Origin of the sequence: Pseudomonas lini, from assembly GCF_030812475.1 — a bacterium.
GTDB lineage: Bacteria > Pseudomonadota > Gammaproteobacteria > Pseudomonadales > Pseudomonadaceae > Aquipseudomonas > Aquipseudomonas lini_A.
Genome location: NZ_JAUSSR010000010.1, coordinates 229,941 through 285,624 on the forward strand (window position 1 = coordinate 229,941; position 55,684 = coordinate 285,624).

Consider the following 55,684-nt stretch of genomic DNA (forward strand, 5'->3'; position numbering starts at 1 on the left):
AGCCTGCCGCCGGAGCAATGAAGCCGGCAAAGTCATTGTTGTGTTCAACGCGCACGGTGCCCAAGGCAAAGCCGAGCATGTCGTCGCCCAGTTGCCAGGTACCGCCGCCACCGCCATTGACGTGGCTGACCAGCGTTTCATCGTCATGCTTGCCCGGCACGCGCTCAAGACCGCCGGTGACTTGCCACGAGAGTGGTTGCAGCAACGCATTACGCGGGGTCAGGGAGCGGATGGTCGCCAGGTCCAATTGCTGCAATTGCCAGTGATTGCCTTCGTACTGACGCAGTTTCATCTGCAGGATTTCAATCTGTGCGCCAAGGGGAAAGCTCTCGGCGTTGTCGTTGAGGTCGTGATACGCCATGCGCAGGCCATATTCGCCAAAGGCCTTGTCGCCCCGAGTGCCGATGCCGGCCTGCCAGGTGCGGGATTCATGGCCGTCCTCGGGCAGGCCGGGGCGCGGGATGTCCAGTGCCGGTGCCGGGTTCTGGTTGATCGCCCGCAGCAATTCGAAACTGCGCTGTGCCCGATGCGGGTCGCGTTCCTGGCCGTTGGCGCGGTAGCGCTCCAACCGGTACGCGGCATCGATGATCAACGCCTGCCGGTCGCGGGCTTGCGCCTTGAACGCCGGGGTTTGCAATTGCTTCTGGTCGGCGCTGACTTTCAATACCCACTGCTGCTCCTCATCGGTCAACGGTTCGGCGCGGCTGAGTAATTCACGCTCCCGGGACGGACGATACTCAATGGATTCGACCAGCCCGGCTTCTTTCACGGCCTTGACGGTGTCGGTGGGAATCGCGGTCAGTGGGAATTGTCCGGTCAGCCGCAGGCTCGGGCGGGCCACTTGCAACAGCTCCAGCAAGCGATAGGAGCAGTTTTCGTCGAAGAAGAAATAATCGAACTGGATCTGTTTCAGTTCCCAGACGTGCTCGACCATGCGCTCGGTTTCTGCCTGGGTCAGGTTCAGACGGTATTCCCACAGATCACGGTTCTCGAGACTGCGGTATTCCGAGAGTTTTTCCTGATAAGGCACCAGCGCAAACAGGCCCGGATAGCCGCCCATCAAGCCCTTCCAGGCATACAGGATGCTGTTGTCCGAGCCTTCGATGTAGGCACCGAAGTTGATCGCATAGCTAAGCAGGGCGGTTTTATCGCGCTGCACGTCAGCCTGATCGATGCGCAACAAGGTATGGCCGAACATCGATGAAGGGCTGTTCAGATAGGCCGCAGGGAAAATCATCACCGCGCTGTGGGGCGAGACATCCTTGAACCATTGCTTGAATTCGCTGCAGTCCGGCGCCGGCAGATCGTTCAGCTCGAGTTGCGCTTTCAGCCAGCGGGTGCGGGCAGGATAGACGCATTGTGCATGCTGTTCGCCAGCACTCGCGGGGGCGTAGAGCGCCTGGACGGTCGCGGTCAACTCACGATCGGGGTGTTCGTTGCCGTCGGGTGCGAGGAAAAATTTCCTGTCGCTGACATAGCTGCGCCAGCCGCCGAGCTTGGCGGTTTCGTAATGGCCCAGGGAGATCCAGAAAGGGTCGTTGGCCAGTTGCTGCAAACGTTGATTGTCGATGTGTGGCGCGGCGGACAGCGGGGCACAGACACAGAGCGCCAGCCAGGCAAGGCGTTTGAGCATAGTGAGCAACTTAAGTCGAAAAAATACAAAGACCCGATGCGGTTGACCGTTCCACTGCAGGAGCTGGCTTGGCGAATCGTCGCACCGCAGCGATGGTCGTTAACGATAACGCGCACGATCTGGTTCAACGCGGCGCTCTTGAGACCATCGCTGGCAAGCCAGCTCCTACCGTTGATTGACATACCAGAGGGGGCAGGTCCAAAAAATAAAGCCCGCCCCTGAAAAGGTGCGGGCGGGTCGAGCTTAAGCTTGAGTGGCGTACTTGACCAGTCGCGGATCGCTTTTCAGGACTGCCAGGGTGTTGGTATGCACGTCTTCTGCGGTAACGTCCGCCTTGCTGAAGATCTGCTGGAAGTGCTCGTGAGTCACGGCGGCGAAGTGCGCACGGTCTTCCGGCGCCACGCCCAGTACCACGGCATAGGTCGTCAGCGCTTCGCCCTGACCTTTAGCCATGTCTTCGGACAGCTCGTTCATCATGCCATTCATGGCCAACCAGGATTTGCCGCCATAGGTCAGCGACGCATTTGTCGAGCAACCGTTGGTACCGGAGGTCATACCGAAGGTTGCGTTGCCGGAGGTGCCGTTGGTGGTGGATGCCAGGAAGTGAGCCGGGGTGCCACGCTGACCTTCGAACAGCATGTTGCCCCAACCGCAATCCGGGCCGCCTGGCGCCTGAGCCATGGCGTTGATGGATACAGCGGTGAAGAGAGTACCGAGAAGAATCCGTTTCATAGCTATGTTCTCTTTATGTGCATACCAATGGACAGGGTCTGGCCCGATCTGGCGCCAGTGGGCCGGTTATTGTTCCAGCCGCGCAGTTTGGAGTTTAGGCAGGTTCCAGGGGTTCCGTGATTTTTTGCAATATATTCGTTAAAAACCTTGATTTAGACCCGGCCCGCCTGGAGATGCCACTTTGACTATGCTTTGGCTTGAGGCGCGCCTTGCAAGTGATGCATGGGCAGCGCCAGAATGCCGCTATCTGCCCCGCCTGATGTAAGGAAGCCCGATGCCTGATCCTGTTGCTGCCAGCTTGCGTCTAGCGCCCGAAGCGCTGACCCGTCCGTTTTCCGCTGAACAGTTCAGCTTCTCTACCACCAATGATCTGGAGCCCTTTCGCGGTGTGCTTGGCCAGGAACGTGCGGTCGAAGCCTTGCAGTTCGGTGTGGCCATGCCACGCCCCGGTTACAACGTATTCGTCATGGGGGAGCCCGGCACTGGCCGGTTTTCGTTCGTCAAACGCTACCTGAAGGCTGAAGGCAAACGCCTGCAGACCCCGGCGGACTGGGTCTACGTCAACAATTTCGAAGATCCTCGCGAGCCGCGTGCCTTGGAGTTTCCCGCAGGCACCGCCGGTGCCTTCATCGATGATATCAACGGGCTGATCGACAACCTGCTGGCGACTTTTCCGGCCGTGTTCGAGCATCCGTCCTACCAGCAGAAGAAAAGCGCCATCGATCGCGCGTTCAATCAACGTTATGACCGCGCGCTGGATGTGATCGAGCGCCTGGCGCTCGAGAAAGACGTCGCGCTGTATCGCGACAGCAGCAACATCGCGTTCACCCCGATGTTTGAAGGCAAGGCGGTGGACGAAGCGGAATTCGCCCAGTTGCCGGAAGCCGATCGCGAGCGCTTCCACGACGACATTTCGTGGCTCGAAGAGCGGCTGAACGAAGAACTCGCCAGCCTGGCGCAGTGGAAGCGCGAGTCGAGCAATGAACTGCGCCAGCTCAACGAAGAAACCATCACCCTGGCCTTGCAGCCACTGCTTGCGCCGCTGTCGGAAAAGTACGCGGAAAACGCCGGAGTCTGCGGCTACCTGCAAGCGATGCAGGTGTACCTGCTCAAGACGGTGGTCGAGCAACTGGTGGATGACAGCAAGTCAGACGCGGTCGCGCGCAAGTTGCTGGAGGAGCAGTACGCGCCGAGCCTGGTGGTCGGTCATCCGGCCAGCGGCGGTGCGCCAGTGGTTTTCGAGCCGCACCCGACTTACGAAAACCTGTTCGGCCGGATCGAGTACACCACCGATCAGGGCGCGTTATACACGACCTACCGGCAGCTGCGACCGGGTGCCTTTCACCGGGCCAACGGCGGCTTCCTGATCCTGGAAGCGGAAAAAATGCTCAGTGAGCCGTTCGTGTGGGATGCGCTCAAACGCGCCCTGCAATCGCGCAAACTGAAAATGGAATCGCCGCTGGGCGAGATGGGTCGTTTCGCCACCGTGACCCTGACACCGCAACACATTCCGTTGCAGGTCAAAGTCATCATCATCGGCGCCCGGCAGCTGTACTACACGCTGCAAGACCTCGATCCGGACTTCCAGGAAATGTTCCGCGTCCTGGTGGATTTCGACGAAGACATCCCGATGGTCGACGAAAGCCTGGAGCAGTTCGCCCAGTTGCTCAAGACCCGTACCTCCGAAGAAGGCATGGCACCGCTGACCGCCGATGCAGTGGCGCGCCTGGCGACATACAGCGCGCGCCTGGCCGAACATCAGGGGCGTTTGTCGGCGCGGATCGGTGATTTGTTCCAGCTGGTCAGCGAGGCGGATTTCATTCGCCACCTGGCGGCCGACGAAATGACCGACGCCGGGCACATCGAACGTGCACTCAAAGCCAAGGCCACCCGCACCGGGCGAGTTTCTGCGCGTATTCTCGATGACATGCTGGCCGGGATCATCCTCATCGACACGGACGGTGCCGCCGTCGGCAAGTGCAACGGGCTGACGGTTCTGGAAGTGGGCGACTCGGCCTTCGGTGTGCCGGCGCGGATTTCCGCCACGGTCTACCCGGGTGGCAGCGGCATCGTCGACATCGAGCGCGAGGTCAACCTCGGCCAGCCGATTCACTCCAAGGGGGTGATGATCCTCACCGGGTATCTGGGCAGCCGTTATGCCCAGGAATTCCCCCTGGCGATTTCCGCCAGTATCGCCCTGGAGCAATCCTACGGTTACGTCGATGGTGACAGTGCCTCGTTGGGCGAAGCCTGCACCCTGATCTCGGCCTTGTCGAAAACCCCGCTCAAGCAGTGCTTTGCAATCACCGGCTCGATCAACCAGTTTGGTGAAGTGCAGGCGGTGGGCGGGGTCAACGAGAAGATCGAAGGCTTCTTCCGGCTCTGCGAAGCCCGCGGGCTGACCGGCGAGCAAGGCGCGATCATTCCGCAGGCCAACGTTGCCACGCTGATGCTCGACGAGAAAGTGCTGTCCGCGGTGCGTGCGGGGCAGTTTCATGTCTATGCGGTACGCCAGGCGGACGAGGCGCTGAGCCTGTTGGTCGGTGAACCGGCGGGCGCACCGGATGAGCATGGCGAATTCCCTGAAGGCAGCGTTAACGCACGGGTGGTGGAGCGTTTGCGCGTGATCGCGGAAATGATCAGTGAGGAAGATCTGAAGGAAGCCGAGAAGGAGGCTGCGCAGGAAGCATTGGTCGAGGCCAAACCGGCCTGACATACGCCTGATCTGAGATCACGCCGATCCTGTGGGAGCGAGCTTGCTCGCGATGAGGGACTTACTTCAACATCTCTGTTGGCTGGAAGTCCGCTATCGCGAGCAAGCTCGCTCCCACAGGTTTTGTGGTGTCGTCAAAATCGACATTCAGCGAAAAAAGTGCCATCACTCTGACGTCAAAATTCACACAATGACCATTCGGCGCCTTTTGGTCTAACTTGACGTGCTAGTCAGACTTTTCTTCTATGATCAGGTCAAGGATATCGACAGTAATCACTGGATCGAGACAGCCTCCCCGTGGGGGCTGAATACCGGATCTACCGAGGGTCGCCGCCATGTCGCGCAACCTCTGCCTCACCCGTCAATGCCTGGGTCTTGTGACCCGTATCGAATGTGCCATCCGCCCACTGGCGGGGGATACGGGCATGTGGACCTTGCTTTTTGCCGCCGGAATGGCCGGCGAACAACCTTCAGCCATTAAAGCCCAGGGCCCGTTTCATGGCCCCTTCGTGGCTGAATCAATCCTCGACACCATAGTTGAAAGCCTGACCCTGCATGGCTACGAACTGGCTGATGACCCGCAAATCTGGTGCCTGCACCTGCAGGCCCAGCTGCGGGAAATCAATGGTGGCCGTTCGCGCAATCCCGGCTTCGAGTTCCGGCCCGACCGCTGAGTCGACTATCGGTCAAGGTCAGCCTTGTCCAGTTTGACCTCGAAACCGTATTGTACGGTGACGAGGTCGGTGCGCTGGTAGGTTTCCAGTTGGGTGGGCTGGCCGTAGAAGTAATGCACAGCGAATAACGCCGGGCCTTCTGCGCCCGCATCGTGACTGACCGACAGGATCTCCTTCAGATAGTGGCCGCTGCCGTCCCTGGCAAAGAAACGCCAGTCCTGGGCGGGGAACAATTTCGAATCGACCACCAATGCATTGCCTTTGATTTTCAGTCCTTTGGGTAACTGGCGGGCGTCGATGGTTTTCTTGTCGACGGTGGCCATGAACAGGGGAAAGGAGCCGACCGCGTAGGCCGGTGTTTCGGGAAACAGGTTCAGGTCATAGGTGATAGTGCCGCGCGGGGGATCGACCTGGTACGCCTGCGGCGGCAATTCAATCGGCCCATCCCGTTTGCCGTCAGCGTCTTCGGTGAAGAAAGTGACCGGGCTTTTGCCAACGTTCAAGGCGGTGCCGAGCAGTTCATCATTGAAGCTTCTGGGGTGATCGAACTCAATGCGCGCTGCACTCGGGTCATCGACTGACTGACTGACGCTGACACTCTTCTTCAGTTGTTCCTCGCCCAGCGTCGCCCCCTGGAGCCAGGTCGGGGCCTGGTCGTCGTACACCACCACCGGCAACGTCAGCGGCTGGATGGATTTTGCTGTGGTGTGCCGGTCGAAGCGGCGTACCGGAAGGTTCAGGTTCTTGCGGGTCACCGTCGCCGCAGAAAAATCCAGCACGCTGACTTCCAGGGTCTCGATCGGCCCGTTGAAGTATACCTTGGAGTAATGCTGTTTCTGTTGCTGCTCAAAGGCGCGTTGCTCTTCATCGAGCTGTTTTGCGAATGCCTCGCTCCAGGCTTTCTGCTGTTGCATATTCGCCAGTTGCTTCTGATAGAAGGCTATTTGCGCAGCGGTTTCATTGATCGAGCCCGAGCGCGAGAGGAATTGCCCGGTGCTGTCTCTGGCCTGGACGATCAGCGGGTTCAAGGTTATGTCGCTGAGCTCGGCGGCCAGGGGCGCGCTGTTGCTGAATTCGATTTCGGCGTAGTTGTCGTCCATTTTCAACAGGGTGACGCTGAGGTTGTCGTTGGTACGGGTTTGACCGACGTCCTTTTTCGTCAGGTCGAAACTGTAGAGCCGGCGCGGCGCGATAACTTCCACCTTGCCCTGTAGACTCACCGGTTGTGGCTGGTTCTTGTTTTCAACGTCCAGGCCATCAATGAACGGGTAGGTTACCGTCAGGTCATCGGGGTTGGTCAGGTTGGAGCTCGAAGGGCTCAGCTGAATGCCAGGATCGGTTTCCGACCATTCCGGCTGGAACGGGATGACGCGCTTGTTGCTCAAGGTCACAGACTGCCATTCCACGCCATGGGGAAAAAGAAACGCGGCCGGGCTGTTGAAGTTGAAGGGGAATACCGGCTGCAGATCGGTCAAGTAGTCGGAGCTGGAGTCTTTGTGGAGCACGAACAGACCGTTGATGTAGGTGTCGACCAGATCCTGGGGCGTGGGGTAGTGCTTGAGCACGGCGAGGACGTCTTCGTCGTACTCGGTTTCCACAGGTTTGCTCTCAAGCTTGAGCTGAGCACGCTCGAGCAACAACAGTGAGCCGCCAAGTTCGGCCACGGCATCCTTGAGTTTCGGGTCCTGAATCGCTTCCAGAGACTTCTCGAACTGCGCCGTCTTTTCCTCGAGGCTGACCGGGAGTTTGGCATCACTGGGTGAGCAGCCACTCATCAGCAGAACCAGGCATATTCCGGCGCTCGTTAAAGGCAATCGCACATCCATTTTCCCGTTTTCCTGTCCGATGTCGCTTAGCTGTCAATAGTTTGGACACTAGCAGAAAAACCTTGTCACACACGCGCAGGCTACGGATTTTTCGGTTGTTTCTGGGTGTAACAGGTGGCTGGTATACTCGCGTCCATTTCCAGCCCAACTGTGAGATTCAATGGAACGCTTTATCGAAAATGCAATGTATGCCTCCCGCTGGCTTCTGGCGCCGATCTACTTCGGCCTGTCCCTTGGCTTGTTGGCACTGGCGCTGAAATTCTTCCAGGAAGTGTTTCACGTCATTCCTAACGTGTTCTCGATGGCCGAATCGGACCTGATTCTGGTGTTGTTGTCGCTGATCGATATGGCCCTGGTTGGCGGTTTGCTGGTGATGGTGATGATTTCCGGCTACGAGAACTTCGTTTCCCAGCTGGATATCGACGACCACAAGGAAAAGCTCAACTGGTTGGGCACCATGGATTCGTCTTCGTTGAAGATGAAAGTGGCGGCCTCCATCGTGGCAATTTCCTCCATCCACCTGCTGCGGATCTTCATGGATGCCAAGAACGTCGATCCCGAGCACTTGAAGTGGTACGTGATCATCCACATGACCTTCGTGGTCTCCGCGTTCGCCATGGGTTACCTGGACAAGCTGACCAAGCACTGAGTTGCACAACCGCCCCCCTGTAGGAGCGAGCTTGCTCGCGATAACCCTGAGGGCGCCGCGGGGTTTCAGGCTTCCAGCGTTATCGTTGACGACCATCGCCAGCAAGCTGGCTCCTACAAAGGGAGGGTGAACCAGACGAGCGGTATCGTTGGTGGCTTGTGCTTTGTTGCACCGAAGCCTATGCCTGTAGGAATCCTGGCTCGCCACAGTGTGAGGTGTGTTCATGAACCTGCAAGAATTGAATGCCTATGCCATCGCCGGCAAAGTCGATGAGCTCAACCTGATCTCGCTGGAAGGGGGAATCTATCTGCTCGAAGCGCGCATGCACGGCGCGGCCTTTCCCCTGAGCGATAAGCGCGGCGAGTCGTTTCATCTGCGCTCGGTCGAGCATGCCCGTGAGCTGCTTCGCGACTTTCCCACCTTGCAGTTCAACCTCGTGCACACCTCGGTGCATGACGAAATGTGCGGCCTTGGTGCCAGTTCGGAAGAAAGCCTGAAGGTACCGATCGCCTTCCGTACCGGGTGGCAGCACTGACCCCCTGATCAACGCGATGGCATCTGTGCTAGTCTGCTGGCCCTTTTGGTTCCGGGCGCTCCGGGACGCGCTGTGCACGCACGGCAAGTTCCGGGCCGTCCGCACAGCGGAGCAGTGTCATGTCCGAAGTAAATCTGTCCACCGACGAAACCCGCGTCAGCTACGGTATTGGCCGTCAGCTGGGTGACCAGCTGCGCGACAACCCGCCACCGGGTGTCAGCCTGGACGCAATCCTGGCCGGTCTGACCGATGCTTTCGCCGGCAAGCCAAGCCGTGTGGGTCAGGAAGAGATGTCCGCCAGCTTCAAGGTCATCCGCGAAATCATGCAAGCCGAAGCGGCAGCCAAGGCTGAAGCGGCGGCGGGCGAAGGCTTGGCCTTCCTGGCTGAAAACGCCAAGCGTGATGGCATCACTACCCTGGCTTCCGGCCTGCAATTTGAAGTGTTGACCGCAGGTGAAGGCGCCAAGCCATCCCGTGAAGACACCGTGCGCACCCACTACCACGGCACACTGATCGACGGCACTGTGTTCGACAGCTCCTATGATCGTGGCCAGCCTGCGGAATTCCCGGTTGGCGGCGTGATTGCCGGCTGGACCGAAGCCCTGCAACTGATGAACGCCGGCAGCAAATGGCGTCTGTACGTGCCGAGCGAACTGGCTTACGGCGCTCAAGGCGTTGGCAGCATTCCGCCGCATAGCGTACTGGTATTCGACGTCGAGCTGCTCGACGTTCTGTAAGACTGAGTGTCGGAGCGGGCTCGGTCATGTGGGAGCGGGCTTGCTCGCGAAAGCGGTGTGTCATTCAACGATGATGTTGAATGTTATGGCCTCTTCGCGAGCAAGCCCGCTCCCACAGGGCTCGCTCCGACATGTTGCATTTTCATAATTCGATCTTATGGTTCAGGTCGCTGGTCGGGCGCAATGCCCGGGCATAGCAGAACAGAAACAGATTACGCACCAGTTCCTTGAGCACTACCGGCTCGCTGGAACTCAGGCCGTTGACGTCCAGATCACCCTGATCCTGCAGCTCGTTCAAGGCTTCCTCTTCAAGCACTGCACACACTTCCCCGGTTTCCCGATGCAGGATCCTGAGGTAAGGATGTGGGCGGTCCAGCCAGGCGTCGATCAAATAAGTCATGGTTCTCATCTCCTTTGAAAGTTTCAATGAGAATAATTCTTATTCATCAAATAGCAAGGGCCTATTTGGCCGTTTGTGCTTTTTTCCAGATGTAACCTGTAGGAGCCGGCTTGCTGGCGATGCAGGCGACGGGGTTCAGGCTTGAAACCCAGTGGATGCCATTCGCCAGCAAGCCGGCTCCTACGATCACGAGGCGAGGAGGGTGAAGCACCATCCCACGCAGGGCGCGGGACGGTCATACAGCAGAGTCAGACTTTTCTGACGAACTCGGATTTGAGTTTCATCGGGCCGATGCCGTCGATCTTGCAGTCGATGTCGTGGTCGCCATCGCACAGGCGAATGTTCTTGACCTTGGTGCCGACCTTGACCACCAGCGACGTGCCCTTGACCTTGAGGTCCTTGATCACGGTGATGGTGTCGCCATCCTGCAGGATGTTGCCGACCGAATCCTTTTTCACGGCGTCATCGGACACTGCTTCCACTTCGCCGCCGGCGGACCACTCATGGGCGCACTCGGGGCAGATCAGCTGTGCGCCGTCTTCGTAGGTGTATTCGGAGTTGCATTTCGGGCAGGGTGGCAACGTGCTCACTAAAGCTCCTTGGATTGAGGATGGCTAAAAGTCGCACATTGTATAGGGTTTTAGGCGCCGTAGGAGCCGGCTTGCTGGCGAATGCATGCACCGCGGTGTTTCAGGAGCATCGGCGTGATGCGTTCGCTGTAGGAGCCGGCTTGCTGGCGATGCATACGCCACGGTGTTTCAGAAGTACCGTGGTGATGCATTCGCCAGCAAGCCGGCTCCTGCGAAGGGCAGGTCAGTGCGTGCGGGCGACCGCAAACTCGCTTAGCTCGACCAGCGCATCCCGATACTCGCTGGCAGGCAGCGCATCGAGGCACTTGATCGCACGGGCCACGTAGTCGCGGGCCAGCTGCGCGGTGTACTCGAGGGAACCGGACGCTTCAACGGCCTCGCGGATGCTTTCCAGGTCCTCGATACCGCCTTTCTGAATCGCCTTGCGCACCAGTGTCGCCTGTTCCGGCGTGCCTTCGCGCATGGTGTAGATCAGCGGCAGGGTGGGTTTGCCTTCGGCCAGATCGTCACCGACGTTCTTGCCAAGGGTTTGCGCGTCCCCTTTATAATCCAGCAGGTCATCGACCAACTGGAAGGCGATACCCAGGTGATCACCGAAAGTGCGCAGCGCTTCACTCTGTTCCGGTGTGGCACCGGCCAGGGCCGCGGCACTGTGGGTCGAGGCTTCAAACAGCATCGCCGTCTTGCCGCGGATGACTTCCATGTAGGTTTCTTCGGTGGTGCTGGCGTCACGGACCTTCGACAGCTGCAGCACCTCACCTTCGGCAATGATCCGCGTGGCTTGCGAAAGGATCTTCATCACCGGCATGGAACCCAGTTCGACCATCATTTCGAAGGAGCGCGAATACAGGAAGTCGCCGACCAGCACGCTTGGAGCGTTGCCCCACATGGCGTTGGCGGTCGAGCGGCCGCGGCGCATGCCGGACATGTCGACCACGTCGTCATGCAGCAGGGTGGCGGTGTGCAGGAACTCGATGGTCGCGGCCAGCAGGCGCATGTCATCGCCTTCGCGACCCAGGGCCTTGCCACACAGCAGCACCAATAAGGGGCGCAGGCGTTTACCGCCGGCCGAGGTAATGTAGTCGCCGATTTTCGACACCAGCGGCACTCGGGACGTCAGCTGCTTCTTGATGATGCCGTCGACGGCTTTGAAATCGTCCGCCACCGCGCGGTAGAAAGCTTGGGGTTGCATCAGAGACAGTTGCTCCAGAAGGGTTGCGCGGCATGCTAGGACCCACGTCGGCGGGTGTCAAGGTACGATGGGCGGCCTCTTGCATCGGCCTGTCAGCTTGCGTACAATCGCGCACCCTGAACTTCCTGGGCAGCACCTGCCTTACGCAATTGCAGACAGGCCTTCCAGCCCTATGCAGCCATGCCAGCCAATACCTCTTCTTATAAAGAGCTGGGTGAGCAGGATTATCGGAGAAATACCATGTCTTATGCAGTAATCGTTACTGGTGGCAAGCAGTACAAAGTTGCTCCAGGTGAATACCTGAAGATCGAAAAACTGGAAATCGCTACCGGCGAATCCGTTACTTTTGATCGCGTTCTGTTGGTTGCCAATGGCGACGACGTGAATATCGGCGCTCCAGTTGTTGCTGGCGCTACCGTTGTGGCTGAAGTGATCTCCCAAGGTCGTCACGATAAAGTCCGCATCATCAAGTTCCGTCGCCGTAAGCACCACATGAAGCGTATGGGCCACCGCCAGTGGTACACCGAGATCAAAATCACCGGTATTCAGGCTTAATTTCAGCCTAATTCCTCACTAGGAGAATTGAACTCATGGCACACAAAAAAGCTGGTGGTAGTACCCGTAACGGTCGCGACTCAGAAGCCAAACGCCTTGGCGTGAAGATGTATGGCGGCCAGGTTATCATTCCGGGCAACATCATCGTGCGTCAGCGCGGCACCCAATTCCACGCTGGCTACGGCGTTGGCATGGGCAAGGATCACACTCTGTTCGCTAAAATCGACGGCGTGATCAAGTTCGAAGTAAAAGGCGCCTTCGGTCGCCGTTACGTGAGCATCGTCCCGAAGACTGACGTCGTCGCGGCATAATTACGTAGTTGCTGGAAAAGCCCTGTCTCGCGACGGGGCTTTTTCGTTTGTGGGGTGAGTCTCTTGCAAAGCTGTTTGTAATGGGCTCCAGCGCTGGATTCGCGGTCGTTGATTGAGGTCGCTGCGCTCATTTTTGCAAGAGTCTTATGTCTAGGTTTTTTCGGCTCGTCCGTATGGCGAGAGGCGTTTTGTTATGAAGTTTGTTGATGAAGTATCGATTCGAGTAAAGGCCGGCGACGGCGGCAACGGTTGCATGAGCTTCCGTCGCGAGAAATTCATTGAAAATGGTGGCCCGAACGGCGGCGACGGTGGTGATGGCGGCTCGGTCTACATGATCGCCGACGAAAACCTCAACACCCTGGTGGACTACCGTTACACCCGGCACTTCGATGCCGAGCGCGGTTCCAACGGCGGCAGCACCGACTGCACAGGTAAAAAAGGTGAGGAGCTGGTGCTGCGCGTACCGGTCGGCACCACGGTTATCGACGCTGGCACCCAGGAGGTGATCGGTGACCTGACCAAGGCTGGCCAGAAGCTGCTGGTGGCTCATGGCGGCTGGCACGGTCTGGGCAACACCCGCTTCAAGTCCAGTACCAACCGCGCTCCTCGCCAGACCACTCCGGGTAAGCCGGGTGAGGCGCGTGACCTCAAGCTGGAAATGAAGGTGTTGGCTGACGTCGGTCTGCTGGGCTTGCCGAACGCTGGCAAAAGTACCTTCATTCGTTCGGTGTCGGCCGCCAAGCCGAAGGTCGCCGACTATCCGTTCACCACGCTGGTGCCGAACCTGGGCGTGGTCAGCGTCGATCGCTGGAAGAGCTTCGTTGTCGCGGACATTCCGGGCCTGATCGAAGGCGCTTCCGATGGCGCGGGCCTGGGGATTCGCTTCCTCAAGCACTTGTCGCGTACCCGTCTGCTGCTGCACCTCGTCGACATGGCGCCGCTGGATGACACCAGTGCCCCGGATGCGGCTGAAGTGATTGTCAGCGAGTTGACCAAGTTCAGTCCGTCGCTGGCCGAGCGTGACCGTTGGCTGGTGCTGAACAAGTGCGACCAGATTCTTGAAGAAGAGCACGACGCTCGCGTCAAGGAAATCGTCGATCGCCTGGAGTGGACGGGTCCGGTCTATGTGATCTCGGCCATCTCCAAGCTGGGCACCGAGCGTCTGTGCCACGACATCATGCGCTACATGGAAGATCGCGCCGATCGCCTGGCCAACGACCCGGCCTACAAGGAAGAGCTGGCCGATCTCGATCAGCGCATCGAAGACGAAGCCCGTGCCCAGTTGCAGGCCCTGGATGACCAGCGTGCCCTGCGCCGCAGTGGCGTGAAGTCGGTCCATGACATCGGCGACGATGATTGGGACGAAGAAGACGTGGATGACGAAGACGGTCCGGAAATCATTTACGTGCGTGATTGATTCGTTGAGATAAACTTAAGCGCCGCTCACATGAGCGGCGTTTTAGTATCTGGAAATCGATCGTTGGTCACGAATAACCACGATTAACGTCACGGGCAGTGCCAGGTCGCGCTGTCCTCAAGCTAAGGTTGAAGATGATGCGGAGCAAGGTGGCAGGTGCGCAGCGTTGGGTCGTGAAAATCGGCAGCGCTTTGCTGACGGCGGACGGCAAGGGCCTGGATCGCGCGGCAATGGGTGTCTGGGTCGAACAGATGGTGGCCTTGCATGAGGCGGGCGTCGAACTGGTGCTGGTGTCCTCCGGGGCGGTAGCGGCAGGCATGAGCCGCCTGGGCTGGACCGTGCGACCCAGTGCGATGCACGAGCTTCAGGCAGCTGCCGCCATCGGCCAGATGGGCCTGGTGCAGGCCTGGGAGTCGAGCTTTGCCCGGCATGGCCGGCATACCGCGCAGATTCTCCTGACGCACGATGATCTGTCTGATCGCAAGCGCTACCTGAACGCTCGCAGTACCTTGCGTGCGCTGGTCGAGCTCAAGGTCATCCCGGTGATCAACGAGAACGACACCGTGGTCACCGACGAAATTCGTTTCGGCGACAACGACACCCTGGCGGCACTGGTGGCCAACCTGGTCGAAGCTGACTTGCTGGTGATCCTCACCGATCGCGATGGCATGTTCGACGCCGACCCGCGTAACAATCCCGGTGCCAGTCTGATTTACGAAGCCCGTGCCGATGATCCGGCGCTGGATGCGGTGGCCGGTGGTACCGGTGGTGCGCTGGGGCGTGGCGGCATGCAGACCAAATTGCGGGCTGCGCGACTGGCTGCCCGTTCCGGTGCGCACACGATTATTGTGGGCGGGCGACTTGAGCGAGTGCTGGATCGCCTCAAGGCGGGCGAGCGAATCGGCACCTTGCTGTCTCCTGAGCGCGGCATGTTGGCGGCGCGCAAGCAATGGCTGGCCGGGCATCTGCAGACCCGCGGCACACTGGTGCTGGATGCGGGCGCCGTGACGGCGTTGTCCCAGGGCAACAAAAGCTTGCTGCCGGTGGGCGTCAAGCTGGTCCAGGGCAGCTTCCGGCGTGGCGAAATGGTGGTCTGCGTCGCGCCGGACGGTCGCGAAATCGCCCGTGGCCTGGCCAATTACAGCGCGCTGGAGGCGCAAAAAATCATCGGGCAGTCGTCTGAGGCGATTGTCGGTCTGTTGGGTTATATGGCGGAGCCGGAACTGGTTCACCGCGATAACCTGATCCTGGTCTGAAGGAATACCTGAATGCGCGTGGCAAAAGGATGGTTGGGTCTGCTGTTGGCGATGCCGCTGCTGGCCTCGGCCGAGGAGATCGGTCAGGTGTCGACAGTGTTCAAGTTTGTCGGTCCGAACGATCGTATCGTCGTTGAGGCATTTGATGATCCGAAAGTGGAGGGCGTGACCTGCTACCTGTCGCGCGCCAAAACGGGTGGGGTGAAGGGCGGTCTGGGGCTGGCTGAGGATCGCGCCGAGGCGTCCATCGCTTGCCGTCAGGTCGGGCCGATCAGCTTCAAGGGTGATCTGAAGGATGGCGACGAGGTGTTCAAGGAGCGTACTTCGCTGGTGTTCAAGACCATGCAGGTGGTGCGTTTCCTCGACAAGAAGCGCAATACGCTGGTGTATCTGGTCTATAGCGATCGTTTGATTGAGGGCAGTCCGCAGAATGCGGTGACGGCAATCCCGATTTTGCCATGGGCGCACGCTCAATAAGCTGACGCAAAACCAGCGTGGGAGAAAACCAGTGTGGGAGCGAGCTTGCTCGCGATGGACTTCAACGATAACGCGGGCATTCTGAATGAGCGCGGTGTCTTTGAGTTTTTCGCGAGCAAGCTCGCTCCCACAGTTTTTTTGTGTGCGCATCAAAACGCAGGCAATAAAAAACCGACCCTGAGGTCGGTTTTTTAACAAGCTTATCGCTTATGCGGCAACAGCAAGGTTCAGAGCCTTGACGTGACCGTTCAGGCGGCTCTTATGACGAGCGGCCTTGTTCTTGTGGATGATGCCTTTATCGGCCATACGGTCGATAACTGGCACGGCCAGAACGTAAGCAGCTTGAGCTTTTTCAGCGTCTTTTGCGTCAATGGCCTTAACTACATTCTTGATGTAGGTACGAACCATGGAACGCAGGCTGGCGTTGTGGCTGCGACGCTTCTCAGCCTGTTTTGCACGTTTTTTGGCGGAAGGTGTGTTGGCCACCGTCGAGCTCCTCGAAAGACTTTTTAGGAAATAGCAAACAAAATAGGCCGCGAATCATGCCGATGAGTTGATGTCTTGTCAAGGGCGGTTGAGACGTTCCGCTAAGTGGTAGGTATAAAGAGGCGGGATATTTATTTCCGGCGCTTGACCTGTAAACTCGCGAGCTTTGGCTCTGTGCTGCTGCGGCGCGGAGTATCGCATAAGTGGGCGCTTTGTTCGCCTGCTGTTTATCGACAGGCACAAACTCTTTCAATGAATCTGCTCAAATCGTTGGCCGCTGTCAGCTCTATCACAATGCTTTCCCGGGTTTTGGGGTTCGTCCGTGACACGCTTATCGCGCGTGCATTTGGCGCGGGGATGGCGACTGACGCCTTCTTTATCGCCTTCAAACTGCCCAACCTGTTGCGGCGAATCTTCGCCGAGGGCGCTTTTTCCCAGGCTTTCGTGCCGATACTGGCCGAATACAAAAACCAGAAAGGCGAGGAGGCGACGCGAACCTTTATCGCCTATGTCTGCGGTTTGCTGACGCTGGTGCTGGCGTTGGTCACTGCGCTGGGCATGATTGCGGCGCCGTGGGTCATCTGGGCGACTGCGCCGGGATTCACCGATACCCCGGAGAAGTTCGAGCTTACCGTGAGCCTGCTGCGGGTGACGTTCCCTTATATATTGCTGATCTCCCTGTCTTCATTGGCCGGGGCGATCCTCAATACCTATAACCGCTTCTCGGTGCCGGCCTTCGTGCCGACGCTGCTCAACGTCAGCATGATCATCTTTGCGGTGTTCCTGACGCCGTACTTCGACCCGCCGGTCATGGCCCTGGGCTGGGCGGTACTGGTCGGTGGCCTGGCGCAATTGCTCTATCAACTGCCGCACCTGAAAAAGATCGGCATGCTGGTATTGCCGCGCCTGAACCTGCGCGACAGCGGGGTCTGGCGGGTGCTGAAGCAGATGGCGCCGGCGATACTCGGCGTGTCGGTAAGCCAGATTTCGCTGATCATCAACACCATCTTCGCCTCCTTCCTGGTCGCCGGTTCCGTGTCCTGGATGTATTACGCCGACCGCCTGATGGAATTGCCGTCCGGTGTGCTGGGCGTAGCGCTGGGCACCATCTTGCTGCCGACCCTGGCCAAGTCCTTCGCCAGCAAGGATCGCCACGAATATTCGCGAATTCTCGACTGGGGCCTGCGCCTGTGCTTCATACTGGTGTTGCCGTGCTCGCTGGCGCTGGGGATCCTGGCGGAGCCGCTGACGGTTTCACTGTTCCAGTACGGACAGTTCAGTGCATTTGATGCGGCCATGACCCAGCGCGCACTGGTCGCCTATTCGGTCGGCCTGCTGGGGATTATCGTCATCAAAGTGCTGGCGCCGGGCTTTTATGCGCAACAAAACATCCGCACTCCGGTAAAAATCGCGATTTTCACCCTGGTGTGCACCCAATTGTTCAACCTGGTGCTGATCGGCCCGCTGGCTCACGCCGGCCTGGCCCTGGCCATCAGCGCCGGTGCCTGCCTCAACGCCGGCCTGTTGTTTTATCAACTGCGCAAGCAGCAGATGTACCAGCCGCAGCCTGGCTGGGCGAAATTCGGGTTTAAACTGGTGATCGCGGTGTTGGTGATGTCCGCGGTCTTGCTCGGCGCGATGCATTTCATGCCGGCCTGGGACCAGGGGCACATGCTCGAACGATTCCTGCGTCTGGGCGCGTTGGTGGCGGCTGGCGTGGTGGCGTATTTCGGCATGTTGCTGTTGATGGGCTTTCGTTTGCGCGACTTCAATCGCAAGGCGCTGAGCTGAGGTTGCGACCTCGATAAACACGGGCGAGCCGGCGGTTTTGTCGGTTCGATCACTTTGGTTACGGTGTTGCCTGTCGTCGGCCGCCGTGTGTGGTTATAATCGACCACTTTATGAGCAAGAAGCGCGTTATGCAGCTGGTTCGAGGCCTCCACAACCTGCGCCCCCAGCATCGGGGCTGTGTCGCCACTATTGGCAACTTTGACGGTGTTCACCGTGGTCACCAGGCAATCCTGGCGAGGCTGCGTGAGCGAGCGCTCGAGTTGGGCGTGCCCAGCTGCGTGGTGATTTTCGAGCCGCAGCCACGAGAATTCTTCTCCCCGGACACGGCACCCGCCCGTCTGGCCCGCCTGCGAGACAAATTGCAGCTGCTGGCCCTGGAAGGTGTCGACCGGGTGTTGTGCCTGGCGTTCAACCAGCGCCTGAGCAAGCTAAGCGCCAGCGAGTTCGTCGATACCATTCTGGTGGACGGTCTCGGCGTCCAGCATCTGGAGGTTGGTGATGACTTCCGGTTCGGCTGTGACCGGGTAGGGGATTTCGTTTTCCTGCAGCAGGCCGGCGTCCTGCAAGGCTTTACCGTCGAAGCGGCGCAGACGGTCGAACTGGATGGCATACGGGTCAGCAGCACTCAGGTCCGCAATGCCCTGGCCGCTGCCGATTTTGCCTTGGCCGAGCAACTGCTTGGTCGCCCGTTCCGGATTGCCGGGCGGGTCTTGCACGGCCAGAAACTGGCCCGCCAGTTGGGTACGCCCACGGCCAACATACAACTCAAGCGTCGTCGCGTGCCGTTGACCGGGGTGTACCTGGTCAACGTCGATATCGACGGCAAGACCTGGCCAGGTGTCGCCAATATCGGCGTGCGGCCCACGGTTCAGGGTGATGGCAAAGCCCACCTTGAAGTGCATCTTTTAGATTTTGCCGGCGATCTGTATGACCGGCGTTTGACGGTGGTTTTCCACCACAAGCTGCGTGAAGAGCAGCGTTTCGCCTCTCTGGAGGCGCTTAAGACGGCGATCAATGCGGATGTTGCCGCCGCCCGTGCCCTGTCGCACCTAGCGCCAATCGCTAATGAAGAGCCTTAAATGACCGACTATAAAGCCACGCTAAACCTTCCGGACACCGCCTTCCCTATGAAGGCCGGCCTGCCTCAGCGCGAACCGCAGATTCTGCAGCGCTGGGACAGCATTGGCCTGTACGGTAAGTTGCGCGAGATTGGCAAGGATCGTCCGAAGTTCGTCCTGCACGACGGTCCTCCGTACGCCAATGGCACGATCCACATCGGTCATGCACTGAACAAGATTCTCAAGGACATGATCATCCGTTCGAAAACCCTGTCGGGTTTCGACGCGCCTTATGTTCCGGGCTGGGACTGCCATGGCCTGCCGATCGAACACAAAGTCGAAGTGACCCACGGCAAGAACCTGGGCGCGGACAAGACCCGCGAACTGTGCCGTGCCTACGCGACCGAGCAGATCGAAGGCCAGAAATCCGAATTCATCCGTCTGGGCGTGTTGGGCGACTTTGCCAACCCGTACAAGACCATGGACTTCAAGAACGAGGCCGGTGAAATCCGTGCCCTGGCGGAAATCGTCAAGGGCGGTTTCGTGTTCAAGGGCCTCAAGCCTGTGAACTGGTGCTTCGACTGCGGTTCGGCCCTGGCGGAAGCGGAAGTCGAGTACGAGAACAAGAAGTCCTCGACCATCGACGTCGCCTTCCCGATTGCCGACGAAGCCGAGCTGGCTGCCGCATTCGGTCTGTCATCGTTGGCCAAACCGGCTTCGATCGTGATCTGGACCACCACACCGTGGACCATCCCGGCCAATCAGGCGCTGAACGTTCACCCGGAATTCAACTACGCCCTGGTCGACGTCGGCGACAAGCTGCTGGTACTGGCTGAAGAGCTGGTCGAGTCGTGCCTGGTGCGTTACAGCCTGGAAGGTTCGGTCATCGCGACCACCACAGGTAAAGAACTGGAACTGATCAATTTCCGTCACCCGTTCTACGATCGCCTGTCGCCGGTTTACCTGGCCGAGTACGTTGAACTGGGGGCTGGCACCGGGGTGGTTCACTCCGCTCCGGCTTACGGCGTGGACGACTTCGTGACCTGCAAGAAATACGGCATGGTCAACGACGACATCCTCAATCCGGTACAGAGCAACGGCGTCTACGCGACCTCCCTGGAGTTCTTTGGCGGCCAGTTCATCTGGAAGGCCAATCCGGCCATCGTCGACAAGCTCGCCGAAGTCGACGCGCTGCTGCACACCGCTGTCATCGAACACAGCTACATGCACTGCTGGCGTCACAAGACCCCGCTGATCTACCGCGCCACCGCGCAGTGGTTCATCGGCATGGACAAAGAACCTGCGAGCGGCGACACCCTGCGCAAGCGGGCGATCAAGGCCATCGAAGAGACAAAGTTCGTCCCGGCCTGGGGCCAGGCGCGCCTGCACTCGATGATCGCCAACCGTCCGGACTGGTGCATCTCCCGTCAGCGCAACTGGGGCGTGCCGATCCCGTTCTTCCTGAACAAGGAAAGCGGCGAGCTGCACCCGCGTACCGCCGAGCTGATGGAAGAAGTGGCCAGGCGCGTCGAGGTCGAAGGCATCGAAGCCTGGTTCAAGATGGACGCCGCCGAACTGCTCGGTGACGAAGCGCCGCTGTACGACAAGATCAGCGACACGCTGGATGTCTGGTTCGATTCGGGCACCACGCACTGGCACGTACTGCGCGGTTCGCATCCGATGGGCCACGAGACCGGCCCGCGGGCCGACCTGTACCTGGAAGGCTCGGACCAACACCGTGGCTGGTTCCACTCGTCGCTGCTGACCGGTTGCGCCATCGACAACCACGCGCCATACCGCGAACTGCTGACCCACGGCTTCACCGTCGATGAGTCCGGCCGCAAGATGTCCAAATCCCTTGGCAACGTGATCGCGCCGCAAAAGGTCAACGACACCCTGGGCGCCGACATCATGCGCCTGTGGGTGGCTTCTACCGATTATTCGGGCGAGATGGCGGTTTCCGAGCAGATCCTGCAACGCAGTGCGGACGCTTACCGGCGTATCCGTAACACCGCGCGCTTCCTGCTCTCGAACCTGACCGGTTTCAACCCGGCCACCGACATCCTGCCGGCCGAAGAAATGCTGGCACTGGACCGTTGGGCCGTGGACCGCACGCTGCTGCTGCAACGCGAGTTGCAAGAGCACTACGGCGAATACCGCTTCTGGAACGTCTACTCCAAGATCCACAACTTCTGCGTGCAGGAGCTGGGCGGTTTCTACCTGGACATCATCAAGGACCGTCAGTACACCACTGGCGCCAACAGCAAGGCCCGCCGTTCGGCGCAAACCGCGCTGTACCACATCTCCGAGGCGCTGGTGCGCTGGATTGCGCCGATCCTCGCGTTCACCGCCGACGAGCTGTGGCAGTACCTGCCGGGCGAGCGCAACGAGTCGGTGATGCTCAATACCTGGTACGAAGGCCTGGCCGAGCTGCCCGAAGGCGTCGAACTGGACCGCGCCTACTGGGAGCGGATCATGGCGGTCAAGGTCGCGGTCAACAAGGAGATGGAAATCCAGCGTGCGGCCAAGGCCGTCGGTGGCAACCTGCAAGCCGAAGTGACGCTGTTCGCCGAAGACGCGCTGAGCGCCGACCTGGCCAAACTGAGCAACGAACTGCGCTTTGTTCTGATCACCTCGACCGCTACTGTTGCGCCTTTTGTTCAGGCACCGGCGGACGCGGTAGTCACCGAAGTCACCGGTTTGAAACTGCAAGTGGTCAAGTCGAGCCACGCCAAGTGCGCTCGTTGCTGGCACTGCCGTGAAGACGTCGGCGTGAACCCGGAGCATCCGGAAATCTGCGGTCGTTGCGTCGACAACATCAGCGGCGCCGGCGAGTTTCGTCACTATGCCTAATGGCGTTGGCCGTTTCGGACGGCTGAGCTGGCTCTGGTTGAGCATGCTGGTCCTGGTCATCGACCAGGCCAGCAAATTCTACTTCGAAGGCAAGCTCGAAATGTTCCAGCAGATCGTGGTGATCCCCGATCTGTTCAGTTGGACCCTGGCCTACAATACGGGCGCGGCGTTCAGTTTCCTGGCTGACAGTTCCGGTTGGCAGCGCTGGCTGTTCGCCTTGATCGCGATTGTGGTCAGTGCGGTGCTGGTGGTCTGGCTCAAACGCCTTGGCCGCAACGAAACCTGGCTGGCCGTCGCTTTGGCGCTGGTGCTGGGCGGCGCGTTGGGCAACCTGTATGACCGAATTGCCTATGGCCATGTGATCGATTTCATCCTGGTGCATTGGCAGAACCAGTGGCACTTCCCGGCGTTCAACTTCGCCGATAGCGCGATTACCGTAGGTGCTGTCATGCTGGCGCTGGACATGTTCAAAACCAAGAAAACCGGAGAAACCGTTCATGACTGAGCAGGTATTGGCTGAGCAACGCATCCGCCAGAACACGGAAGTCACCTTGCACTTTGCACTGCGCCTGGAGAACGGCGACACCGTCGACAGCACCTTCGACAAAGCCCCGGCGACCTTCAAGGTCGGCGACGGTAACCTGTTGCCAGGTTTCGAAGTGGCGCTGTTCGGCTTCAAGGCCGGCGACAAGCGTACGCTGACGATTCAACCGGAAAACGCTTTTGGCCAGCCCAATCCGCAGAACGTGCAGATCATCCCGCGCTCGCAGTTCAAGGACATGGAACTGTCACCGGGTTTGCTGGTGATCTTCAACGATGCGGCCAATGCCGAGATGCCGGGCGTGGTGAAGGAATTCGATGACGAGCAAGTGACCATCGACTTCAACCATCCGTTGGCTGGCAAGACATTGACCTTTGACGTCGAGATCATCGACGTCAAATCGCTGTAACCGACCCAACCGGCCTTTTGTAGGAGCAAGCTTGCTCGCGATGGGCGTCAACGATGGCGCGAACATCCTGGCGAAACGAGTCGTCTGATCGTTTTTCGCGAGCAAGCTCGCTCCTACACAGGTCAAGACACGAGGCACAGCATGCAAATCAAACTCGCCAACCCCCGTGGCTTCTGCGCCGGCGTGGACCGGGCGATCGAAATCGTCAACCGTGCCCTGGAAGTCTTCGGGCCGCCGATCTACGTGCGTCACGAAGTGGTCCACAATAAATTCGTCGTCGAAGACCTGCGTGCTCGCGGCGCGATTTTCGTTGAGGAACTGGATCAGGTGCCGGACGACGTCATCGTGATCTTCAGTGCCCACGGCGTGTCCCAGGCTGTACGTACCGAAGCGGCCGGCCGTGGCCTGAAGGTGTTCGACGCGACCTGTCCGCTGGTGACCAAGGTGCACATCGAGGTGGCGCGCTACAGCCGCGACGGCCGTGAATGCATCCTCATCGGCCACGCCGGTCACCCGGAAGTCGAAGGCACCATGGGCCAGTACGATGGCAGCAATGGTGGGGCGATCTACCTGGTCGAAGACGAAAAAGACGTCGCTGCGTTGCAAGTGATCAATCCCGAAAAGCTGGCGTTCGTGACCCAGACCACGCTGTCCATGGATGACACCAGTCGCGTCATCGATGCCCTGCGTGCGCGCTTCCCGGCGATCGGCGGTCCGCGCAAGGACGACATCTGCTACGCCACGCAAAACCGTCAGGACGCGGTCAAGCAACTGGCCGACGAGTGCGACGTGGTGCTGGTGGTCGGCAGCCCGAACAGCTCCAACTCCAATCGCCTGCGTGAACTGGCCGAACGCATGGCGACTCCGGCTTACCTGATCGACGGTGCCGAAGATCTGCAGAGGAGCTGGTTCGAAGGTGTCGAGCGCATCGGCATCACCGCTGGCGCTTCCGCGCCGGAAGTCCTGGTGCGTGGCGTGATCCAGCAGTTGCAGGCGTGGGGCGCCACCGGGGCCGACGAGCTGGCGGGTCGCGAAGAGAACATCACCTTCTCCATGCCTAAGGAATTACGCGTCCGCTCTTTGCTCTGAGTCTTTTCCTCCCGCGCACAACGCCTGTTCAGTTCGTTGACTGCGCAGGCTGACACGGCCGTTCGAGGCCAGCACCACCTGGTGTTGGCTGATCGGCTCGCGGGCCGCGCACACATGCAATGTCCCCGCTTGAAAGCCATTGTGCAGCGGTTCTCCCAGATTGCTGAAGTGTATGGACGTCCTGACATATTGATTGCCGAAGATCGGCACCCGGGTCCCACTCCGGCGTTCGACCAGCAATGGATTGCTGTTGTCCTCGTATCCCTTGCCATTAGCATCCACAATGATCCGCCAACCTTGGCCCCAGTCGCCGTTGATGGCGTGAATGATGACGGTCTGGCCCCGCGTGATCGCTTCGGCCCTGGCGCTGCGCAGGCCAGCGACCAGGGCATTCGCCGCCTCCTCGCGATGGTTCGCCTCGGTGAGCGCCGCTACAGCCGGACTGAACAATGACAGAACAATCCCCGTAATCGTCAGTCCCATAAGCAGTTCGATCAGGCTGAAACCTTGCTGACGCATGACATCTCCCTTCATGGAGCGGTGGCTCGCGCGATCCTTGCGCAAGTAATGGCAAATCAACCGAACATCTGCCGGTCGAATGTTCTAGCGTGTAGAAGCAGGTATAGCCGAAGGCTACGGAGGGCAACGATGGATCATCGTACAAAAGGTTTCACGCTGATCGAGTTGCTGGTCGCGCTCGCGGTGTTTCTGATCCTGATCACGATGGCCGTTCCGGCATTTACCCGTTCGGTGCAAAGTGCCAAGGCCGACACCGAAATGGGGGATCTGCAACGCGCCCTGAATTTCGCGAGACTGGAAGCCATCGACCGGGGCATTACCACCCGGCTTCGTCCAACCGCGGGCGGTAGCGGCTGGACCGGGGAGTTGGCGGTTTACGACGGTACGGGCAATCTGGCCAATGTATTGCGGGTTGTTCCGGCGATGAGCAGCGGGGCGACTCTGACGCTAACCTCAGGTGTGACCGCGATCGATTTCAACAATCTGGGCGGTTTGTCGGCAGCCTCTACGCCGATGGTGATCGGCTACGTATTGGGGGCGCAAAGCAGGACGCTGAATGTGTGTTTGAATGGACGAATTCTATTGGGTGGAAGTTGCGGATGAGGGGATGGAGCAAGCGTGCACAGGAGGGCATGACGCTGATCGAGGTTCTGGTGGCGTTGCTGATTCTGAGCGTTGGCCTGTTGGGGGCGGCGGCGATCCAGCTCAATGCGCTGAAATACACCGACAGCTCGCGGATGACCAGCCAGGCCAGTTTTATCGCCTACGACCTGATGGATCGCATTCGCGCCAATTCCGCAGCCGATTACACCGTCACCCCACCCACCTCGGGCAACCTTGGCGTCGCCCGGGATCAGGACTTGTACGACTTCACTTCCAACATCGCCAACGCCCTCGGCGCCACCGCGACAGGCAGCGTCACGCGCAATCAGCGGGTATACACCATCACCATCACCTGGGACGACTCGCGGGCGGCCAATACCGCCAATTCGCGGCGCAGCTATGTGCTGACCAGTCGCGCCACCGTCGATCCGGTATCGACGCCATGAATAACGCCAGCAAAGGTTTCGGCCTGATCGAATTGCTGATCGCCCTGGCGTTGAGCCTGATCGTGGTGCTGGGCGTGGCACAGGTTTTTATTGCGGCCAAGAACACCTATGTCAGCCAGAACGCCGCGGCCAACATGCAGGAAGATGCACGATTCGTGTTGAGCAAGATGATCCAGGAAATTCGCATGGTCGGCATGTTCGGTTGCCTGGGGGCGATCACGGACGCCAGTTCGGCGGGCGATTTCACAGCCAGTCAGGCAACGCCGATCAGTTGGGACAATGCCAATCTCAAACTGACCCTGGTGACTGCCGATGTGGGCAACAGTGGCGGTACGCCCGCATGGACCGTGGTTTCGGACTGCAGAAACGCGGCGACGGCCTTTACCGGCGCGCGGCCCCCTGCATCGGGAGAGCTGGCGTTTCCGATCCGACGGCTGATCTACAACCTTAAAAATAACCAACTGACGATGGGGTCCGGCCTTGGTACGCCGACCCAGGTGGTGTTGGTCGATAACGTCAGCGCCTTCAACGTGAGCTTCGGCCTCGCCAGTTCAGCCACCGACGTGTCCGCTTCCAGCTACAGCAGCAACCCGACGGACCCTGCGCGAATCCGCAGCGTCCGGCTGACGTTGACCCTCAGAGATCCGAACGCCCGGGTGCGCGAGCAAACCTTCAACGTGGTTGCCGCTTTGCGCAACCGGCTGCCATGAGGAGAGGGCCGATGAGTTTCTCCTCCGCGAGCGTTCGCTCCCAGCACGGCATGGCCCTGCTGGTGAGCCTGGTGTTCCTCTTGCTATTGACATTGATCGGCATTTCATCGATGCAGAACGCCACCCTGCAGGAAAAAATGGCTGGCAGCGTGACCCTTCGCAATCAATCGTTCCAGGCCGCCGAAGCCGCGTTGCGTATCGGCGAAAGTGCCGTGCAGCTGGACACCTATTCGTTGCCGGTCTGCAGCGGTACCATCCAATGCGCGCCACCGGGGGAGTCCTCGACGCTCACCGGCGCCGGATTCAACTCCACCTCGGGGGTGACCTGGATCGCCGCCGGCGGTGGCTTCTACGGAGTGCAAAACATCGGCACCACCTTGAACGCCGTGAATGTCCCCAGCAACACCTCGGCAACGTTGTACCGGGTGACCGCCGTGGCCATCGCGGGCAACAACGTTCGTACTGTGGTGGAGAGTATCTATGCGAAGTACTGAACGGCGCGCCGGACTGTGGAGGCTGTTTTGCGGCGCCGTGCTGGGGTTGTATCTGTCGGCCCCGGCCTATGGATTCACCCCCTCGGACTCGCCGCTGTTGAGTGCCGCCGCCGTCCCGCCAAACGTGATGCTACTGATCGATGATTCGGGGAGCATGAACAACATCATCTGGGCGCCGGGGTTCGATCCAACGGTCAGCCGCCCGCAGATCGCCATTTGCAGTTCCAACACCTCATGCTTCAGCGGTCAGAATCTGGACATGAGCGACACCAACATTCTCCTGTCCAGCCTTAACCGGGGAGGGTGCTCGACCAGCGGTAACTGGTACGGTTTCTACCGCGGTTTTTTGGGGCTGTCCTCCATATGTCTGAAGCTGCCCGACCCGGTGGGCAATGAAAATACCCGCTACACCGCTGACTACTTGTCTTATCTGGTGAGCCTGGCCAATGGTTCGAACCGGGACTTCACCAGTGGCAGTGGCGCGATCCCAAACGATTACCGGATCAGCGTGGCGCAGGACGTGTCGACAAACCTGGTCAGCAGCAATCGCGCGCTGCGAATCGGCCTGGCGACGTTCAACCCGCCCAACAGCAGTAACTCCGGCCCCGGTGGTTTCATCGCCCGCCCGGTCAGCGATCTGTCTCCCGTCAGCGGCAGCGTCACCCAGACCCAGGCCAACACCAACTACACCGCCCTGATCGCCTCGATCAGTGGCTTGAGCGCCATCGCCAACACCCCGTTGGCGGAATCCTATTACGAGATAACCCGGTACATGCGTGGCCTGGCGCCGTACTACAACTCGACACCAAGCACCTACACCAGTCCGATCCAGTATCGCTGCCAGAAAAACTACGGTGTGGTGATCACCGATGGCCTGCCCACTTTCGACCGGACCTTTCCCTCCAATGATCCGCTCGGCGGCAGCCGTTTGCCGAACTGGGACGGGATCAGCACCAACGATGGCGACAACCTTTTCGGTGACGCAGAGGGCGATACCCTGTACCTGGACGACATGGCCAAATTCGCCTTTGACATCGACATGCGCACCACCGGTACCGATGTCGCTGGCAAAAACTGGAATGCGGCGGACTTCCCCAAACAGAACATGAACACCTACACCGTAGGGTTCACCGCCGCGAACCAGATGTTGTCCGATGCAGCAAGGTACGGTCAGGGCAAGTACTACCAGGCGACTGACAGTGCCGGCCTCAACACGGCATTGTCATCGGCCTTGAGCGACATCACGTCCAAGGCCGGTTCCGGGGGCAGCGGCATCACCAGCAGCTCGATCGTCGGGGTCGGCGCCTCCTATTACCAGACCAGCTATGACCCCAAGGACTGGCGCGGCACCATCAAGTCCTATGGCTTCACCTCCAGCGGCGAAGTGAATACCGCCTCGGTACTCTGGACCACCGACACGGCCATCGTGCCCGGGGCCACGGCGCCGACCTATCAGTCGTGGAACACCCTGACCAATGTGCCCGTGACCCTGGCCTATGCCAACTTTTCCCCGGCGCAGCAGGCGATCCTCAATCAGGGCTTGCCTACCGGCATTACCGCAAGCGACCTGGTGGAGTGGAGCAAGGGCGTCAACAAAACCGGGTTGAAAGTGCGCAGCGTATTACTCGGCGACATCATCAATTCACCCCTGGTCCTGGCGTCGCCGTCGGACAAGACCGCCGCCGACCTGGTAGGCGACACCAGCTACAGCACCTACCTGGCCACCAAGGCCGCCAACATGACCGCCAGTCTGGTGGTCAACGCCAATGACGGCTTTGTAAACGTCATCAATCCGGCCAACGGCACCCGGCGTTATGCCTACATGCCGTCGAGTGTGCTGCCCTCCCTGCGCAATATCGCCGACACCGCCTACCTCAACGGTGTCGGTCACGAGTTTGTGGTCGATGGTCAGCTCGGGGTGTTCGATGCCCAGCTCAACAGTGCCTGGAAAACCCTGGCACTGGGCGGTACCGGCGCAGGCGGCAAGACGTTTTACGCCGTGCAGCTGTACGACGCTGCGGCCGGCAACGTGACCAAGGCATTATGGGAGATCAGTGCGCCGACCACGACCAATACCGCGAACGTGTTCAATGACCTGGGTTATGCCTACGCCCGCCCGGAAGTGGCACGCTTGGCCGATGGCCGTTGGGCGGCTTTCATCTCCAACGGCTATGGCAGCAGTTCGGGGGTGGCGGCGTTGTACGTGGTGGACATCCGTGATGGGTCGCTGATCAAGAAGATCGTCATCGACAGCACCGAAACCACCAATGGCCTGTCCTCGGTGAAACTCAAGGTCAACTCGCAGAATGTGGTGCAGGCCGCCTACGGTGGTGACCTGAAAGGGCGGTTGTGGAAGTTTGACCTGAGTGGCGCTACCACGGACACCTGGGGTGTGGCGTTTGCCGGCAAGCCGTTGTTTACCACCGCGGGCGGCGCCACTCAGCCGATCACTGCGCAACCGCTGCTGGCGGACAACCCCCTGGGCGGCAAGGTGGTATTTTTCGGGACTGGAAAATTCAACGAGACGGCCGACAAGACCAACAAGGATCTACAGGCGTTCTATGCGGTGTGGGACGCCAACGGTGGCAGCGGGCAGATCACCACGTCCAGTTTGCAGGCCCAGGCGGTGACGGGCGTGTTTTCGGGAAGCTCGGGGCAGTTCATTACCACCAGCCAGAACGAAGTGACCTACCCGGCCGAGAAGGGCTGGTACCTGCCCCTGGTCTACAACAGTGTGTTGACCGGTGAGCGGGTGATCAACCAGGCGGCTCTGGTTCTGGGGCGGATTGTATTTACCACCGCCAGCGTCGACACCACGGACCCTTGTGCCAGTTTCGGCACAGGCAAACTGATCGAACTGGATGCATTCAGCGGTAAAATGTTCAACTACGCGGTACTCGATACCAATGGCGACAACCTCGTCGATAGCAGCGACACGATTTCCAGCGGAGTGATTTTCACCGGCGGGATGCCGGTGTTGAACGCCATCGTCAACGGTGGCACCGCCAAGATCGTGGGCGATTCCAGTGCGACGGTGACCCGGCTGACTGAAAAGGGTGGCGGCAATGACGGCCGTCGCATCATGTGGCGACAAATACAGTAAGTGAGAGTTGAGGCATGCGCAGAACCAACCGAGGTTTTACCCTGATTGAAATCATGATCGTGATTGCGATCATCGGGATCGTCATCACCATTGGCTACCCGAGCCTCACCGAGTACGTGAAGAAAGGTCGCCGGACCGAAGTGGCGGGTTTGCTCTCCGAACAGGCGCAGATTCTCGAACGTTTTTATTCGAAGTCGAATGTCTACACCGCTGCCACCGGCCTGAGTGCGGGCAATGATTTCTACACGATCACTGCGGCCCTGGCCGATCAGACCTTCAAGTTGACGGCTGTGCGCAAGGCCGGCAGCGCCATGGCGACGGACAAGTGTGGGGATTTCACCATCACCAATACCGGCGTCAGAAGCATGGAAAATGCTGCAGCTGGCGTGACCACCAAGAATTGCTGGGGTCGCTGAATTCTTTTTTGGGCGCCTTTTCGCCCTCTGTCTATTTAACGGTTGGATCAGAACATGACCAGGCAACAGCAAGTGGTGATTGTCGGTGGCGGCGTAATAGGGTTGCTGACGGCATTCAATCTCGCCTCCGAAGCGCAGAGCGTTGTATTGCTGGATCGTTCGAATGTCGGACAGGAGTCCTCCTGGGCCGGTGGCGGTATCGTTTCGCCGCTCTATCCATGGCGCTACAGCCCGGCGGTCACCGCGTTGGCCCATTGGTCCCAGGACTTTTATCCGCAGCTGGGCGAGCGGTTGTTCGCGGCGACCGGCATTGATCCGGAGGTGCACACCACCGGCTTGTACTGGCTGGATCTTGATGATGAAGTCGAGGCGCTGGCCTGGGCCGAGCGGGAAAACCGACCGTTGCGGGCTGTGGATATCTCGGCGGCCCACGATGCGGTGCCAGTACTTGGTGTCGGTTTTTCCCGGGCGATTTACATGGCTGATGTGGCCAATGTGCGCAATCCGCGGCTGGTGAAATCCCTCAAGGCTGCGTTGCTGGCGTTGCCGAACGTGACGATTCATGAGCAGTGCGAAGTCAGCGGGTTCATCCGTGAAGGCGCTACTGTCGTCGGGGTGCAAACCACGGCGGGCGCCATTCGCCGCGATCAGGTGGTTCTGACGGCTGGCGCCTGGAGCGGGGATTTGCTCAAGAGCCTGGGTCTGGACCTGCCGGTGGAACCGGTCAAGGGACAGATGATTCTTTACAAATGCGCGGCGGATTTTCTACCGAGCATGGTCCTGGCCAAGGGGCGCTATGCGATTCCTCGGCGCGACGGGCATATTCTGGTTGGCAGCACCCTGGAGCATGAAGGTTTCGACAAGACCCCAACCGAGTCGGCCCTGGAAAGCCTGAAGGCGTCAGCGGTGGAATTGATCCCGGCATTGGCGGAGGCTGAAGTGGTCGGGCATTGGGCCGGGTTGCGGCCGGGTTCGCCGCAGGGCATTCCTTTCATTGGCCGGGTGCCCGGCTTCGAGGGCCTGTGGCTCAACTGCGGGCATTACCGCAATGGCCTGGTATTGGCACCGGCGTCGTGTCAGTTGTTTGTGGATGTGATGGTGGGGCGTGAGCCGATTATTGATCCGGCGCCATATGCGCCTGAAGGGCGGATCTAGGCGCGGGATTTTCGGTGACTGTCAGATCGTCATCGCGAGCAAGCTCGCTCCCACAGGATTCGAGGTCACTCCCGATTCTGTGTTCACAGAAAATCCCTGTGGGAGCGAGCTTGCTCCGGGCGGCGTTCCGACGATGGGGCCCTTAATCCAGTCCCAATTTCTTCAGCCGATAGCGCATCGACCGAAATGATAGATTCAACCGCTGAGCCGCCGCCGTCCGGTTCCAGCGGGTTTCCTCCAGCGCCTGGAGGATCAGTTTGCGCTCGACGTTTTCCAGATAATCTTCCAGATTGTCGATCTGCGTCAGGTCCGGCACTCCGCCTTCCACGGCACAGTTGCCGTCAGCCAGGCGCAGGTCGCCGGCTTCGATCTGTTTGTTCTCACATAGCGTGTGAGCCCGTTCGAGCATGTTCTCCAGTTCCCGCACATTGCCCGGAAAACGATAGCTTTTCAACGCGTCGAGCGCGTGTGGATGGAGTCTCGCCGGGGGCTGCCCGCTACCGGCTGCCAGCCGTTTGAGAACATGGGTGGCCAAGGTCTCGATATCGTCACGCCGCTCGCGCAGGGACGGAACCCGCAACTCGATCACGTTCAGCCGATAGTACAAGTCCTGGCGAAAGCGCTCGGCGGCGACTTCAGCGTCGAGGTCTTTGTGGGTGGCGCAGAGGATGCGTACATCCACCACGGTTTCCTGCTGGCCACCGACACTGCGCACCGCTTTTTCCTGAATCGCCCGCAACAGTTTGACCTGCATCGCCAGTGGCAAGTCAGCCACTTCGTCGAGGAACAGCGTACCGCCATGGGCTGCCTGGAACAGGCCGGGCTTGTCTTCGAAGGCCCCGCTGAAGCTGCCTTTGCGGTGACCGAAAAACTCGCTCTCCATCAATTCCGAGGGGATCGCTCCACAGTTCACCGGGATAAAGGGACCGTTGGCCCTGGGTCCCTGCTCGTGGATCAGGCGCGCGACCAGCTCCTTGCCGCTGCCCGACTCGCCGCTGATGTACACCGGGGCCTGGCTGCGGGCCAGTTTGTCGATTTGTTTGCGCAGGCTGCGCATGGGCAACGAGTCACCCAGCAGTTGCCGATCGACGGTGCTGCTGGCGCCGCTCGGCGCGGTCAGGCGCAGGGCGCTGGTGACCAGTTCGCGCAGGCGGGAAAGGTCCACCGGTTTGGTCAGGAAGTCGAAGGCACCGGCCTTGAGTGCATTGATCGCTGTTTCCAGGCTGCCATAGGCCGTAATCATTGCCACCGGTACCTGTGGATGGCGTTGCTGAATGTATTGCACCAGCTCCAGGCCGGTGCCGTCCGGCAGACGCATGTCGGTCAGGCACAGGTCGAATGTCTCGCGCGTCAGCAGAACCTGGGCTTCGCCAAGGTTGCGGGCGCTGAAGGTGTCGAGCTTCATTCGTCCCAGGGTGATTTCGAGGAGTTCGCGGATGTCCGGCTCGTCGTCGACGATCAGGACTTTTTGCCGTGGGCTTATGTTCAACTTTGTTTCCGTCCGTGAGCAAAGGTGATACGAAAGCAGCCGCCGCCTTGGCGTGGTTTGAAGTCTAGGCGGGCCTGGTTGCTTTCGCACAGCTCACGGGACAGATAAAGTCCAAGCCCGGTCCCTTGGGTGCTGGTGGTGAAGAACGGCTCGAACAGCTTTGCCAGGTGATCCGGTGCCACACCGGCTCCATCGTCCCGGACCTCGAGAATGGGCAGCTGACTGTCGCGGTCGACAAACAGTTCGAGCCAGACCTGCGCCTGGTCGTGGACCTGAAGGCTATGGCGCCAGCCGTTGCGCACCAGATTGTCGACTATCTGGGTCAGCTGGTTCGGGTCCATCAGGGTTTTGAAGTCTCCCGAACCTATGTGCAGGTGAATCTGCTGGCGCCCGGTCGCGCCCTCTCGGGTTTCGGCGACGAACCGTTCCAGCCAAGACTTCAGGTCGAGCCGTTGCGGCACGGTCTGTTGCCGACGGGACAGTTGCAGGACGTTTTCGATTACCCGATTCATTCGCTGAGAGTGGTCTTGAATAATCTGGATCAGACGTCGATCCGCGCCATTGAGTTCCTCGGATTCCTGTAATAGCTGCGCGGCGTGACTGATGGCGCCCAGTGGATTGCGGATTTCATGGGCGATGCCGGCTGTCAGGCGGCCGAGGGCGGCAAGTTTCAATTGTTGGGCCTGTTGGGCGATCTGGGCGATGTCTTCGAGGAATACCAGAGTCTGGTGGTGAGGGCTTTGATCCAAGGCAATAAAGCTCGGTTGCAGCTCCAGGCCACTACTGTCGACTTTAACGCTCTGGGGGCGCAGCGTCGGATTGTTGCGCCACAGTTGCAGGCGTTCGACCAGGGCGGGCGAATGATCATCGATAAGATGGCCTTCTAGTCGGTCCCGACCCAGCAGTGTCAACGCGCTGTGGTTGGCCAGTTGGACCTGTCGCTGGTCGTCGAGCACCAGGATGCCGGTGCGCATGCGTTGCAGGATCAGCGCATTGAGGGCTTCAAGGCCGACCACTTCGCTGGCCCGTTGCTCGGCCAGGCTTTCACTGACTTCCAGGCGCCGGGTCAGGCCTTGTACCAATAGAGCTGCGGCGAAGCACAGGGCGCCCAGGGTGCCGACCTGAAGGTAGTCGTTGGGGCTGGTCTGATGGCTGAAGCTTATCAGCAGGCTCAGCCCGACGATGCCGAGCGCGCCAACAGCGGCAATCAGCAAGCCGATACGCCGTCGCAACAAGGTGTTGCTGATCGCCACCGACACGATCAACAGATTGCCAATGGCGCTGGCCACGCCGCCGCCAGCGTAGAACAGGGCGCACAGCAGCAGCACGTCGGTCAGCGCCAGAATGAACAACTGCGCCGGGCGGCGGGTGTTCTCAAGGAACACCACCAGCAGAATATTGAGTACCAGGTACACCCAGCTGCCAGTGCGCAGCAGGTTGTCATTGGCGAACTTCAACAACTGGTTGTCCATGTTGCTGGAGATCAACAACACCAGGGTGAGGCCGACGCTTAAACGGTAAAGATGATAGAGGCGCAGCAGTCGCTGGGCTTGTTTGCTGCCGGGACTGGACGTCTCAGCGATCACTTGAACCCGGGCCTTGCTCAAGGTGAGCCTGGCTGCAATACCACTGTTGTTGAAGGTTCAGCGCGCGATCCCGCGGCAGGTGTACGCCGCAATGGGCGCAACGGACCATCGGCGCTGCTTCCAGCTCGGCGGGGGACTTGGGGGTGGACGAAGAAGCCTTGAACTTGCGCCAGAGCCATACCGCAGCGGCAATCAGGGCGATCCAGAACAATAAACGAAGCATGGCGAGCTGCTTTAGTAGCTAATGATCAGGCAGTTTAGCAAGGACCTGACCTGCGCACAGCCTGTAGGAGCGAGCTTGCTCGCGAAAAACCTTTAGACGACGCGTTTACTCAGAAGAAACGCGTCATCGTTGACGCCCATCGCGAGCAAGCTCGCTCCTACAAATTCTGCGTATGTCAGTCGAACACGCCGAAGGTCATGTAGCTGAACCACGAGCGGTCGCTGTTGTTGGCTTCGGCTTCGGGTTCCTCTTCTTCGATCACGTCGCCATCTGCATCTTTAGGCTTGAGATCGCTTGGAATCGCGTCCTTGGCTTCCTGATACTGCCTCTGCACGTCCTGGTTGGCGCGGGTTTCGCCCGGCGGCAGCGGTGGACGGGACTCGATCAGGCCCAGGGTGGCCTTGCTCAACCACGAACGGTTGTCGGCTTCGTCGACCGAAGGCTTGAACTGACCGTCGACCAGGCTTGGATGGTTCGGGTAGTTGAGCTTCAGGGTTTCGAGGCTGGTGTTGGCCAGTTCGTCCAGGTGCAGACGCTGGTAGGCCTCGGTCATCACCGCCAGGCCGTCACCGACCGCCGGGGTTTCCTGAAAGTTTTCCACCACGTAGCGCCCACGGTTCGCGGCGGCGACATAGGCCTGACGGGTCAGGTAATAGTCGGCAACGTGAATTTCGTAAGCGGCCAGCAGGTTGCGCAGGTAAATCATGCGCTGCTTGGCGTCCGGCGAGTAGCGGCTGTTCGGGAAGCGGCTCGTCAGCTGGGCGAACTCGTTGTAGGAGTCGCGAGCGGCGCCCGGGTCACGCTTGGTCATATCCAGCGGCAGGAAGCGCGACAGCAGGCCGACGTCCTGGTCGAAAGAAGTCAGACCCTTGAGGTAATACGCGTAATCCACGTTCGGGTGCTGTGGGTGCAGACGAATGAAACGCTCGGCCGCGGACTTCGCGGCCTCGGGCTCGGTGTTCTTGTAGTTGGCGTAGATAAGCTCGAGTTGAGCCTGATCAGCGTAGCGACCGAACGGATAACGCGACTCCAGTGCCTTCAGCTTGGCTGTGGCGCTGGTGTAGTTGTTATTGTCCAGATCGTGCTGAGCCTGCTGGTACAGCTCGACTTCGCTAAGGTTTTCGTCTACGACTTCCTTCGATGAGCAAGCAGCGGTCAATGCGAGGATGGCGATCAGCAGCAGGTGTTTCACTTGCATGGCGGCTTGCGTCCCTATGACGGCCGCTGTCTTGGGCGGGGCCGTCCTGTTATGATGAGCGCCCCGATGAATAGCTTCGGGGCAAAAGACGCCGTATTTAACCACAAGCGCGCAGCCGAAACCAAAAGCTGTGCCGACGCCTAGTCTGAGCATGTCCGATAAAATTGAACTTCGCGCAGAGGTGCCGTCCGAATTGGGCGGCCAACGCCTCGATCAAGTCGCCGCACAATTATTCGCTGAGCACTCGCGCTCGCGCCTTTCCGCCTGGATCAAAGACGGCCGCCTGACTGTGGATGGGGCGGTTATCCGCCCGCGAGACATCGTTCACGGTGGCGCCGTACTTGAGTTGACTGCCGAGCAGGAAGCTCAGGGCGAATGGATCGCTCAAGACATCGAGCTGGACATCGTCTACGAAGACGACGACATCCTGGTGATCAACAAGCCTGCGGGCCTGGTGGTGCATCCGGCTGCCGGCCATGCTGATGGCACCTTGCTCAACGCCTTGCTGCACCACGTCCCGGACATTATCAATGTGCCCCGCGCCGGTATCGTGCATCGCCTGGACAAGGACACCACTGGTCTGATGGTGGTGGCCAAGACCATTCAGGCGCAGACGCAGCTGGTGACACAGTTGCAAAGTCGCAGCGTCAGCCGGATCTACGAATGCATCGTGATCGGTGTGGTCACCGCCGGCGGCAAGATCAATGCGCCGATCGGTCGTCATGGCCAGCAACGCCAGCGCATGGCCGTCATGGAAGGTGGCAAGCAGGCCGTCAGCCATTACCGCGTGCTCGAGCGTTTCCGCTCCCATACTCACGTGCGGGTCAAGCTGGAAACCGGTCGTACGCACCAGATTCGTGTACACATGGCCCACATCAACTTCCCGTTGGTCGGAGATCCTGCCTACGGCGGCCGTTTCCGCATCCCGCCGGCAGCCAATGTGACCATGATCGAATCGTTGAAGGCTTTTCCGCGTCAGGCCCTGCATGCGCGGTTCCTGGAACTGGATCATCCGACCACAGGTAAACGCATGAGTTGGGAGTCGCCACTGCCTGACGACTTCGTCTGGTTGCTGACACTGCTCAAGCAAGACCGCGAGGCGTTCATCGGATGAGTGAATGGCTGATTCCTGACTGGCCTGCGCCGGCCGGGGTGAAAGCCTGCGTCACCACCCGTGCGGGCGGCGTCAGTCTGGCGCCGTTCGACAGCCTTAACCTCGGCGATCACGTCGGCGACAGCCCCGAAGCCGTGGCCGAAAACCGCCGCCGCCTCACCGAGCATTTAGCAATTCAACCGGCCTGGTTGCAGCAGGTTCACGGCATTGCCGTGGCTCATGCCGACCCAAGCTTGGTGGCTGTTGCCGATGCCAGCTGGACGGCAACGCCCGGTATCGCTTGCGCGGCAATGACGGCCGATTGCCTGCCGGTGCTGTTCTGCGACCGTGCGGGCACGCGTGTCGCGGCGGCCCATGCCGGCTGGCGCGGGTTGGCGGCGGGCGTGCTGGAAGCAACCCTCGACAGCCTGGCCGTGCCGCCAGCAGACGTGCTGGTCTGGCTCGGTCCTGCCATTGGCCCGCAAGCCTTTGAAGTCGGCCCGGAAGTGCGCGAGACCTTTGTCCTGCAACTGCCCGAAGCCGCCGAGGCCTTTGTGCCGAGCCAAAATGCTGGCAAATTCATGGCTGATATCTATCAGCTGGCGCGTTTGCGCCTGGCTGCTCGCGGTATTACCGCTATCTATGGTGGCGGTTTCTGCACCGTGAACGATCCGCGCTTCTTTTCTTACCGCCGCAGTCCACGCACCGGTCGGTTTGCCTCCCTGGTCTGGCTTTAGTGCCCTGTCTCACGAGACAGGGCACAACGCTAGACTTAGCTGACCTGCATCAACATCAAGACGCTTGAATCTCCCAGAATCGACCACATCTATAACGGTATCTGGCAGGTTTCTTCATTCAGGATGTTTTATAGGTCCGGCCTGCTCAAAAGGAAGGTGACCCATGCGTATAGACCGTTTAACCAGCAAGTTGCAGTTAGCCTTGTCCGACGCCCAATCCCTGGCCGTCGGCCTCGACCATCCGGCTATCGAGCCGGCGCATTTGATGCAGGCCATGCTTGAACAGCAGGGTGGTTCGATCAAGCCGCTGCTGATGCAGGTAGGCTTCGACGTCAACAGCCTGCGTAAAGAGCTGACTAAAGAGCTCGATCAATTGCCGAAAATCCAGAACCCGACCGGCGACGTCAATATGTCGCAGGATCTGGCGCGCCTGCTCAACCAGGCCGATCGTCTGGCCCAGCAGAAGGGCGACCAGTTCATTTCCAGCGAATTGGTGCTGCTCGCCGCCATGGACGAGAACAGCAAGCTCGGCAAGTTGATGCTTGGCCAGGGCGTGAGCAAAAAAGCCCTGGAAAACGCGATCAACAACCTGCGTGGCGGTGAGGCCGTCAATGACGCCAATCACGAGGAGTCGCGCCAGGCGCTGGATAAATACACCGTCGACCTGACCAAGCGCGCCGAAGAAGGCAAGCTCGACCCGGTGATCGGCCGTGACGATGAAATTCGCCGGACCATCCAGGTGCTGCAGCGTCGCACCAAGAACAACCCGGTGCTGATCGGTGAGCCTGGCGTAGGTAAAACGGCGATCGCAGAAGGCCTGGCCCAGCGCATCATCAACGGTGAAGTGCCCGATGGCCTGAAAGGCAAGCGCCTGCTGTCGCTGGACATGGGGTCGCTGATTGCCGGCGCCAAATATCGCGGCGAATTCGAAGAACGCCTCAAATCCCTGCTCAACGAGCTGTCGAAGCAGGAAGGGCAGATCATTCTGTTCATCGACGAACTGCACACCATGGTCGGCGCAGGTAAAGGCGAAGGCTCGATGGACGCGGGCAATATGCTCAAGCCGGCACTGGCTCGCGGCGAGTTGCATTGCGTCGGCGCAACCACGCTCAACGAGTACCGCCAATATATAGAGAAGGATGCGGCCCTGGAGCGGCGTTTCCAGAAAGTCCTGGTGGACGAGCCGAGCGAAGAAGACACCATCGCGATCCTGCGTGGCTTGAAAGAGCGTTACGAGGTTCACCACAAGGTGGCGATCACCGACGGCGCGATCATTGCCGCCGCCAAGCTCAGCCATCGCTACATCACCGATCGTCAATTGCCGGACAAGGCCATCGACCTGATCGACGAAGCCGCCAGCCGCATCCGCATGGAAATCGACTCCAAGCCGGAAGTGCTGGACCGTCTGGAGCGGCGCCTGATCCAGTTGAAGGTCGAATCCCAGGCACTGAAGAAAGAAAGCGACGACGCAGCGAAGAAGCGCCTGGAAAAACTCCAGGAAGAAATCGCCCGGCTCGAGCGTGAGTATTCGGACCTGGAGGAAATCTGGAATTCGGAAAAAGCCGAGGTCCAGGGTTCGGCGCAGATCCAGCAGAAGATCGAACAGTCCCGTCAGGAACTGGAAGCCGCGCGCCGTAAGGGCGACTTGAATCGCATGGCCGAGTTGCAATATGGGGTGATCCCGGACCTGGAGCGCAGCCTGCAGATGGTCGACCAGCACGGCAAGAGCGAAAACCAGTTGCTGCGCAGCAAGGTGACTGAAGAAGAGATCGCCGAAGTCGTGTCGAAGTGGACCGGCATCCCGGTGTCGAAAATGCTCGAAGGCGAGCGCGACAAGCTGATGAAGATGGAAAGCCTGTTGCATCAGCGTGTGATCGGCCAGGACGAAGCGGTGATAGCCGTTTCCAACGCGGTACGGCGTTCGCGGGCCGGGTTGTCCGACCCGAATCGCCCGAGCGGCTCGTTCATGTTCCTCGGTCCGACCGGGGTGGGTAAAACCGAGTTGTGCAAGGCACTGGCCGAGTTCCTTTTCGATACCGAAGAGGCGATGGTGCGGATCGACATGTCCGAGTTCATGGAGAAACACTCCGTGGCTCGGCTGATCGGGGCGCCACCAGGCTACGTAGGCTATGAAGAGGGCGGTTACCTGACCGAGGCGGTGCGTCGCAAGCCTTACTCGGTAATCCTCCTGGACGAGGTCGAGAAGGCCCACCCGGACGTGTTCAACGTCTTGCTGCAAGTGCTGGAAGATGGCCGCCTGACCGACAGCCATGGCCGCACGGTGGATTTCAAGAATACCGTGATTGTCATGACGTCCAACCTGGGGTCGGTGCAGATCCAGGAGCTGGTGGGAGATCGTGAGGCGCAACGCGCGGCGGTGATGGATGCGATTTCCACGCACTTCCGGCCGGAGTTCATCAACCGGGTCGACGAAGTGGTGATCTTCGAGCCGCTGGCGCGGGATCAGATCGCAGGCATCACCGAGATCCAGTTGGGACGTCTGCGGGCTCGGCTGACCGAACGGGAGCTGAAGCTGGAACTCAGTCCGGAGGCGATGGACAAGCTGATCGCGGTCGGATACGACCCGGTCTACGGCGCACGACCGCTCAAACGGGCGATCCAGCGCTGGATCGAGAACCCGCTGGCGCAGCTGATTCTGTCGGGACGTTTCATGCCCGGCGATACCGCCAAGGGTGTCGTGGAAAACGACGAAATCGTTTTCGCCTGATCCGCTGTTGTAGGAGCTGGCTTGCTAGCGATGGTCGTCAACGATAACGCGTACTTCCTGGATGAACGCGGTGTCATTGAGTCCTTCGCGAGCAGGCTAGCTCCCACACAATCCGTAACTGAACAGCTCTGCTCTCATTGCGAGGCTTTTTTTCATTAGGTTGTTGAACTGAAAGGAAAAGGCTTGTAAAGTGCGCCCCGCAGTAAGTCGCTCCGAAGGGTTTCCGCTCCCCAAGCAGGAATCCAAAATAAGTTGCAAATCATTAACTTGAAAGCAATTTAGGGGGTTGACAGAGGTGCTGAAGATTGTAGAATAGCGCGCCTCAGACACACGAACGCAGCGATGCGAACGGGTCGAAGAGAACGCAGTAAAGCTTCACCGTTGTAAATTGAAATGTGTAGTTCCGTGATAGCTCAGTCGGTAGAGCAAATGACTGTTAATCATTGGGTCCCAGGTTCGAGTCCTGGTCACGGAGCCAATTTCAAGCCGGGGTATAGCGCAGTCCGGTAGCGCGCCTGCTTTGGGAGCAGGATGTCAGGAGTTCGAATCCCCTTACCCCGACCATTTTTGGGTCGTTAGCTCAGTTGGTAGAGCAGTTGGCTTTTAACCAATTGGTCGTAGGTTCGAATCCCACACGACCCACCATTTTTGAAACCAGTTAACGCTGGGATCAGATCTTAAGATCAGAGGCCAAAAGCGCTGATCGAAGAAGGCGCCTTTCTGAGGTGCCTTTTTTTTACCGGGGTATAGCGCAGTCCGGTAGCGCGCCTGCTTTGGGAGCAGGATGTCAGGAGTTCGAATCCCCTTACCCCGACCATATTAAAAATCCTCGTATCGAAAGATACGGGGATTTTTTTTTGTCTGCTGAAAAGCCGTGCACAAACCAAACCCCGCGTTCCCTGGAGGAAAGGCGGGGCGGGTTCGTTGCCTGAGGGCTTAACTATTGTCTTTCAGGTGCTCGAACAAGCCTTTCGGCATTTTCTTGCCATTGGCTTCGTAATTGGTCTTCACGTTATCAAAAGCCTCTTGTTCGTCGATCTGGCCGTCATGGTTGGTGTCGATCTTGTCGAAGTCAGCCTTGGGCGCCACTTTCAAGAACTCCGCGCGGGATACCTTGCCGTCACCATCGGTATCGGTCCGGGCCATCGATTCATCGCCACACTTGCCTTCGCCGCATTTGCCTTCCGGGGTTTTCACCACCTGTTCGGCCGAGGCCAGCAGATAGCCCTGGGTCAAAGGCTGTGAAGCGAACACGGAACCGGACAACATCATGCCGCCGGCCAGGACAGCACCGAGCAGGCCAAGGGTGTTCTTGCCGAGAGTAGGGGTACGGGACATTTGAAATCTCCTGGGTTGCACGACACAACCGTTCGATAAAGGGCGCCACGTAAATGCGGCGGTAAACCTGTGCAGGTGGGGGGCCTTGCTCGGGTGTGGTCATTTAGCGGGGTGGGTGTATCGCTACTGTGTCGCGCAAGGGGGAGTTTGTAAGCGAAGGGGCTGGATCGGGGGGAAAGATACAGTGAGACACAGACCTGTAGGCAGTGAGTAAAAAAATGTGGGAGCGAGCTTGCTCGCGATGGCGGCGTGTCTGGCGACATTGATGTCGACTGTACGGACGCTATCGCGAGCAAGCTCGCTCCCACAGGGAACGGGCTCTGCAGGAGGTATTAGTGCAACTTGAGCCGCGGCTCAGTCCCACGCCCGATCTTGCTGCCCAGCATCAGCATCGCCGTGCGAAACGCGCCATACAACGCCATCTGGTGCATGCGGTACAGCGACACATAAAACATCCGTGCCAGCCAACCTTCGAGCATCACGCTGCCGGTCAGGTTGCCCATCAAGTTACCCACAGCCGAAAAACGCGACAACGAGATCAACGAGCCGTAGTCGGTGTACTTGTACTCCGGCAGTGCCTTGCCTTCGATCCGCAGCTTCAGCGATTTGGCGAGCAATGAAGCCTGCTGATGCGCAGCCTGAGCCCGTGGTGGCACGTTGCGATCGGTGCCCGGCTGCGGGCAGGCCGCGCAGTCGCCGAAGGCGAAGATGTTTTCGTCGCGGGTGGTTTGCAGGGTCGGCAGCACTTGCAGTTGATTGATGCGGTTGGTTTCCAGGCCATCGATGTCCTTGAGAAATCCCGGTGCGCGAATCCCGGCGGCCCAGACTTTCAGGCTGGCCTTGATCACTTTGCCATCGGCGGTGATCAGGCTGTCGGATGTCACTTCGCTGACGGCGGCATTGGTCATCACATTGACCCCGAGTTTCTCCAGGGTTTTATGCACTGGCCCGCCAATCCGGTCCGGCAATGCAGGCAGCACCCGCGGCCCGGCTTCGATCAGGGTGATGTGCATGTTTTCCGGCTTGATCCGGTCCAGGCCATAGGCCGCCAGTTCATGGGCCGCGTTGTGCAGTTCGGCGGCGAGTTCGACCCCGGTGGCGCCGGCACCGACGATGGCGACGCTGATCTGCTCGACCGTGTCGCTTTGCCCGGCGTGCGCGCGCAGGTAATGGTTGAGCAATTGCTGATGGAAGCGTTCGGCTTGCTTGCGGGTGTCGAGGAACAGGCAATGTTGCGCCGCGCCCTGGGTGCCGAAATCGTTGGTGGTGCTGCCAACGGCAATGACCAGCGAGTCGTAGCCCAGTTCACGGGCAGGGACCAGCTCCACGCCGGCTTCATCATAGGTCGCGGCCAGCTGGATTTTCTTCTGGGTGCGATCGAGCCCGCTCATGCGCCCCAGCTGGAACTCGAAGTGGTTCCATTTTGCCTGGGCAACATAGTTGAGTTCGTCTTCGGAAGAGTTCAGCGAGCCGGCCGCCACTTCGTGCAACAGCGGTTTCCAGATGTGGGTCAGGTTCGCGTCGACCAGCATCACGCTGGCCGTGCCGCGCTTGCCCAGAGTCTTACCCAGACGGGTAGCCAACTCCAGACCGCCGGCGCCGCCGCCAACGATAACGATACGATGAGTCATGGGGATATCTCGCAAGGCTAAAAGAAATCGGTGCAATTACCCGAGCGAGCGCCAGGCAGCTCATAGCGTCAGGTAACTGATAAATCGGCTCAGCAGGCCCAGGCCAATGGTCACTGCCAATACCACCACCAGGAGCATCCACGGCCGAAATGGCCGGCGCTCGACTTGGTGCTGGGACAGCTGCAGGTACTCTTCGACATGCTTCTGGTCTTCGGGTTTCAGGCGGCTGGTCATTTTCGGGCCTCGTCAGGTAGACGTTGCTGAATGTCTGGAAGCTACATGCGGGTTTACCCCACGTTGAACGGAGCATAGCCGCTGTCCGGGACGGGCTCGACGCGCACCGTATCGCCCAGGCGAATGATTCCACTTTGTAACACCCGGGCGGTGATTCCGCCATGTCCGCGCACGGCCTGAAAGGTCCCGGGGCCGAGGTTGGTTTGCAGGCGGGCACAGGGCTGGCACCAGCCGGTGGTTTCGAAAATTGCCTGGCCGATCCTGAAGCGTCGGCCTTTGAGGCTGAACAGATTGATGCCGCTGACGACGATATTGCGCCGCAGGTCCTGAGGAAGCACCGGGCGATCCTCCGCGCGGCCCATCAGCGAACTGATGACCGCCAGATGTTCCCACTGGATCAGCGTCACCTGGCGCGCATTGCGTATGCCCGGGCGGGCGCGATCACCGGTCAGGCCAGCCTCGAGACGTGCTTCCACGGCGTCGAGCTCGATCATCGGCGCATGACGCTCCGGCCGCACTCCGATCCAGCGAACGCGACCCTGTTGCGGCACTTCGGCAATCAATTGCTGCAACGGAGTCACAGGCTGATCCCGACGTCGAACACAATGCTGCGACCCAGGTTGCTGCGCAGGAAATCCGGCGCATCCGGGTGCGCGAACAGCACGCGGGCAAAGGTCGGGCCGACCAGCGACAACGAACGCCAGCCCTGCCGCAGGTATTCGGTAGGCGGCGGGAAATGACTGTTGAGGTCGAGTACTTCGCGCTTGAGGCTGGCGAAGGCAATGATGTCCAGCTCCCCCAGGTCCATGCCGCGTTCTTTGTAGTTGTGCGCTTTTTTGCGCAAGGTCGGTGCCAGTCTCAGCAAGAACTCATTGGCCGGAATGCGCCTGGGCTTGGCCTCGCGGCGCACCAGCTGACTCAGGGAAAACGCGCTGCGCCGGCGTTGCAGCTCATCGCGCCACTCGTCGTTGAGGCGCCGGCCTTCGTCCAGGACGAAGAACACCTCGAAACTGGCGTCACGGAACAGCACATCCGGCGGCTCTCCGGCGGGTGCGAACTCATCGGCGCGGTAGGGAATGTTCAGGCCCTGCAACAGGCGCTGGCACACCCAACGCTCACGCTCCCATTTGCGGGCATTGGAGAGAAACGCATTGGCTTGCTCGGCCGCGATGGTCAGCAGGCGTAAGTAATCGGAGTCATCCATAAGCCCAAGCTTAGCGTTCAAATGCGATCGCAAAGAAGACAGTTTATCTCACAAGGTCAGAAATCTGCCGGATCTGCGGCGCGACATGCCCGCGACCCACCCCATTCCACGCCCGCTTCAGGGCTTTGCACAAAACGGATAGTGATCTGCGCACAGCGGATATTTGCCCCTGCCTGGCAGCTTTACCCTCGGCTTTACGGGACGTTAGCCGCTTTACCAACGCTCTAAAAACAACAACAAGAGATAGATGCCATGCGCAAGATTGACGTACATGAGGTTATCGACAACGCACGATTCAATCGCTTCCACTGGATGGTGCTGTTCTGGTGTGCCCTGATCATCATCTTCGATGGTTACGATCTGGTGATTTACGGCGTAGTGCTGCCGATGCTGATGAAAGAGTGGGGGCTCAGTCCCTTGCAAGCGGGTGCGCTGGGCAGCTATGCACTGTTTGGAATGATGTTTGGCGCGCTGTTCTTCGGGCCGCTGTCGGACAGGATTGGCCGAAAAAAGGCCATCACGATCTGCGTGATGCTTTTCAGCGGTTTTACCGTGCTCAACGGATTTGCCCGCAACCCCACCGAGTTTGGTATTTGCCGGTTCATTGCCGGGCTGGGCATTGGCGGGGTGATGCCAAACGTCGTGGCGCTGATGAACGAGTACGCGCCAAAGAAAATCCGCAGCACGCTGGTGGCGATCATGTTCAGCGGCTACTCGGTGGGCGGCATGCTGTCGGCAGGGCTGGGCATTGTCCTGATCCCGAGTTTTGGCTGGCAATCGGTGTTCTACGTGGCGGTGCTGCCGTTGCTGTTGTTGCCGCTGATCATGTACTTCCTGCCCGAGTCGGTGGGTTTCATGCTGCGCCAGGGGCGCAATGAAGAGGCGCGCACCATCCTGCAGCGGATCGATCCGGCTTACGTCGCGCAAACCGGCGATCAATTGCAGATGAGCGATGTGAAAGGTACTGGCACGCCGGTACTGCAGCTGTTTCGCGAAGGTCGGGCGCTGCGTACGCTGATGCTGTGGCTGGCGTTTTTCTGCTGCCTGCTGATGGTCTACGCCTTGAGTTCCTGGCTGCCGAAACTGATGGCCAATGCCGGTTACAGCCTGGGCTCGAGCCTGTCGTTCCTGCTGGTGCTCAACTTCGGTGCCATTTTCGGTGCGGTCGGCGGCGGTGTGCTGGGGGATAAACTCAACCTGCCGCGGGTGTTGGCGGTGTTCTTCGCCGGTGCCGCCGTATCGATCACCTTGCTGGGATTCAACAGCCCGATGCCGGTGCTGTACCTGCTGATCGCGATTGCAGGTGCTACCACTATCGGCTCGCAGATTCTGTTGTACGCCTGCGCCGCGCAGTTCTACTCCATGACCATTCGCTCCACCGGCCTGGGTTGGGCGTCTGGCATAGGGCGCAACGGAGCTATCGTCGGCCCGCTGCTGGGCGGTGCCTTGCTCGGGATCAACCTGCCGCTGCAGCTGAACTTCATGGCCTTTGCCTTGCCCGGTGCGGTGGCCGCGATTGCCATGACCGTGTTCGCCATCAGCAGCCGGCGCAGTGCCCGGCTACAGCCGCCTGTCTCCCAGCAAAAATCGCCTGACGGGGCTATTGGCGAGGTTTCATGAAAACGTTATTCCAGGATTTTTCCCTGTCGGCGGCAGTCGCCGGATTTATCGCCACGGTGATTTCCTACGCAGGCCCGTTGGTGATCATCTTCCAGGCGGCGGAGACCGCGCACCTCTCGCGAGAAGTGTTGTCATCCTGGGTCTGGGCGATTTCCATCGGCAGCGCCGTGCTCGGCATAGGCCTGAGCCTGCGTTACCGGGTACCGGTGATCATCGCGTGGTCGGCGCCGGGTTCGGCGTTGCTGGTGGCGCTGTTGCCCGGGATCTCCATGCCGGAGGCGGTGGGGGCTTACCTGGTCAGCAGCCTGATTATCTTTGTGGTCGGGGTATCCGGGGCGTTTGACCGGATCATCGGCAAACTGCCAGCGGCCATTGCGGCAGCGATGCTGGCCGGGATTCTGTTCAGCTTCGGCACCGGGTTGTTCGTGTCGTTGCAGGGCAAGCCGTGGCTGGTGCTGGCGATGTTCGCCACTTACCTGATCTGCAAACGGGTTATGCCGCGTTATGCGGTGTTGATGGTGCTGTTGGTGGGCTGTTCCATGGCCTTTTTCGCCGGTGATTTGCACCGCGAAGCGCTGGTGATCGGGATGGCCACGCCAGTGTGGATCACCCCCGCGTTCAGCCTGAGCGCGACCCTGAACATTGCCTTGCCGTTGGTGATGGTGGCGCTGACCGGCCAGTTCGTGCCCGGCATGGCGGTGCTGCGCGCCAGCGGTTATTCGACGCCGGCAAGCCCGATCATCGCCAGCAGCGCGTTGGGCTCGGCGCTGTTGGCTCCGTTCGGTTGTCACGGGCTGAATCTGGCGGCGATCACCGCGGCCATATGCACCGGCCGCGAGGCCCATGAAAACCCGGGCAAACGCTATGTGGCCGGCGTCGTCGGAGGCCTGTGCTACCTGGTGCTGGGGATCTTCGGCGCCACCCTGGTTTCACTGTTTTCGGCATTCCCCAAAGAATTGATCGCCGCCCTGGCCGGGCTCGCGCTGTTCGCTGCAATTGCCGGGGCACTGGCCGGCGCCATGGCTGTGCCCAAGGATCGCGAAGCGGCGCTGGTGACCTTTCTCACCACCGCGTCGGGTATGTCGTTGTTGGGATTGTCCGCTGCATTTTGGGGGATGATTTTCGGCATGGTTACCCACGCGCTTTTGAACGCCCGTCGTCCAGTTCCCCGCAGCGAAGCCGTTGCGGCTAAAGCACTTCAACCTGTCGATAAATAAAAACAAGAGAAAAACGATGAAACAGATTCTTCCAACAACCGGTTCGGTGTTGTCCATGGCGGTCGTCTCGAGTTTATCCGCCGGTGCCATGGCCGCCGAGGGCGGCTTCATAGAAGACACCACGGCGACCTTGCAAGCGCGCAATTACTACTTCAGCCGGGACTTTTCCGACATCGTCGGCGCCAACCGGCAATCGAAGGCCGAAGAGTGGGCGCAGGGCTTCATTCTCAATGTCAAATCCGGTTACACCCAAGGCCCGGTCGGTTTTGGCTTGGATGTCATCGGCCTGCTCGGCCTCAAGCTCGACAGCAGTCCGGACCGGGTCAATACCGGTTTGCTGCCGGTGCAGGATGACGGCCGTGCGGCGAATGATTACAGCCGGCTGGAAGGCGCGTTGAAGGTGCGCTATTCCAGGACCGAACTGAGGGTGGGTGAATTGCAACCCAACGTGCCGGTACTGGCCTTCAGCGATATCCGACTGTTGCCACCCAGCTATCAGGGTGCAAGTATCAGCTCGAACGAGATCGATGGCCTGACCTTGCAAGGCGGTCACTTGCGGTCCACCAGCCTGCGCAACGAGGCGGGCGACGAAAAGATGCAAGCCATGCTGGGTCACGTACCACAGCGTCAGGTCAGCAGTGACGGCTTCAACTTTGCCGGCGCCGACTACGCCTTCAATGACAAGCGCACCTCGGTCAGCGCCTGGCTCGGGCAACTGGAAGATATCTACAACCAGCGCTTTATCGGCCTCAAGCACAGCCAGCCGCTGGGCAACTGGACCCTGGGCGCCAATCTCGGTTATTACGATTCTCGCGAAGACGGCAAAAAGCTGCTGGGCAATATCGACAACCAGGCGTTCTTCTCCCTGCTGTCGGCCAAACGCGGCGGCCACACGTTTTATCTGGGGTATCAGGGCATGTTCGGCGACAGCGCCTTCCCGCGGGTCTTTGCCAATATCAGTCCGCTGGGCAACGAAGTGCCGACCTACGAGTTTGCCTATACCGACGAGCGCTCCTGGCAGGCGCGTTACGACTACGATTTCGCGGCCCTCGGCGTGCCGGGGCTGACCAGTACTGTGCGCTACATCACCGGCAACAATGTCGATACCGGCCTGGGTTTCGAAGGCAAGGATCGCGAACGTGATCTCGATCTCGGCTATGTGCTGCAGAGCGGCAACCTCAAGGGCCTGGGTATCCGCGTGCGTAATGTGATGGCGCGTTCCAACTACCGCAGTGACATCGATGAGAACCGTTTGATCCTCAGCTATACGTGGACGTTGCTATGAAGCAGCGATCACAGATTGCTCATGCAATTGCCCATCACCTGATAGGTCACGCTATGGGTCTGGCCCTGATGATCGATGTAGACCATGGTCGCCGGCACCACGTCGCAGGCGGTAGCGGTGTCGGTTACTGACACCACCTGGGCGATGTCCAGCGGCTGCGCCGGATTGTACGGGGTGGCAGCCGCCTCGTTGCCGGCGGCCATGGCCGAGGTGGCGACAACGCTCAGAAACAGGCTGATCAGGGTTTTCATTTTTCCGTGCTCCGTGTTGATTCCGATACCGCCATTCTAGTCTTTGCCCTTGGCCGATAAAGCGGCTAGGGTCTGAAGCAGCCTTACAAGAAACGTAACAATCTCTGCCCCTGGGAGGGCCCATGGATTTGCTCAATAACTTGCGGGTGTTCGTCCGGGTGGTGGACTGCGCAAGTTTTACGGGTGCCGCCGATGCGCTGGACCTGTCGACCGCGCAAGTATCGCGACTGGTGGCGGATCTGGAGCAGCATGTTCAGGCTCGCTTGCTGCAACGCACCACGCGGCGGTTGAGCCTGACCGAGGCTGGTGAGCGCTTCCTGTTGCGCAGTCGACAAATACTCGAAGAAATGGAGGAGGCAACGGCAGAAGCCCGGGGTGCGCATCTCAAACCCAGTGGACGCCTGCGGGTGCACAGCATGAACGGCCTGGGCGTGCTGATCACGCCATTGATCGCCCGCTACAGCGAGCTCTACCCCGATGTAGTGTTCGAGTTGACCCTGTCGCAGCGCAATCCCGATCCGCTGGAGGAAGGGCACGACGTGGTGATTTCGATCGCCCACGAACTGGCCGATTCGCAATCGGTCGCCCACTCCATCGGACAGATCTACAGCGTGCTCTGCGCCTCCCCGGCGTACCTGCAGCGGCGAGGCGTACCGCACACGCCGCCGGCGCTGAACGAACATCAGTGCCTGCGCATGGTCGACCCCTTGTACAGCGATGAATGGGTATTCCAGGACGAACAAGGCGAACAGGCGGTCAGCCCGGCGAAAACCTTCCAGTGCAACGTCGCCGAATCGATGGTCAAGGCGTCGGAGGCCGGGATGGGGATCTGCCTGATTCCGTTCTATACCGCAACGCGCCCCTTGAGCGATGGCACCTTGTTGCGCTTGCTGCCGGCCTGGCGCCCCCGTCAACGCACGGTGTATGCACTGTATCCGTCACGGCGTTTTCTCGACGCCAAGGTCCGGACCTGGGTGGACTTTCTCAAGGCCGAATTACCCAAACTGTTCGCCGAGCACGAGGCGGTGATGGACGATCCGCGGCATTGGGCCTGACGTCGAAGCGCTGGCTAAGGGCGGTGTAGACTGAGGGTCTGTTCTCTTTCGGCAAGACAAGGGAGTGTGCCCAGCCATGATCGGCGCCGAGTTACTGTCATCCGAAACCCTCACGGTAGGCTGGTTGATCTATGCGTCGGCGCTGGTCTGGGCGGTTGCGCGAGCGCCGTGGGTCGAACTGTTCAGTGACAGCCGCCGCCAGCATTTGCTGTTCGGCACGGTATTCGCGCTGTTCATGCTGTGGCTGGTGCGACGGGACTTCGATACTGGCGTCTCCTACCACTTCATTGGCATGACCGCCGTGACCCTGTTGCTCGACTGGCCGCTGGCGATTGTCGGCGGGTTGGTCGCGCAAGCGGGGCTGGTGCTGCTCGGCCGTCAGGATGTGGCGGCGATGGGGGTCAATGGCGCGCTGCTGATCCTGCTGCCGGTGCTGGTCACCGAGTGCTGCGCAATCCTGGTGGAGCGAGCGCAGCCGCGCAATCCCTTTGTGTATATCTTCGTTTCCGGATTTTTTGCGGCGGCGCTCTCGGCGTTGCTGTGTCTGCTGCTGGCGCTGTGGTTGCTGTGGTTCGACGAACGTTTTGCCATGCCCTATTGGCTGGAAGACTTTGTCGGTTACCTGTGGCTGATCATTTTTCCGGAGGCGTTTATCAACGGCATGGTGGTCAGCGCGCTGGTGGTGTTCTGTCCCGAGTGGCTGGAGACGTTCAACCGCACGCGCTACCTTTCGGCGCCGTGGAATGACGACGATCCAAAATCCTGATCCGGCAACAAAGCGGGGTCAGTGACGCGGCTCGAAGTCTTCGCTGAACATGTCGTCTTCGGCATCCGGGCTCACCGGAATCTTGTGTTCTTCCGACGCCCAGGCGCCCAGGTCGATCAATTTGCAACGATCCGAACAGAATGGCCGGAATTTGTTTTCAGGGCTCCACTCGACAGGTGCGCCGCACGTTGGGCAATCGACGGTTGGGGTTTGGCTCATGACTGGCCTCCACGCAATGTAAGGTAAAAGTGATGCAGGCGTTCGACTTCGCTGTGCAGCCAGGCGAGGTCGCGGTCGTTGACCACCACATCGTCGGCATGGCTCAGGCGATCCTGGCGGCTGGACTGGGCCTTGAGGATTGCCTTTACCTGTTGCTCGCTGGTCTGGTCACGCTGCAGGGTGCGTTCGATCTGTAGCTGTTCGGGGGCATCGATCACCAGCACCCGTTGAGTCATGGCGTACTGCCCCGACTCGATCAGCAACGGCGAAACCAGAATCGCGTAAGGCGATTGTGCCTTGGCCAGATGATCGGCGATTTCCCTGGCGATCAGCGGATGCAGCAGCGCTTCGAGCCAGAGACGTTGTTCCGGCACCTCGAAGATCAGTTTGCGCAGCGCCGCGCGATCCAGCTGCCCGTCGGTTTGCAGCACGCCGGGACCGAAGTGTTCGGCGATCTTCGCCAGGGCCGGGCGCCCCGGCTCCACCACCCAACGCGCCGCATGGTCGGCGTCCACCAGGTGCACGCCCAGGTCGATGAAGTGCTGGGCCGCCGCGCTTTTGCCACTGCCGATGCCGCCGGTCAGGCCGAGAATCCAGGGTTTTTCCACAAGGGTATTCATTTCAAACCGACAAACTGCCAATAGAAGTCGGTTATTTGACCACCCCAGAGCAAGGCAATCCAGCCGGCAATTGCCAGATAGGGGCCGAAAGGGATCGGCGTCGAGGTTTTCGCGTTGCGCATGCGCAGCCAGATCACGCCGATGACGGCACCCACCAGGGATGCCAGCAGGATCGTCAGTGGCAGGATCTGCCAGCCGCCCCAGGCGCCAAGCATCGCCAACAGCTTGAAATCACCGTGACCCATGCCATCCTTGCCGGTGACCAGCTTGAACAACCAGAACACCGACCACAGCGCCGTGTAGCCGGCTATCGCGCCCCACAACGCCTCCTGCAACGGCACGAACAGGCCGAAACTGTTGACGATCAATCCGAGCCACATCAGGGGTAGCACCAGCACATCCGGCAGCAGTTGGTGCTCGGCGTCGATCAGGCTCATGGCCAACAGGCCCCAGGTCAGGACCAGCGCCATGCCTGCAGGCCAACCAAACCCGAAGTGCCAGGCGATAAAGGCCGACAGCACACCGCAGGCCAGTTCGGTCAAAGGGTAGCGTTTGCCGATCGGCGCCTTGCAGCTTGAGCATCGCCCTCGCAGAAACGCATAACTGAGCACTGGAATGTTTTCCCAGGCCCGAATCCGGTGGCTACAGTGAGGGCACTGAGAGTGGGGCAGCAGCAGGTTGTAAACCGGCAGGGGCGTTTCCTCGGGCAAGCCCAGGATGTCATGGGCCTGCAGTCGCCACTCACGCTCGAGCATTTTCGGCAGGCGCCAGATCACTACATTGAGGAAGCTGCCGACCAGCAGGCCAACCACGGCGGCAACGATGACGAAGGTCAGCGGATAGACAGTCAGAATGTCGTTCAAGGGCATCAGATCGCAGCGCCGAGCTGGAAGATGGGCAGGTACATCGCAACCACCAGGCCGCCGACGACAACCCCCAGCACCACCATGATGAACGGTTCCATCAGGCTGGTGAGGTTATCGACCATGTTGTCCACTTCGTCCTCGTAGAAACTCGCGACCTTGTCGAGCATGTCGTCCAGTGCCCCGGACTCTTCGCCAATGGCCGTCATCTGGATCGCCATGTTCGGAAAGATGCCGGAGGCGCGCATGGAAAAATTCAGCTGCATGCCGGTCGCCACGTCCTGACGGATGCGCAGCACGGCGCGCTTGAACACGATGTTGCCGGTCGCGCCCGCCACGGATTCCAAGGCCTCGACCAACGGCACGCCGGCGGCGAAGGTAGTCGACAGCGTACGGGCATAACGGGCCACGGCGGACTTGTACATCAACGTGCCTACCAACGGCAGTTTCAGCAGCCAGGTGTCAGTCCGGTCCCGAAAGCCTTGCGACGTCTTGAGCGCGTGTCGCAGGCCAAAGACCGCTGCGATCAATAGGCCGAGCATCACCCACCACCAGTCCTGCATGAACTCCGAGAGGCCGATGACCATCACCGTGAAGGCCGGCAGTTCGGCGCCGAATCCCTTGAACACCGACTCGAACTGCGGCACCACCTTGACCAGCAGGATCCCGGTCACGATGATCGCGACGAAGACCACGGCGATCGGATAAGTCATGGCTTTCTTGATCTTTGCCTTGAGGCTTTCGCTCTTTTCCTTGTAGGTCGCCACCCGGTCCAACAGGGTGTCCAGGGCGCCGGCCTGTTCGCCGGCATCGACCAGGTTGCAGTACAGCTCATCGAAATACTGGGGCTTTTTTCGCAGCGCCGCGGCAAAGCTGTTGCCCGCCGCGACTTCCTGTTTCACCTCGTCCACCAGCTTGCGCATGGCCGGGTTATCGAAGCCTTCGCCGATGATGTCGAACGACTGCAACAACGGCACGCCGGCTTTCATCATGGTCGCCATCTGCCGGGTGAACAGGGCGATGTCATGGGCCTTGATGCGCTTGCCCAGGTTGAGAATCGAGGCGGATTTTTTGCGCACCTTGCCGGGATTGATCCCTTGTTTACGCAATTGCGCCTTGATCAGCGCCGGGTTCTGACCGCTGAGTTCGCCGGTCATTTTCGTGCCTTTCCTGTCCGTGCCTTCCCAGGCATACACGCTGATTTTTACTGCCTTGACCGCCATGTTCAGTCCTTGGTGACCCGGTTGATTTCTTCAAGGCTGGTGATGCCCTGCATGGCCTTGATCAACCCGGACGTGCGCAGGTCGTTGAATCCGTCCTTGCGCATCTGGGTATCGATTTCCAGCGAGTTGCCCTCGGCCATGATCAGCCGTTGCAACTCGGGAGTATTCTTCACCACTTCATAAATACCTACGCGCCCTTTGTAACCGTTGTTGCAGTGATCGCAACCGACTGGCTCATAGATCGTGAACGAGCCGATGCGTTCCGCAGGAAAGCCCTCCTTGAGCAGCGCCTCCCGGGGTATCTCGATCGGTCGCTTGCAATGGCTGCACAGTTTACGTGCCAGGCGCTGGGCGATGATCAGGCTGACCGAGGTGGCGATGTTGAAGCCCTGGATGCCCATGTTGTGCAGGCGGGTCAGGGTTTCCGCGGCGCTGTTGGTGTGCAGGGTCGACAGCACCAGGTGCCCGGTCTGGGCGGCCTTGATGGCGATTTCCGCCGTTTCCAGGTCGCGGATCTCGCCGACCATGATGACGTCCGGATCCTGACGCAGAAACGAGCGCAGGGCCTGGGCGAATCCCAGGCCCTGCTTGGGATTGACGTTGACCTGGTTGATGCCTTCCATGTTGATCTCCACCGGGTCTTCGGCGGTGGAGATGTTGATGTCCACGGTATTGAGGATATTCAGGCCGGTGTAGAGCGACACGGTCTTGCCCGAACCGGTGGGGCCGGTGACCAGAATCATCCCCTGCGGCTGCTTGAGCGCGGCCATGAACAAGTCTTTCTGCTCGGGCTCGTAGCCGAGGGCATCGATGCCCATTTGCGCGCTGGACGGATCGAGGATCCGGATCACTACTTTCTCGCCCCACAGGGTCGGCAGGGTGTTGACCCGAAAGTCGATGGACTTGCTCTTGGACAGGCGCATCTTGATCCGCCCGTCCTGGGGCCGGCGTCGTTCGGAGATATCGAGGCTGGCCATGACTTTCAGCCGCGAAGCGATGCGGTTGGCCAGCTGGATCGGCGGTTTGGCGACTTCACGCAGCATGCCGTCGGTGCGCATCCGCACGCGGTAGGTTTTTTCGTAGGGCTCGAAATGCAGGTCGGAAGAACCACTCTTGATCGCATCGAGCAACATCTTGTGAACGAAGCGCACCACGGGTGCGTCATCGGTATCCTGACCGGCGATGGCGTCCTGACGGTTGTCATCGATCGATTCGATGTCCACGCCATCGAGGTCAACGTCGGCCATGTCTTCCAGGCCGGTACTGTGGCTGTCGAAGAATTTCTCTATGGCATCCGTGAGTTTATCGTCTTCGACCAGGATGGCTTCGGTACTGAGCCCGGTGCTGAACTGGATATCGTTGATGGCCTGGTGATTGGTCGGGTCGGAAATCCCCACAAACAGCTTGTTGCCCCGGCGCCAGAGGGGCAGGGCCTGGTGCTGGCGGATCAGTTTCTCGCTGACCAGGCCCTTGGGTTGGGTTTCCTTGTCCAGGCAATTGAGATCCAGCAGGGCCATGCCGAAATGCTCCGAGGCAATCTCGGCGACCTGACGGCTTTTCACCAGCTTGTTTTGCACCAGGTAGCTGACCAGGGAGATCTGGTTGCGCTGGGCTTGCTGATACGCCTGTTGCGCGCTTTTGTCAGTGAGCAGTTCGGCCAGGACCAATTGCTTGGCCAGGCCACTAAGGGCGATGTCATTCATGGGGATACCGGACGCAGACAGTGCATGACTT

General features: G+C 59.8%; 54 protein-coding genes and 4 tRNA genes (1 of these 58 running past the window's edge). 35 read left to right on the top strand and 23 right to left on the bottom strand.

The features are described 5' to 3' along the window. Together J2W17_RS20360 and J2W17_RS20365 are read right to left on the bottom strand one after the other, a co-directional pair. On the bottom strand, nucleotides 1–1,633 hold the 5' portion of the coding sequence (locus J2W17_RS20360) for an Lnb N-terminal periplasmic domain-containing protein (RefSeq protein WP_307338284.1). It extends 221 nt beyond the left edge of the window; 1,633 of the gene's 1,854 nt are visible here — the first part of the coding sequence; it begins with the start codon at nucleotides 1,631–1,633; its stop codon lies beyond the left edge, outside the window. Nucleotides 1,634–1,876: 243 nt separating this feature from the next. Next, the gene (locus J2W17_RS20365) at nucleotides 1,877–2,365 is read right to left on the bottom strand and encodes a DUF3015 domain-containing protein (protein ID WP_307338287.1); all 489 of its coding nucleotides are present in this window, start codon (nucleotides 2,363–2,365) and stop codon (nucleotides 1,877–1,879) included. Between the two features lie 274 nt (nucleotides 2,366–2,639). On the opposite strand from J2W17_RS20365, the gene J2W17_RS20370 reads away from it, so the two are divergent. Next, on the top strand, nucleotides 2,640–5,078 hold the full coding sequence (locus tag J2W17_RS20370) for a Lon protease family protein (protein ID WP_307338291.1): 2,439 nt from the start codon (nucleotides 2,640–2,642) through the stop codon (nucleotides 5,076–5,078). Between the two features lie 335 nt (nucleotides 5,079–5,413). Then, nucleotides 5,414–5,752, top strand: coding sequence for a PA4575 family protein (locus tag J2W17_RS20375; protein WP_307338294.1), 339 nt, complete (start codon nucleotides 5,414–5,416; stop codon nucleotides 5,750–5,752). 5 nt (nucleotides 5,753–5,757) lie between these two features. Here J2W17_RS20375 and J2W17_RS20380 read toward each other — a convergent pair whose 3' ends face one another. Next, the gene (locus tag J2W17_RS20380; RefSeq protein ID WP_307338297.1) at nucleotides 5,758–7,578 is read right to left on the bottom strand and encodes a hypothetical protein; all 1,821 of its coding nucleotides are present in this window, start codon (nucleotides 7,576–7,578) and stop codon (nucleotides 5,758–5,760) included. 160 nt (nucleotides 7,579–7,738) lie between these two features. On the opposite strand from J2W17_RS20380, the gene J2W17_RS20385 reads away from it, so the two are divergent. The 3 genes from J2W17_RS20385 (at nucleotide 7,739) to J2W17_RS20400 (ending at nucleotide 9,499) form a co-directional block, all read left to right on the top strand. After that, the gene (locus J2W17_RS20385) at nucleotides 7,739–8,227 is read left to right on the top strand and encodes a TIGR00645 family protein (RefSeq protein ID WP_150734735.1); all 489 of its coding nucleotides are present in this window, start codon (nucleotides 7,739–7,741) and stop codon (nucleotides 8,225–8,227) included. A gap of 223 nt (nucleotides 8,228–8,450) precedes the next feature. Next, nucleotides 8,451–8,762: a DUF6482 family protein gene (locus tag J2W17_RS20395; protein ID WP_307338303.1), complete on the top strand. Its 312-nt coding sequence runs from the start codon at nucleotides 8,451–8,453 to the stop codon at nucleotides 8,760–8,762. A 119-nt stretch (nucleotides 8,763–8,881) separates the two neighbouring features. After that, nucleotides 8,882–9,499, top strand: a complete 618-nt coding sequence (locus J2W17_RS20400) for an FKBP-type peptidyl-prolyl cis-trans isomerase (RefSeq protein WP_017340863.1) — start codon at nucleotides 8,882–8,884, stop codon at nucleotides 9,497–9,499. 142 nt (nucleotides 9,500–9,641) lie between these two features. On the opposite strand, the gene J2W17_RS20405 is transcribed toward J2W17_RS20400, so the two are convergent. The 3 genes from J2W17_RS20405 to J2W17_RS20415 all read right to left on the bottom strand — a co-directional run bounded on the left by J2W17_RS20405 (nucleotide 9,642) and on the right by J2W17_RS20415 (nucleotide 11,681). Further along, entirely contained in the window at nucleotides 9,642–9,899 is a 258-nt protein-coding gene (locus J2W17_RS20405) for a PA4570 family protein (RefSeq protein ID WP_095632313.1), read from the bottom strand. A gap of 248 nt (nucleotides 9,900–10,147) precedes the next feature. Then, the gene (locus tag J2W17_RS20410; RefSeq protein WP_307338310.1) at nucleotides 10,148–10,489 is read right to left on the bottom strand and encodes a zinc ribbon domain-containing protein YjdM; all 342 of its coding nucleotides are present in this window, start codon (nucleotides 10,487–10,489) and stop codon (nucleotides 10,148–10,150) included. A gap of 223 nt (nucleotides 10,490–10,712) precedes the next feature. Next, nucleotides 10,713–11,681, bottom strand: a complete 969-nt coding sequence (locus J2W17_RS20415) for a polyprenyl synthetase family protein (protein ID WP_307338313.1) — start codon at nucleotides 11,679–11,681, stop codon at nucleotides 10,713–10,715. A 240-nt stretch (nucleotides 11,682–11,921) separates the two neighbouring features. Here J2W17_RS20415 and rplU point away from each other — a divergent pair, with 240 nt between their 5' ends. From rplU to J2W17_RS20440, 5 genes are all read left to right on the top strand, one after another. Further along, entirely contained in the window at nucleotides 11,922–12,236 is a 315-nt protein-coding gene (rplU, locus tag J2W17_RS20420) for a 50S ribosomal protein L21 (protein ID WP_003176051.1), read from the top strand. A 35-nt stretch (nucleotides 12,237–12,271) separates the two neighbouring features. Then, complete coding sequence (gene rpmA, locus J2W17_RS20425; RefSeq protein WP_007901871.1) at nucleotides 12,272–12,547, top strand: 50S ribosomal protein L27; 276 nt, start codon at nucleotides 12,272–12,274, stop codon at nucleotides 12,545–12,547. A gap of 193 nt (nucleotides 12,548–12,740) precedes the next feature. Beyond that, nucleotides 12,741–13,964: an Obg family GTPase CgtA gene (cgtA, locus tag J2W17_RS20430; protein WP_150764909.1), complete on the top strand. Its 1,224-nt coding sequence runs from the start codon at nucleotides 12,741–12,743 to the stop codon at nucleotides 13,962–13,964. A 137-nt stretch (nucleotides 13,965–14,101) separates the two neighbouring features. After that, entirely contained in the window at nucleotides 14,102–15,220 is a 1,119-nt protein-coding gene (gene proB, locus J2W17_RS20435; protein WP_307338537.1) for a glutamate 5-kinase, read from the top strand. Nucleotides 15,221–15,232: 12 nt separating this feature from the next. Then, nucleotides 15,233–15,697 (top strand): CreA family protein, encoded by a 465-nt coding sequence (locus J2W17_RS20440; protein ID WP_307338323.1) that lies wholly within the window; start codon nucleotides 15,233–15,235, stop codon nucleotides 15,695–15,697. Between the two features lie 207 nt (nucleotides 15,698–15,904). Here J2W17_RS20440 and rpsT read toward each other — a convergent pair whose 3' ends face one another. Next, the gene (gene rpsT / locus J2W17_RS20445; RefSeq protein ID WP_008154937.1) at nucleotides 15,905–16,183 is read right to left on the bottom strand and encodes a 30S ribosomal protein S20; all 279 of its coding nucleotides are present in this window, start codon (nucleotides 16,181–16,183) and stop codon (nucleotides 15,905–15,907) included. A gap of 252 nt (nucleotides 16,184–16,435) precedes the next feature. Here rpsT and murJ point away from each other — a divergent pair, with 252 nt between their 5' ends. The 6 genes from murJ (at nucleotide 16,436) to ispH (ending at nucleotide 23,924) form a co-directional block, all read left to right on the top strand. Continuing rightward, a complete protein-coding gene (gene murJ / locus J2W17_RS20450; RefSeq protein ID WP_307338327.1) occupies nucleotides 16,436–17,974 on the top strand; it encodes a murein biosynthesis integral membrane protein MurJ in 1,539 nt (512 codons plus the stop codon). Between the two features lie 128 nt (nucleotides 17,975–18,102). Continuing rightward, nucleotides 18,103–19,053 (top strand): bifunctional riboflavin kinase/FAD synthetase, encoded by a 951-nt coding sequence (ribF, locus tag J2W17_RS20455; protein WP_307338329.1) that lies wholly within the window; start codon nucleotides 18,103–18,105, stop codon nucleotides 19,051–19,053. Then, nucleotides 19,054–21,885: an isoleucine--tRNA ligase gene (gene ileS / locus J2W17_RS20460; protein WP_307338332.1), complete on the top strand. Its 2,832-nt coding sequence runs from the start codon at nucleotides 19,054–19,056 to the stop codon at nucleotides 21,883–21,885. Then, nucleotides 21,878–22,390 carry a signal peptidase II gene (gene lspA / locus J2W17_RS20465; RefSeq protein WP_307338335.1) on the top strand — a complete coding sequence of 171 codons (513 nt, stop codon included), beginning with the start codon at nucleotides 21,878–21,880 and terminating at the stop codon, nucleotides 22,388–22,390. Before ileS ends, lspA begins: the two co-directional genes overlap by 8 nt. Nucleotides 22,391–22,397: 7 nt before the next feature. Continuing rightward, nucleotides 22,398–22,835, top strand: coding sequence for an FKBP-type peptidyl-prolyl cis-trans isomerase (gene fkpB, locus J2W17_RS20470; protein ID WP_307338540.1), 438 nt, complete (start codon nucleotides 22,398–22,400; stop codon nucleotides 22,833–22,835). 141 nt (nucleotides 22,836–22,976) lie between these two features. After that, a complete protein-coding gene (gene ispH / locus J2W17_RS20475) occupies nucleotides 22,977–23,924 on the top strand; it encodes a 4-hydroxy-3-methylbut-2-enyl diphosphate reductase (protein WP_307338338.1) in 948 nt (315 codons plus the stop codon). Here ispH and J2W17_RS20480 read toward each other — a convergent pair. Beyond that, nucleotides 23,901–24,443: a GspH/FimT family pseudopilin gene (locus tag J2W17_RS20480; protein WP_307338341.1), complete on the bottom strand. Its 543-nt coding sequence runs from the start codon at nucleotides 24,441–24,443 to the stop codon at nucleotides 23,901–23,903. The two genes, ispH and J2W17_RS20480, sit on opposite strands and share 24 nt — an antisense overlap. Nucleotides 24,444–24,572: 129 nt before the next feature. Between J2W17_RS20480 and J2W17_RS20485 the strand changes: the two genes are divergently transcribed. Genes J2W17_RS20485 through thiO form a run of 7 tightly spaced genes read left to right on the top strand, consistent with a single transcriptional unit; the run spans nucleotide 24,573 to nucleotide 31,370 of the window. Beyond that, complete coding sequence (locus J2W17_RS20485; RefSeq protein WP_307338344.1) at nucleotides 24,573–25,046, top strand: GspH/FimT family pseudopilin; 474 nt, start codon at nucleotides 24,573–24,575, stop codon at nucleotides 25,044–25,046. Continuing rightward, nucleotides 25,043–25,492: a type IV pilus modification protein PilV gene (gene pilV / locus J2W17_RS20490; RefSeq protein WP_307338347.1), complete on the top strand. Its 450-nt coding sequence runs from the start codon at nucleotides 25,043–25,045 to the stop codon at nucleotides 25,490–25,492. Before J2W17_RS20485 ends, pilV begins: the two co-directional genes overlap by 4 nt. After that, nucleotides 25,489–26,202: a PilW family protein gene (locus J2W17_RS20495; RefSeq protein WP_307338350.1), complete on the top strand. Its 714-nt coding sequence runs from the start codon at nucleotides 25,489–25,491 to the stop codon at nucleotides 26,200–26,202. Before pilV ends, J2W17_RS20495 begins: the two co-directional genes overlap by 4 nt. A gap of 11 nt (nucleotides 26,203–26,213) precedes the next feature. Continuing rightward, entirely contained in the window at nucleotides 26,214–26,696 is a 483-nt protein-coding gene (locus J2W17_RS20500; protein WP_307338353.1) for a pilus assembly PilX family protein, read from the top strand. Then, on the top strand, nucleotides 26,683–29,799 hold the full coding sequence (locus tag J2W17_RS20505; protein WP_307338356.1) for a pilus assembly protein: 3,117 nt from the start codon (nucleotides 26,683–26,685) through the stop codon (nucleotides 29,797–29,799). The genes J2W17_RS20500 and J2W17_RS20505 overlap by 14 nt, the downstream gene beginning before the upstream one ends. 14 nt (nucleotides 29,800–29,813) lie before the next feature. Then, nucleotides 29,814–30,215 carry a type IV pilin protein gene (locus J2W17_RS20510; RefSeq protein ID WP_307338359.1) on the top strand — a complete coding sequence of 134 codons (402 nt, stop codon included), beginning with the start codon at nucleotides 29,814–29,816 and terminating at the stop codon, nucleotides 30,213–30,215. A 54-nt stretch (nucleotides 30,216–30,269) separates the two neighbouring features. Further along, complete coding sequence (gene thiO / locus J2W17_RS20515; protein ID WP_307338362.1) at nucleotides 30,270–31,370, top strand: glycine oxidase ThiO; 1,101 nt, start codon at nucleotides 30,270–30,272, stop codon at nucleotides 31,368–31,370. Nucleotides 31,371–31,512: 142 nt separating this feature from the next. Here the strand turns inward: thiO and J2W17_RS20520 are convergent, their stop codons facing one another. The 4 genes from J2W17_RS20520 to J2W17_RS20535 all read right to left on the bottom strand — a co-directional run bounded on the left by J2W17_RS20520 (nucleotide 31,513) and on the right by J2W17_RS20535 (nucleotide 35,866). After that, entirely contained in the window at nucleotides 31,513–32,859 is a 1,347-nt protein-coding gene (locus J2W17_RS20520; protein WP_307338364.1) for a sigma-54-dependent transcriptional regulator, read from the bottom strand. Further along, nucleotides 32,856–34,445: a sensor histidine kinase gene (locus tag J2W17_RS20525; RefSeq protein WP_307338367.1), complete on the bottom strand. Its 1,590-nt coding sequence runs from the start codon at nucleotides 34,443–34,445 to the stop codon at nucleotides 32,856–32,858. The genes J2W17_RS20520 and J2W17_RS20525 overlap by 4 nt, the downstream gene beginning before the upstream one ends. Beyond that, nucleotides 34,435–34,668 carry a PP0621 family protein gene (locus tag J2W17_RS20530; protein WP_307338370.1) on the bottom strand — a complete coding sequence of 78 codons (234 nt, stop codon included), beginning with the start codon at nucleotides 34,666–34,668 and terminating at the stop codon, nucleotides 34,435–34,437. Before J2W17_RS20530 ends, J2W17_RS20525 begins: the two co-directional genes overlap by 11 nt. A 175-nt stretch (nucleotides 34,669–34,843) precedes the next feature. Then, a complete protein-coding gene (locus J2W17_RS20535; protein WP_307338373.1) occupies nucleotides 34,844–35,866 on the bottom strand; it encodes an outer membrane protein assembly factor BamD in 1,023 nt (340 codons plus the stop codon). 151 nt (nucleotides 35,867–36,017) lie between these two features. Here J2W17_RS20535 and rluD point away from each other — a divergent pair, with 151 nt between their 5' ends. From rluD to J2W17_RS20570, 7 genes are all read left to right on the top strand, one after another. After that, nucleotides 36,018–36,980: a 23S rRNA pseudouridine(1911/1915/1917) synthase RluD gene (rluD, locus tag J2W17_RS20540; protein ID WP_307338377.1), complete on the top strand. Its 963-nt coding sequence runs from the start codon at nucleotides 36,018–36,020 to the stop codon at nucleotides 36,978–36,980. Continuing rightward, the gene (gene pgeF, locus J2W17_RS20545; protein WP_307338381.1) at nucleotides 36,977–37,696 is read left to right on the top strand and encodes a peptidoglycan editing factor PgeF; all 720 of its coding nucleotides are present in this window, start codon (nucleotides 36,977–36,979) and stop codon (nucleotides 37,694–37,696) included. Before rluD ends, pgeF begins: the two co-directional genes overlap by 4 nt. Nucleotides 37,697–37,859: 163 nt before the next feature. Beyond that, nucleotides 37,860–40,424, top strand: a complete 2,565-nt coding sequence (clpB, locus tag J2W17_RS20550; RefSeq protein WP_307338383.1) for an ATP-dependent chaperone ClpB — start codon at nucleotides 37,860–37,862, stop codon at nucleotides 40,422–40,424. A 402-nt stretch (nucleotides 40,425–40,826) separates the two neighbouring features. Then, nucleotides 40,827–40,902 (top strand) — tRNA-Asn (locus J2W17_RS20555). Between the two features lie 9 nt (nucleotides 40,903–40,911). Beyond that, nucleotides 40,912–40,988: transfer RNA gene (locus J2W17_RS20560), tRNA-Pro, on the top strand. A 5-nt stretch (nucleotides 40,989–40,993) separates the two neighbouring features. Then, nucleotides 40,994–41,069, top strand: a tRNA-Lys gene (locus J2W17_RS20565). 95 nt (nucleotides 41,070–41,164) lie between these two features. Then, nucleotides 41,165–41,241, top strand: a tRNA-Pro gene (locus J2W17_RS20570). A 119-nt stretch (nucleotides 41,242–41,360) separates the two neighbouring features. Here J2W17_RS20570 and J2W17_RS20575 read toward each other — a convergent pair. From J2W17_RS20575 to J2W17_RS20595, 5 genes are all read right to left on the bottom strand, one after another. Beyond that, nucleotides 41,361–41,762: an HvfA family oxazolone/thioamide-modified RiPP metallophore gene (locus tag J2W17_RS20575; RefSeq protein ID WP_307338386.1), complete on the bottom strand. Its 402-nt coding sequence runs from the start codon at nucleotides 41,760–41,762 to the stop codon at nucleotides 41,361–41,363. A gap of 332 nt (nucleotides 41,763–42,094) precedes the next feature. Then, a complete protein-coding gene (locus tag J2W17_RS20580; protein ID WP_307338389.1) occupies nucleotides 42,095–43,393 on the bottom strand; it encodes an NAD(P)/FAD-dependent oxidoreductase in 1,299 nt (432 codons plus the stop codon). A 60-nt stretch (nucleotides 43,394–43,453) separates the two neighbouring features. After that, on the bottom strand, nucleotides 43,454–43,627 hold the full coding sequence (locus J2W17_RS20585) for a DUF3094 domain-containing protein (RefSeq protein ID WP_307338391.1): 174 nt from the start codon (nucleotides 43,625–43,627) through the stop codon (nucleotides 43,454–43,456). Between the two features lie 53 nt (nucleotides 43,628–43,680). After that, the gene (locus J2W17_RS20590) at nucleotides 43,681–44,208 is read right to left on the bottom strand and encodes an MOSC domain-containing protein (RefSeq protein ID WP_307338394.1); all 528 of its coding nucleotides are present in this window, start codon (nucleotides 44,206–44,208) and stop codon (nucleotides 43,681–43,683) included. Continuing rightward, the gene (locus tag J2W17_RS20595) at nucleotides 44,205–44,831 is read right to left on the bottom strand and encodes a DUF1780 domain-containing protein (protein WP_007970534.1); all 627 of its coding nucleotides are present in this window, start codon (nucleotides 44,829–44,831) and stop codon (nucleotides 44,205–44,207) included. The genes J2W17_RS20590 and J2W17_RS20595 overlap by 4 nt, the downstream gene beginning before the upstream one ends. Nucleotides 44,832–45,083: 252 nt before the next feature. Between J2W17_RS20595 and J2W17_RS20600 the strand changes: the two genes are divergently transcribed. Genes J2W17_RS20600 through J2W17_RS20610 form a run of 3 tightly spaced genes read left to right on the top strand, consistent with a single transcriptional unit; the run spans nucleotide 45,084 to nucleotide 48,953 of the window. Continuing rightward, nucleotides 45,084–46,451 (top strand): aromatic acid/H+ symport family MFS transporter, encoded by a 1,368-nt coding sequence (locus J2W17_RS20600; protein ID WP_307338399.1) that lies wholly within the window; start codon nucleotides 45,084–45,086, stop codon nucleotides 46,449–46,451. Next, nucleotides 46,448–47,668 carry a benzoate/H(+) symporter BenE family transporter gene (locus J2W17_RS20605; RefSeq protein WP_307338402.1) on the top strand — a complete coding sequence of 407 codons (1,221 nt, stop codon included), beginning with the start codon at nucleotides 46,448–46,450 and terminating at the stop codon, nucleotides 47,666–47,668. Before J2W17_RS20600 ends, J2W17_RS20605 begins: the two co-directional genes overlap by 4 nt. A 16-nt stretch (nucleotides 47,669–47,684) precedes the next feature. Further along, on the top strand, nucleotides 47,685–48,953 hold the full coding sequence (locus J2W17_RS20610) for an OprD family porin (RefSeq protein WP_307338405.1): 1,269 nt from the start codon (nucleotides 47,685–47,687) through the stop codon (nucleotides 48,951–48,953). Nucleotides 48,954–48,961: 8 nt separating this feature from the next. On the opposite strand, the gene J2W17_RS20615 is transcribed toward J2W17_RS20610, so the two are convergent. After that, nucleotides 48,962–49,204, bottom strand: a complete 243-nt coding sequence (locus J2W17_RS20615; RefSeq protein WP_307338408.1) for a DUF2790 domain-containing protein — start codon at nucleotides 49,202–49,204, stop codon at nucleotides 48,962–48,964. A 122-nt stretch (nucleotides 49,205–49,326) separates the two neighbouring features. Here J2W17_RS20615 and J2W17_RS20620 point away from each other — a divergent pair, with 122 nt between their 5' ends. Next, on the top strand, nucleotides 49,327–50,259 hold the full coding sequence (locus tag J2W17_RS20620) for a LysR family transcriptional regulator (protein ID WP_307338411.1): 933 nt from the start codon (nucleotides 49,327–49,329) through the stop codon (nucleotides 50,257–50,259). A 76-nt stretch (nucleotides 50,260–50,335) separates the two neighbouring features. Then, nucleotides 50,336–51,025, top strand: coding sequence for an energy-coupling factor ABC transporter permease (locus tag J2W17_RS20625; protein WP_307338414.1), 690 nt, complete (start codon nucleotides 50,336–50,338; stop codon nucleotides 51,023–51,025). An 18-nt stretch (nucleotides 51,026–51,043) separates the two neighbouring features. Here the strand turns inward: J2W17_RS20625 and yacG are convergent, their stop codons facing one another. Genes yacG through pilB form a run of 5 tightly spaced genes read right to left on the bottom strand, consistent with a single transcriptional unit; the run spans nucleotide 51,044 to nucleotide 55,653 of the window. Further along, nucleotides 51,044–51,244, bottom strand: a complete 201-nt coding sequence (gene yacG, locus J2W17_RS20630; protein WP_307338417.1) for a DNA gyrase inhibitor YacG — start codon at nucleotides 51,242–51,244, stop codon at nucleotides 51,044–51,046. Continuing rightward, on the bottom strand, nucleotides 51,241–51,864 hold the full coding sequence (gene coaE, locus J2W17_RS20635; RefSeq protein WP_307338420.1) for a dephospho-CoA kinase: 624 nt from the start codon (nucleotides 51,862–51,864) through the stop codon (nucleotides 51,241–51,243). Before coaE ends, yacG begins: the two co-directional genes overlap by 4 nt. Further along, nucleotides 51,861–52,733: a prepilin peptidase gene (locus J2W17_RS20640; RefSeq protein WP_307338423.1), complete on the bottom strand. Its 873-nt coding sequence runs from the start codon at nucleotides 52,731–52,733 to the stop codon at nucleotides 51,861–51,863. Before J2W17_RS20640 ends, coaE begins: the two co-directional genes overlap by 4 nt. After that, nucleotides 52,733–53,950, bottom strand: a complete 1,218-nt coding sequence (locus J2W17_RS20645; RefSeq protein WP_307338426.1) for a type II secretion system F family protein — start codon at nucleotides 53,948–53,950, stop codon at nucleotides 52,733–52,735. The genes J2W17_RS20640 and J2W17_RS20645 overlap by 1 nt, the downstream gene beginning before the upstream one ends. 2 nt (nucleotides 53,951–53,952) lie before the next feature. Then, nucleotides 53,953–55,653, bottom strand: coding sequence for a type IV-A pilus assembly ATPase PilB (gene pilB, locus J2W17_RS20650; protein WP_307338429.1), 1,701 nt, complete (start codon nucleotides 55,651–55,653; stop codon nucleotides 53,953–53,955). Nucleotides 55,654–55,684: the final 31 nt, after the last annotated feature.

Bases quoted from the DNA above. Each gene is read 5' to 3' on its own strand.
- J2W17_RS20600 (WP_307338399.1), top strand. From the start codon at position 45,084: ATGCGCAAGATTGACGTACATGAGGTTATCGACAACGCACGATTCAAT.
- J2W17_RS20395 (WP_307338303.1), top strand. From the start codon at position 8,451: ATGAACCTGCAAGAATTGAATGCCTATGCCATCGCCGGCAAAGTCGAT.
- J2W17_RS20625 (WP_307338414.1), top strand. From the start codon at position 50,336: ATGATCGGCGCCGAGTTACTGTCATCCGAAACCCTCACGGTAGGCTGG.
- proB (WP_307338537.1), top strand. From the start codon at position 14,102: ATGCGGAGCAAGGTGGCAGGTGCGCAGCGTTGGGTCGTGAAAATCGGC.
- pilB (WP_307338429.1), bottom strand. From the start codon at position 55,653: ATGAATGACATCGCCCTTAGTGGCCTGGCCAAGCAATTGGTCCTGGCC.
- J2W17_RS20575 (WP_307338386.1), bottom strand. From the start codon at position 41,762: ATGTCCCGTACCCCTACTCTCGGCAAGAACACCCTTGGCCTGCTCGGT.
- thiO (WP_307338362.1), top strand. From the start codon at position 30,270: ATGACCAGGCAACAGCAAGTGGTGATTGTCGGTGGCGGCGTAATAGGG.
- J2W17_RS20505 (WP_307338356.1), top strand. From the start codon at position 26,683: ATGCGAAGTACTGAACGGCGCGCCGGACTGTGGAGGCTGTTTTGCGGC.
- J2W17_RS20400 (WP_017340863.1), top strand. From the start codon at position 8,882: ATGTCCGAAGTAAATCTGTCCACCGACGAAACCCGCGTCAGCTACGGT.
- cgtA (WP_150764909.1), top strand. From the start codon at position 12,741: ATGAAGTTTGTTGATGAAGTATCGATTCGAGTAAAGGCCGGCGACGGC.
- J2W17_RS20370 (WP_307338291.1), top strand. From the start codon at position 2,640: ATGCCTGATCCTGTTGCTGCCAGCTTGCGTCTAGCGCCCGAAGCGCTG.
- J2W17_RS20485 (WP_307338344.1), top strand. From the start codon at position 24,573: ATGGATCATCGTACAAAAGGTTTCACGCTGATCGAGTTGCTGGTCGCG.
- J2W17_RS20510 (WP_307338359.1), top strand. From the start codon at position 29,814: ATGCGCAGAACCAACCGAGGTTTTACCCTGATTGAAATCATGATCGTG.
- J2W17_RS20645 (WP_307338426.1), bottom strand. From the start codon at position 53,950: ATGGCGGTCAAGGCAGTAAAAATCAGCGTGTATGCCTGGGAAGGCACG.
- rpmA (WP_007901871.1), top strand. From the start codon at position 12,272: ATGGCACACAAAAAAGCTGGTGGTAGTACCCGTAACGGTCGCGACTCA.
- murJ (WP_307338327.1), top strand. From the start codon at position 16,436: ATGAATCTGCTCAAATCGTTGGCCGCTGTCAGCTCTATCACAATGCTT.
- J2W17_RS20365 (WP_307338287.1), bottom strand. From the start codon at position 2,365: ATGAAACGGATTCTTCTCGGTACTCTCTTCACCGCTGTATCCATCAAC.
- J2W17_RS20385 (WP_150734735.1), top strand. From the start codon at position 7,739: ATGGAACGCTTTATCGAAAATGCAATGTATGCCTCCCGCTGGCTTCTG.
- J2W17_RS20610 (WP_307338405.1), top strand. From the start codon at position 47,685: ATGAAACAGATTCTTCCAACAACCGGTTCGGTGTTGTCCATGGCGGTC.
- rluD (WP_307338377.1), top strand. From the start codon at position 36,018: ATGTCCGATAAAATTGAACTTCGCGCAGAGGTGCCGTCCGAATTGGGC.
- J2W17_RS20580 (WP_307338389.1), bottom strand. From the start codon at position 43,393: ATGACTCATCGTATCGTTATCGTTGGCGGCGGCGCCGGCGGTCTGGAG.
- J2W17_RS20500 (WP_307338353.1), top strand. From the start codon at position 26,214: ATGAGTTTCTCCTCCGCGAGCGTTCGCTCCCAGCACGGCATGGCCCTG.
- J2W17_RS20480 (WP_307338341.1), bottom strand. From the start codon at position 24,443: ATGCGTCAGCAAGGTTTCAGCCTGATCGAACTGCTTATGGGACTGACG.
- J2W17_RS20605 (WP_307338402.1), top strand. From the start codon at position 46,448: ATGAAAACGTTATTCCAGGATTTTTCCCTGTCGGCGGCAGTCGCCGGA.
- clpB (WP_307338383.1), top strand. From the start codon at position 37,860: ATGCGTATAGACCGTTTAACCAGCAAGTTGCAGTTAGCCTTGTCCGAC.
- J2W17_RS20440 (WP_307338323.1), top strand. From the start codon at position 15,233: ATGCGCGTGGCAAAAGGATGGTTGGGTCTGCTGTTGGCGATGCCGCTG.
- ileS (WP_307338332.1), top strand. From the start codon at position 19,054: ATGACCGACTATAAAGCCACGCTAAACCTTCCGGACACCGCCTTCCCT.
- J2W17_RS20495 (WP_307338350.1), top strand. From the start codon at position 25,489: ATGAATAACGCCAGCAAAGGTTTCGGCCTGATCGAATTGCTGATCGCC.
- J2W17_RS20585 (WP_307338391.1), bottom strand. From the start codon at position 43,627: ATGACCAGCCGCCTGAAACCCGAAGACCAGAAGCATGTCGAAGAGTAC.
- coaE (WP_307338420.1), bottom strand. From the start codon at position 51,864: ATGAATACCCTTGTGGAAAAACCCTGGATTCTCGGCCTGACCGGCGGC.
- pgeF (WP_307338381.1), top strand. From the start codon at position 36,977: ATGAGTGAATGGCTGATTCCTGACTGGCCTGCGCCGGCCGGGGTGAAA.
- J2W17_RS20620 (WP_307338411.1), top strand. From the start codon at position 49,327: ATGGATTTGCTCAATAACTTGCGGGTGTTCGTCCGGGTGGTGGACTGC.
- J2W17_RS20380 (WP_307338297.1), bottom strand. From the start codon at position 7,578: ATGGATGTGCGATTGCCTTTAACGAGCGCCGGAATATGCCTGGTTCTG.
- J2W17_RS20595 (WP_007970534.1), bottom strand. From the start codon at position 44,831: ATGGATGACTCCGATTACTTACGCCTGCTGACCATCGCGGCCGAGCAA.
- ispH (WP_307338338.1), top strand. From the start codon at position 22,977: ATGCAAATCAAACTCGCCAACCCCCGTGGCTTCTGCGCCGGCGTGGAC.
- rplU (WP_003176051.1), top strand. From the start codon at position 11,922: ATGTCTTATGCAGTAATCGTTACTGGTGGCAAGCAGTACAAAGTTGCT.
- lspA (WP_307338335.1), top strand. From the start codon at position 21,878: ATGCCTAATGGCGTTGGCCGTTTCGGACGGCTGAGCTGGCTCTGGTTG.
- J2W17_RS20640 (WP_307338423.1), bottom strand. From the start codon at position 52,733: ATGCCCTTGAACGACATTCTGACTGTCTATCCGCTGACCTTCGTCATC.
- J2W17_RS20405 (WP_095632313.1), bottom strand. From the start codon at position 9,899: ATGACTTATTTGATCGACGCCTGGCTGGACCGCCCACATCCTTACCTC.
- J2W17_RS20530 (WP_307338370.1), bottom strand. From the start codon at position 34,668: ATGCTTCGTTTATTGTTCTGGATCGCCCTGATTGCCGCTGCGGTATGG.
- pilV (WP_307338347.1), top strand. From the start codon at position 25,043: ATGAGGGGATGGAGCAAGCGTGCACAGGAGGGCATGACGCTGATCGAG.
- J2W17_RS20615 (WP_307338408.1), bottom strand. From the start codon at position 49,204: ATGAAAACCCTGATCAGCCTGTTTCTGAGCGTTGTCGCCACCTCGGCC.
- J2W17_RS20535 (WP_307338373.1), bottom strand. From the start codon at position 35,866: ATGCAAGTGAAACACCTGCTGCTGATCGCCATCCTCGCATTGACCGCT.
- yacG (WP_307338417.1), bottom strand. From the start codon at position 51,244: ATGAGCCAAACCCCAACCGTCGATTGCCCAACGTGCGGCGCACCTGTC.
- ribF (WP_307338329.1), top strand. From the start codon at position 18,103: ATGCAGCTGGTTCGAGGCCTCCACAACCTGCGCCCCCAGCATCGGGGC.
- J2W17_RS20415 (WP_307338313.1), bottom strand. From the start codon at position 11,681: ATGCAACCCCAAGCTTTCTACCGCGCGGTGGCGGACGATTTCAAAGCC.
- J2W17_RS20375 (WP_307338294.1), top strand. From the start codon at position 5,414: ATGTCGCGCAACCTCTGCCTCACCCGTCAATGCCTGGGTCTTGTGACC.